Genomic DNA, 57671 nt, shown 5'->3' on the forward strand with positions numbered 1-57671 from the left:
CGTAATGAAGCAAGACAGCAGGCAGCAGAACAGGCAGCAGCTATGCAAATACACAAACGAAAATGCAGTCCACGACCACGAAAACGGTTAAAAAAGAAACATGCAATTTTCTAACCGGACACCACTGCAAAGAACCAGTCTTTCGTCCATCTTCAAAGACATTCAGGCGGAATATAGCCATGAAGGCAGTGAACGTCACACAGAAAAAATTCTAATTTCCACCTCAACACGAGGAACAGGAAGACTTGCAATATTCGTCGATTTCTGGCATGTTGTTTGGCCTGAATATTCCCGTTTGTGGCATATATTTTTCATGCGGAGGGGTGGCCGAGCGGCTGAAGGCGGTGCTCTCGAAAAGCATTGTGCGGGTCAGACCGCACCGCGGGTTCGAATCCCGCCTCCTCCGCCAATGTGAAATTCACAAAAGCCCAATAAAAAACCCCGAAAGCCAGGACGGCTTTCGGGGTTTTTCTTTACCAGCACAGAGCCCAATGAAATCTCCTGGCATCTGGTGGTATGTGGCAAAACATTCAGACGGTTTGCTCCTCAACCACAGCCGGTGCCGGTCCCCAGGCACTCACCGCCATCGCAACTCTTTTTGGTTCTTCTCTTCAAGGCCGACAGTCCTTTGCCCGTGTAGACTGCCTCCAGTCCCGCTTCGATAAAACCAGACATGGTAATCGGGGTGATTCCTGCCCGGGTGAACACCTCTTTAGGGGAAACTCCCATGTCGCTTACCATTACCGCCCGACAGTCATAGAGCAGCCGTGTCAAGGCTTCCCAGCGTCCCAGACCACCTCCAGGAACGGGTGCCCGACGCTCCTCAATGAGGCTATAGCCATTTTCATCCTTACCATAGATGAGGAATTTCGTTGTTTCTCCCAGGTGCTGATTGACAAGCATTCCTTCCAGGCTGGCCACGGCTACATAGGGCCTCTCCTGGGGAGGAGTCGCAGGCATGCTGGCACACGTCTTGAGGCATCCGGCCATTTCACCTGATTTATCTTTCCCCAGCAGTCCAACAGCATCTGCGCGACATCGTCTGCAATGACGCATCTGCGGCAGATGTTTTTCACAGCTGTTTCTCAGTGTATCCATCATCGCCTTATCCGGCTCCACCAGATCAGCAAAAGGGGTATCTGCACTGGGCAGCAAGGCCATACAATTAAAGAGATCCACTCCCATCGAGGCCATAACCCGAGCCGTCTCCTCAGCATGATGGTCATTGACTCCGGGAACAGTGATAAAATTTATTTTGACGGTCACGCCCTTTGATTTCAATTTCTCAACAGCCGCAAACTGGCGGGCCATGAGAAGTTCAGCTGCCTGCCGATGGCGATAGAGGATTTTACCATCCCTCACATAACTATAGATGTTTTTGGTGATTTCGGGATCAACGCCATTCATTGTTACCGTAACGTGGGAGACACCGATATCGGCGACCTCGTCCACATAAGGCGCCAGAGCCAGGCCATTCGTGGAAAGACAGAGAATGAGATCTGGATAATTCTGGCGAAGGAGCTGCATGGTTCCCAGGGTCTCACTGGCATTGGCAAATGGATCCCCGGGGCCGGCAATACCCGCCACAGAAATACGGGGTTCGGCAGTCAGCACTTTGTCCATATAGACCAGAGCCTGTTCCGGCGTTAAAACAGTAGAGGTAACTCCAGGTCGTGATTCGTTGACACAGTCATATTTTCGGTTGCAATAATTACATTTGATATTGCATTTCGGAGCTACCGGCAAATGAACCCGGCCAAATTTACCTTGAACCCCGGCATTGAAACAAGGGTGGCGGGAAAGGTCCGGGGATGCTGTTAACAAAGTTTTCATAATCTGCTCCATTATAATTTTTGACGTTTACTTTCTTGAGTAATAAAAATCAGATGCAGGGATATCTGAGGGGAAATTTCTCAGCAAACCCGTGCATATATGAAGGGCTGCGGCAGCTGAAAGTTCACAACTGCAAAACAGGGACAGGCCTCTCACATATACGAATAACCGACCGGTGAATCGCTCTGCTTTTTGGCAATACAGGCATTCACCACCACATCGAAAAGTTGCTGAGCCCCCCGGTAACCAATGTGGAGAATACGTTGTCCTCCCATACGGTCATGGATAGGAAAACCCACCCGGATAATCGGGATAGACAGTTTTTGAGCCAGAGGATATCCCTTGGAATGCCCCACAAGAAGATCAGGGGCAAGCTCTTCCGCCATCTCACTGATCTCATAGAAATCCATTCCTTCATGCACCTGGGGCTGCTCAGGCAATACATCAGCGGTTACCTGCTGAATCATCTCGGCCAGCTTGCCGCTCTTCCCACCCGAGGCGCAGAGTACAGGCATGACACCAATCTCAGCCAGGAAGGCAGTCAGACCAACCACGAGGTCTTCCTCGCCATAGACAATAGCTTTTTTCCCGTAGATATATTTGTGGCTGTCCACATACGCATCCACCAGACGGCCCCGCTCTGCCTGGTGCTTTTCAGGGATGGGCAAACCACTCAACCGACTCAGGCAGTCAAAAAAAGTATCGGTTGCACTGATCCCCATGGGTATTGGCATTCTGGTATTTTCCACACCAAATTTTTCAGCCAGCAGGACACCGCTGCTGTCCTTACCCATGGTGTGACCAAACTCAATACTTCCTACACTGCTGTTCATGGCAGCAATGGCTGAAATTGGTGTGCCGCCAGGCTGTATCTTCTCATAAAACTCGGCAGCTGCGCCGTCCATGGTATCTGAGATATCAGGCAGGATCGTGGCTTTCAGAGGAAAATCAGCTGCAATTTCCTTGAGATAACGAATATCTGCCGGAGAAACAAAACCTGGCAGGATGTTTATTACCCCACTGCCCATATCCTGCTCTCCATCTCTTCCGGCCAGGGCCTTAACAACAGAAGTGACGGCATTATGAAAGCCTTCCATGTGGGTACCGCTGTAGCTTGGTGTACTCACATGAATCATGATCGGTTTTTCCCCTTCCACCTCTTTGTCGTATTCACAAAGCAGTGACTTCACGTCATCCCCGATGGTCTCGGTAAGACAGGTGGTGGCAATGCCGATAAGCTGCGGCCGATATTTCTGGGTCACATTCATCAGACCCAGCTTGAGATTCGCACCACCACCGTAGATTGCATGTTTTTCAGACAGTGATGAAGAGGCGATGTCGATGGGCTCATTATAATGACTGATGATATAGCGCCGCATATATGTGGCACAGCCCTGAGATCCATGCAGATAGGGAACCGCACCTTCAATTCCCTTGAATGCGAGAGACGCGCCCAATGGGGTACAAAGCTTACAGGCATTCGTGGTAGAGATGTAATTGGGAGGATTTTTTGACATGATTTCTCTCACTCGTTGGGGTTGGCAATCGTAATGTCGGACTTTTTCCCTCGACTGGCACCATTTTGATACGTGAATCGCCACACCGGACTCATCACTGAGGCATAGACTTCTTGAGCAAAATTGAGCATGCCCGAGAATCCCGCCAGGATCTCCTTGCGTTCGTGGTTATGATCGCAAAACCCAACCCCCAGTTTAAAGGCAATGGGCCGTTCCTTGACACCGCCAACAAAGAGGTCAACCTTTTGTTCTTCAAGGAAACTGGTAAGTTCCAGAGCATTGGCATCATCGACGATAACAGTGCCGGGATCGGTGATCTCAGCAAGCTCCCGATACTCCTGTTCCGTACCGGTCTGGCTGCCAACCATCACCACGTTCATACCAATCAGCCGCAAAGTCTTGACCAGAGAGAACGCCTTAAAGGAACCTCCCACATAGATAGCTGCTTTCTTCCCCTGCAATGCCTTTTTATAAAAAGCCAGTTTGGGGAGCAGGCTTTCCAGCTCTTCTTTAACCAGCTGCCGGGTCTTTTCCATGATCTCCGGATTTTTGAAATGTTCGGCCACGTCATAAAGAGCCTGTGCCATATCTTCAATTCCGAAATAGGAGACATGAAAGAAAGGAACTCCATATTTATCTTCCATGATCTGCGCCAATTCCATAGTCGCCCCGGAGCACTGCACGACGTTCAGGGCTGCACCGTGGGCCCGCTGGAGATCAGCCACTCGACCATCTCCAGTAATATTGGCCACAACCTCCACTCCCATGCGCTCAAAGTATTCACGGATTAACCAGATCTCTCCAGCCAGGTTGAAATCCCCCAGGATGTTAATGGAATAAGGGGAAATACCAGTCGTATCTCCGGTACCAATAAGCTGGTCCATGGCATTGCAGGCAGCAGTGTATCCAGCCCGCTTATTGCCCATAAAGCCCTCAGACTTGACGGGGATCACCGGAATATTTGTTTTACCTGCAACCTCTCTGCACACCGCATCCACATCATCGCCAATAATACCTACGATGCAGGTAGAGTAGACAAAAGCGGCCTTGGGGCTATGGCGTTCGATGAGTTCAAACAGGGCCCGTTTCAATTTCTTTTCACCGCCGAAAATAACATCCAGCTCCTGCAGATCCGTTGAAAAAGAGAGCCGATGCAGCTCCGGCCCTGAAGAAAGCGCCCCACGAATGTCCCAGGTATATACTGCACAGCCGATAGGCCCATGGACAAGGTGTATGGCATCGGCAATGGGATAGAGGACAACCCGTGAACCACAAAACACACAGGCGCGCTGGCTTACCGCCCCGGCCAGAGAATCTTTGTCACAGGACAAAGCAAAAGGCTCTTTTCCAGTGCGATAAATTTGTTTTTCCCGGTCTTTCAATAATTCCATGCTCACTCCTCCTGATTGATTTAACAAAGGCTTTTGCAACGATCGTGCCCAAAAGAATATATCTTTTTTTTATATGTGTTTTCAGAGAGATAACGATACAAGCGGAATTATAAATGACAAAAATGAATAGAAATATGGACAACAGGAATTGTCGAGAAGTTTACATAATTGAAGAAATCTCTCTCTTTTGTCATAAGGGAACCCATAAAAAGAGAAGGAATCGGCAGACTGTTTTTCTCTACGCGGAGAGGGGTTATACCATTTACATTTTGTATTGGCGGATTCAAAAGCAGGGGTGGAAAAAGGGAGAAAGGAGACATTCGTGATTCCTTTTGCAGTTTGTAACCACGAATGGACACGAATTTTCACGAACAGGGATAACGCATTAAACGAAAACGCGAGTAGAGAAAAGTTACGGATATTTAGACAAACAAAGGGGGGTATGGCAAAAAACGCCAGGAGCCTGCCGGAGAAAGAACAATCCTTCCCCAACAAACCCCTGGCAGAACCTTTGTTTATGGACACAGATGTCCGGGCATACCACCCTTACTCGTCAGGGTGTTGTGCCGAGAAACTAAATCCATGCCCCAGCGGATCTTCTCTGTCAATGACGAATTGGTGGATTCCGGTTATAAATGCTCTGCCTTCAATTTCAGGAATAACTGCCCGCAGTTCTCCTGCAGTTGATTCTTCAATCAGCCTTCCTGTAAAAGTCGTGTTGAAGAGACTGCTATAGACATAAGGTTGATTCAATTTCAAATGCCCCTTCTCATGGAGCAGTGCCATTTTGGCACAGGTTCCTGTACCACAAGGTGATCTGTCGACCTGTCCGGCCCCAAAAATAACCACATTTTTAGGCTGCAGCCCTTCCTCATAAATTTCGACCAAATCTACCTCTGCTTTTTCTCCTGTCGCAGGATGGAGAATGACATGTTCCCTGTTGATCTTCTCTCGAATCTCCATGCCCCGGGATTGCAGATGTTTAATGTTTTCGACCTGAAGGGCGATTTGGAGATCGCTTGCTTTGACCAGGGCAAAAAAGTTTCCACCATAGGAAATATGAACAGTGATTTCTCCGATGTCGGAGAGTTTGAGCTGGATTGTTTTATAGAGAAAAGCAGGAACATTGCGAATAGTGACAGCCTTAACTTTTGAATTTTCAGTCTGTACTTTTGCTTTGACCTTTCCTGCGGGTGTATCAAGTACCAGAGAGATAACATTATTTTCTGGTGATGGAATTTCGACCATACCCGTTTCTACAAGGGCGGTGACGGCCCCAATTGAACCATGTCCGCACATATCCAGGTAGCCGCCACCATCCATGAAAATTACCCCGATATCAGCATCTGCTGAGGTTGGAGAGGTGAGAACGGCCCCAAACATGTCTTGATGTCCACGTGGTTCCCACATAAGTGTTTTTCTTAAGTGATCCAGATTTTCCTGCAGCCATTTTTTTTTGGCTGCCATTGTCTCACCCGGGATATGCGGTATCCCGCCAGTAACTACCCGTGTCGGTTCGCCAGCGGTATGGGAATCGACGGTAGTTATCATGCGTGAAAATTCCATTTTCTACCTGTCCTTGTAGTGCCTTAAACCAGAAAGCATGTCATGAAAAACAAGAAATCTGGAAGGTGGATTGAATGTAAAACGTCTAAGGTACCAATACCCTTTTGAAGGGAGTTAATTATATTCGATGTTCATTGAAGTTGCCGGGAAACAGCAACACCTCATTCATGCAAACCAAACATTCGTGGAATCCAAAGGATGGCAGCTTCCCAGTAGGTTACAATCAAAAGTACGGAGAAGGCAGCGACAAGGAAGGGTAGCAGCGACTTTGATATTTTCTCGATAGAGAGTTTCGCAATATTGGCCCCAACAAACAGACACATTCCGACAGGAGGAGTTGCCAGACCAATGACCAGATTTAATACACAAAAAACCCCATAATGCAAAGGGTCAACGCCTACCATTTTAACAAGAGGTAAAAAGACCGGCGTCATGATGAGAAGAGCAGGAACGACATCCAGAAACATACCAAAGACCAGCAAGACAATATTGATCAATAAAAGAATAATTATCTTATTGTCGGTGAGGGATAACACCGCTTCGGCAACTTGTTGCGGAAAAAACTCTGTTGTAAGGATAAAGGAGAATATTGCCGCCGTACCCATGAGTATCATTACGGCACCAGTGGTTATTGCCGTTTGAACCAGTTCGTCGACAAATCTTTTGAATGTGATTTTTTTACGTATAAATACACCGACAACAAATGCATAAAAAGCTGCAATTCCGGCAGATTCTGTTGGTGTAGCAATCCCTCCGACAATTCCGCCAAGAATTATGACAGGCATCATCAGAGCGAGTAAGGCATCCTTGGAAATAAGTACCTTTTCGGAAAGAGTAAATACCTTTTCAATACGGGGGAGTTCTTCCTGTGTGGATCTATAAAAAATCACTCCCATCATTGACAGGGCAAGGAGAATGCCCGGAATGATACCCGCCAGGAACAGTGATCCAATGGAAATACCGGTTATGGAACCGTAGACGATAAACGGAATACTTGGAGGGATTATTGGCCCTATTGTTGATGAAATGACAGTTACAGCCGTTGAAAAATCTTTTTTATATCCATCTTTTGTCATACCAGGAATCATGATGGTCCCGACTGCGGCTGTATCGGAGACTCCCGCACCGGTCATACCAGCAAAAATCATTGAAATGATAACATTTACATAGGCAAGGCCCCCTCGTATACGGCCGACAAAAATTTTACTGAAATCGATTAACTCAGAAGTCAATCCAGATGCGTTCATCAGATTGCCTGCCAGGATAAATAAGGGGATTGCAGTAAGCAGAAAGGCATCCATACCGGTAAACATCTTTTGTGCAATTAAGACAAGTGTCACATCATTGATGACCATGTATACAAGGGACGCGACTCCAAGGGAGAATGCGATTGGGACCCCGCAGATTGCAAAGAAAAGAAAGAGCAAAAACATAATATAGACCATCTTACGTCTCCATTGTTGTAAGTCCTAATATATTCTCCACAACGTTGAGCAGGACATAGAGAATCATGAAGCCTCCACCGACAGGGATTGCCAGGTAGGGATACCCCATTGGAATTTGCAAACCAAGTGAGATCTGATTCATATTCCTCATGCTGATTTCTACTCCGCCAACAACCATTGCAAGCAGAAAGACAAACAGAAACGTATCAGCAACAATACTGAGTCGCAGCAGGTTACGAGGAGACATCCGGCCTTCAAAAATGTTCACTATCACATGTTCTTTCGCACGGAATGCGAGAACCGCACCCAGCAAAGAGACCCATATCATTGTATACCGGAGTAATTCCATGGTACCCATATAGGTTATTCCCCAAAAATATCGACCGCAAATGTGGAATATGATCGCAAACATAATGGTCGCAACACCGATAGCCACGACATAGCGCAATATCTGGTCAACAACGTTAACAGTGCCTCCCAAACCTTTGGCCACCAGCCTCAAAAGCTTTTTGTATAAGTGGTACATAAACCCTTCTCCCTGATCTGACATGCCCAACATGGGAGCTGGTTAAGCTGAAGATGGCTCGGCATCTCCACGCTCTGCATGATAAGTAGTTGTTTACGGACTCAGCAAAATTCCAAGAACGCGTAAGATGAGGTAAACAGCCGAGCAAACGGTTGTACAATCTCAGTCCTTTTCTGTGGTTCTTTGCAAAACCGGCAATTCTGTTTGGAAAAAATGATAGAATTACCGGTTTGGTTGCCGTTTTTTCACTGATTAAGATGCCGCGCTGACGAGAAGCGAACGCCTCTCAATTGACTATGTCCATTGGTTCAGCACCGTTACATCCATGGTGGAATCAGCTGGCCCTGGACGGGAGTTACATTTCACGGATGGTCTTGATGGTTTCCGTCCAATCAGGATGCTCTTTATAGATATCTTCATAAACAACATTTGTAGCTTGTTGCATTGAGGTAATATCAGGGGTTCTATCTACAGTCATTCCTTTCTCAATAGCCTTCTCCAGATGTTTTTCTTCTGAGGCCCGGCCAAGGTCCCGACCGAATTTACATGCTGCGAGTCCTGCTTCCATTACAGTCTTCTGGTCGGCTTCTGAAAGCTTTGCAAACTTCTTGTTACTGACAAGGAGAATAGCTCCGCCCCAGATATGCTGGGTAATAGATACATATTTCTGAACTTCCCACAGACTTCGGGCACTAATAACCCAGTTTGGATTGGATTGTCCGTCAACAACACCGGTCTGAAGGGCTGTATAGAGCTCGCTATAGGGAACGGGAATTGGATTGGCTCCCAGTGCCCTGGCTGTAGAAATTCTCACCGGAGATTCAATGGTACGCATTTGTAACCCTTTGAAATCGGCGGCGCTGTGAATTGGTCTCCTGGAGTTGGTAATGTTATTTATTCCATCATCAAAAAAGCCCAGCCCTTTGAAACCGGCATTCTCCAGCTTATCGAGAATCTTTCTGCCAACAGGTCCATCAAGAATGGTATCCAGATGTTTCGGGTTTTTATAAAGAAATGGCAGTTCCATCATGGCAACAGAGGGCTCAAATGCCGCAACGGGTCCCAGTGTTGCTGCAGAAACGTCGATCAATCCGGCCTGTACTCCTTCCAGAATCTCACGGTCATTGCCCAATTGACGTTGGGGGAAAATCTTGATTTGTACCCGACCATCAGTTCCTTTTTCTACCAACTCCTTAAATTTCAAGGAAGTGGCGTGGTAGGGGTTATCCGCTTCTGCAACAGCAACATGAGCAAGTCTCCAAACAGTTTGACCTGCCAGACTTGTGCATGCAAAGCCTGCGACAAACCCCATGGCTAAAATTGCTGTAACAGTAGCCTTGAATTTCTGTATCATCTCTTTACGTCCTCCAGTATGGGTGATGGTTCTAAACTGGTAACAGTTCCTTTAAAAGAAAAAGGCTGTTCCCGCTATTTATGAGATAAAGGGGATCCCCTGGTCAAGACAAAAGTCAACTGATATGAGGCATCAAGCTCCACTTGATAAACCATGTGCTGCCGTCACTCCCCTGATCCAGGCAGACGATACCGCCGTTCTGAAATTTAAAAACAGTAAGATCGGTTGAACCTGCCACCAGATAAGAGGTTAATTTTTCCATGAAAGGCAGATGCCCCACGTACATGCTGTTGCCCGCACAGGTCAACGTTGCCGCAAATGCTTTCACATCATCCAGGGGTTTAATCCCTGTTATTTGCTGGATATCTTTGTCAGACTGCAATGCGGCTGACAAAAGCTCAGCAGTTTGGGCTGCCCTTTTTTTCTGGCTGTGAAAAATAGTCCCCACCGGCACCTGATACCCTTTTGCTGCCTGAGCAATGAATTTCACTTCATCCATGCCGATTTCCGTCAGGCCCTGTTCCGGATCCTGATCTTTGCTGGCAGACAGACCATGTTGAACGAAGTAAAGCGCCATGATTCCTCCTGAAAAAAAATGAGTTTTCCACCCCGTTCTCAGTCCGTCTGAACAGATTTTCAGCAACGAGAGAAGGGGAACAGTTGATCCCGCATCAAAATAATACGCGAAAGTAACAAAAATGAAAAGTACAGGGGAATTTTTGTTTCTTTCACTCTTCTTTTTTACGGTATGCGTGTACGGAATAATTCAGGGCTGTCATGGCGCACCCGGTTCCAGGAGATGTACCGGTTCTCAACAACAAAGGTGATTGAGTGTGATTGCGCTCTCACACTCAATCACCTTTGTTCATGACCCGGAACTTATGCCCACCAGATTGATCGTTTGGCCGGATTCCCGTTTTTTTCAAAGACATCGCCGGACGCCTTCAAAACGGCATCAAGCTCTTCTATGGTAAAGTCATAGCCGTCAGCTGCGGCAAGGACGACAAATTCCTCTCTGGTGCCCGGGACATCATATTTGGCGCGTAAATGTTTGTCCTCGCCACCTGCAATCAACAGTGCTTCAACATTTTTTTTAGACATTCATATCTCCTTAGGTTGCGAAATCTTTTTTTGATAGAAATTCAATACGGATATTTTTTTCGTCTGCCTGACTTAATTTATAATATTTGCCTCTATTGAAGACCATGCCGTGTTCCTGTCCCTGCTGCTGCAGCAGAGACAGAGCAACCTCCAGTTCATCCTCCACAGCCTCTTCATTGACATGGATCAAGATCTCCTGCGGTGTATCAACAAACTGGAGCAGGAAACCGTTATGTTCCAGAAAAACCAGATCGTCATAGGCATAAGAGATTCCCATTCCCGCAGATTCAACAATCTCCTTTACAATACCCAATGGTCTGAGTGTCATTTCATTTCCCCTCCTGTTGTTTTGTACACCAGTTTTTGCATTCTCACTGCCAGATGAAGCATACTTGGAATTTGTTCCCTGGAAGGAGGGACGATATTATAGGTATCCACGTCACATATTTCCTGGTAACGATCAAGATCAAGGAGAGCGTCCTTCAAATCCCCCATGGCACCAGGAAAAGCCTCTTCCATGGATTCCACAAGGTCTCCCATGGTATGATTATAAGGCAGGGCTCCACGCTGCATAAGAGCAGCCATTACAAATTTTTCAATGGCCATGGCAACAACATTATAAAGAATCTCCGGGGTAAAGGCCTTTTTATGCTTCGCCTCTGCACCAAGACCTGTTCGTAAATAAGCATCCCCATCGTGAAGGAACTCCTCCCACCCATCAATGGGTGGGACCTTCTTGATATCACCAAATCCTACCAGGGAAGAAACTGTGTGAATATCTGCTGGAAGCATAATCTTTACCCTCTCTTGTATTACGAATTGATCAACGTTTACACAGACAAACAAGGTTAGTATTTTTCCAGGACTGCTTATTATAAAATTCCAGGCCAGCTGCATTCGACCGGTCGGCAAGAAGCTGGAAACGCACTATCTTCATCTCTCTGGCCCATTTTTCCAAGGCCTTCAGTAGATCTGTACCGACCCCCCTGCCCCGCCACTGTTCATCGACCACCACGTCTTCAACCAGCAGTGAAAAAGCACCTTCTGCCGTAGAAACCATGGTCTGACCGGAACACATGCCGATAACCCGACTTTCGACTTCGGCAACCAGGAGAACCGCACCAGCATGGTCAAGCATCATCTCCAGGCCCCGGCGCTGGCGAACTGCATCAAAATCAAAATCCTCTTCAATCGAAAAAAGCTGTTTCAACAACCCCGTCAAAGCGTCAAGATCGCTCCCCTCAGCCTGCCGAAGATGAAGACCTCCAGGAGACACATTATTCCTTGACGCTTAAGGTTCGAATGGAACTTATTTTAGTCCAGTCATAATAGCTGTTAATGGTCGGCTGTTTGTTCCCATCCTCGGTAATACGGACAAAGCCTTCATCGAGAAAAAGGACACCAGTTTCAAAGACCTTTCCCTCATTAATCTGCAATGAAACACCTTTGCGCAATCTGCGCGACATAGTGCCCTGCACCGGCATAGAGGCATATTCGAATATTTTTTCCCACGTCTTCTTCATAATCGTGCTCCTCGTAACAGTATTAAATCATTTGATTTTTCACAAAAGAACGTTCACTTCCAGATATGACATAAAGACCATTTCACTCCCCTCTCTCAGTCGCTCAGGAAAGAAGGTACTCAGCCGCAGGTTCGCCCTCTTCCAGACCATCAAGAATGGCATCAATGGCCTCCTCACTGTCAACCCCCTTAAACCACCAGTTTTCCGGCTGAATGACCATTATGGGACCTCTGTCGCACTGTTTCAGGCAGGTTGTGGCGGTCACGATACAGTCCATACCTCGATCCAGCGCCTCCTCTTCGATATATTGCAGAAAACCCTCGGTAGCTTTATGACAAATGCCCTTCTTATCTCCAGCCACGCGAAACGATTGACAGACAAGAATCATTCTCTCTGGTATAGCCATTGTTCTTCTCCTCTCATATTGTGACAGCTCACCTGGGATATGATCCCCGAGAAACCGTTCGTCTATATTTTACATTTCTTTTTCTTACCGCCACCGTAGAGCACATCAACCAGCCCCTCTATATTCTCCTCGGTGAGGATAACTTGAATCCCAAGCTCAGCAAATTCCTTACGGGGAGCATCTCCGGCATGGGTTGCCAGCAGAGCAAAACAGTCATGGAGACAATCCTCGGCCAGAGACTGCCAGCGCTCAGAACCGCCACCGCCCCCTGGAGTCTGGCGAGCTTTTAAAAGGCAAACCAGCCCGTCAACCCTGGGTCCATAAATCAAGACCTGCGTCGCCTGTCCAAGATGCATATCAACATCCATACCATTGGTACTGACCACCGCCAGGTTGGGACGCTCCGGGCTCGGTTCAGGCATGATCATCTCCGCACAGGAACCGGGAGTTCCCGGAGGCAGAATTTCAGAGACGGGAACGTACACCGTTGCGGGCAGATATTTCGAAGCCTCAACAGATATTTTTTGCAGATCAAGAGTGTCGTCCTCTCCACTGATCTCCATGGCTGCAGCTCCAAGGCCAGCCATTTTCTCGGCAATGACGAGAACCTCAGCATCGTTTACATCCGGAACCAGCTGTGTACGAATCACGACTCTGATACCTGCGGCCTGAAGGGCCTGGACAACCTCGGCCTGCTCACGGATGAGCACTTCTGCAACCTTGCTCAGGGGAATCGTTTTTTTCCCCGGTCGAACCCAGGAATACAGCTTCTTTACAGTCTCAGCCGTTACCGTATCTACCAGCAAACGCACTGTTTTCACTCCAAGGCGGGCCAGGTCGGGAGCAACCTCAACACCCCCCAGACCGAGAGATGTGAGGCTGAGTTCTGCTTTTTGAATTTCCGGCTGGAGAAGCGCCAGACAGTCAAGAGTTGTTGGAATTGAAGCAAGGACATCCCCAGGACCGCAAAGTTCAATGCTTCGAACCGTTTTTCCACCTTTGCGCAAGGCCTGCACCCAGGCCACGGCTTCGGCCGGGATCAGGGCTGTCGCTGCTTTTTCATCCCCACCTCTGACCAATCGATGATTGGCCAGAGGTGCAATGGGAAGTTTGACATCCAGTATCATTAAATGGTTAAGCATTCCATCCCCCATGGCAGTCATTCTTACAGAACCAGTTCAAACTTCTCTTCAGAAGAATCACGATCTTGACGATCCAGGAGAACACCAAGAATCCTCTCCAGCATGCGCAGTCCACCTTTATAGCCTACGGTGGGAAAATATTGATGCCCCTGACGATCAAGAATCGGAAAGCCCCAGCGTACAAAAGGAATATCTTCATCTCGGGCAATATACTTGCCATAAGAGTTACACAGGAGCAGATCTACCGGCTCATTCTTGATCCATTGATGGAGGAGGAAAAGGTCTCCTTTGGCCTTGACATTAACCTCACAGCCCATGCCACTGGTGATCTCCCTGATCCGTTTTTCAAACTTTTTGCCAGGTGTACCGGTAACGATATGAACCGGGCACATATCAATGGAAACCAAAAACTCGGTCATGGCGATGAGTTGATCCGGATCTCCGGCCAGGGCCACTTTCTTTTTATAAAAATACTGATGCATATCAGAAATCAAATCCACCAGCTGCCCGCGCTCCACGGAAACTTCATCCGGGACATTGACCCCTGCAACGGTACGCATAGCATCAATAAAACGGTCTGTGGCTTTGAGCCCGAAAGGCATGTCCAGAACACTGCAGGGTACTTTGTGTTTCTTATCCAGGAGACGGGCCGCATCGGCAGAGCACCACTCCCCCAGAGCCAGGGTTCCAATAGAATCGCCAGTAGACAGGAGCTCCTCTATTGTGGTTCCCCCGTCCGGGAACATCTTATATTCGCCCGAGAGCGGACCATTGAGCACACCTGAGGTATCCGGGAACATGATGATCTTCACCCCAACCATCTTCGCCAGGCGTTTAATCTCTTCCATATCCGACGGTTCAACCCAGCCGGGGATAATGTTGATCTTGCCGTTTTTCTTACCAGCAGGCTCCGCCATATCGGCCATAGCCTTAACCATGTTGGAAAAACCGGTGACGTGAGAACCCGCGTAGCTTGGGGTCGAGGCACTTATCAAATACTTGCCTTCAGGAATCAGACCATCTCTTTCCGCCTTTTTCTTAATCTGCGGTAAATCGTCACCAATGGTCTCCGACAGGCAGGTGGTGTGAATAGCGATCACATCCGGGTTATAGACCGAAAATATATTGTTGATAGCCTGAAGCATATTGGACTGACCACCAAACACCGAGGCTCCTTCGGTAAACGAACTGGTGGATGCAGAAACAGGCTCCTTATAATGCCGGGTCAGGGCACTGCGATGATAGGCACAACAACCTTGCGATCCATGACTGTGAGGAAGGCATCCGTGGATCCCCAGGGACGCATACATGGCGCCTATAGGCTGACAGGTCTTGGCCGGATTAATGGTCAGAGCCTTGCGCTCCATTACTTCTTTGGGTGTATGTCTTAATAGCATTTTGATGAACCTCACGTGTAGAGAGAGTGAGACTGAAGGCCGAAGACGAAAAGGATGATTTTTCCTTCAATCTCAACATCTTCTGCCTTCAATCTTATTTTATTCCCAGCCATAGGTGGCGGACAACTGCGGATTTTTCTGCCAGGGCGCCTGCATGTAACTCCAGACCCTTGAACCAACGAGGCGGTCAATCTCATTGTAAAAATTAACGGCACCCTTGAATCCGGCGTAAGGCCCGCCTGAATCGTAGCTGTGCAGCTGTTTCATTGGCACTCCAAGCTTCTGGATAGAGAACTTCTCCTTAATACCGGCACAAAAAATATCCGGCTTCATGATTTCCACAAGTTTCTCGGCCTCATACTGATTGAGATCATCAATAATAAGAGTGCCTTTATCCATGTCATGAGCGAGGCCATCATAGTGCTTGAATTTGTAACCGGCCTCTTCCAGTGCTTCCAGCTCTGCGGAGCTTTTCCGCGGGTTGTAACGGGTCTCGTCCTTCTCTATATCAAGCTGTTCGATATTTCGGCTGTCGGCATCCAGCTTGAGATTGGGGATAACCTGACGTCCCTCATAATCATCACGATGGGCAAACTCGTAGCCGGCCGAGATGGTTTTCATGCCCATCTCACCAAAGAGTTCCTGATAATGGTGTGCCCGGGAACCACCAACAAACATCATGGCAGTCTTCCCTTCGGTTCTGGAGCGAACATCTGCCTGAACCACGTCAACTGCCGGCATCTCTTCGGCAATGACTGCTTCCACCTTGTCAATGAGCTCCTGGTCACCAAAATATTTGGAGATCTTACGCAAAGACTTTGCAGTGGCCTTTGCACCGATAAAATTAATCTTGATCCACGGAATCCCGAATTTGGTCTCCAGCATATCCGCTACATAGTTGATAGAACGATGGCACATGACGAGATTTAAGTCAGCAGTATGGGCTGAAGCAAACTGGTCATAGGTCGAGTTACCGGAAAAAGTAGCAATACAGTTGATGCCGCATTTTTTAAAAATCCGATCAATCTCAAAACCGTCACCGCCGATATTGTATTCGCCCAGCAGGTTGATTTTATACTTGCCCGGTTTTTCCTCATCATTTTGCCCCATCACATGTTTAAAGATCTGGTTGTTGGCAATATGATGCCCGGCAGACTGGCTCACCCCCTTATAACCCTCACAGGAAAAGGCGAAGACATTACAATCCCCAAACTTTTTCTTCATGTTGGCTGTCACAGTGTGGATATCATCACCAATCAGCCCCACAGGGCAGGTGGCAAAGACCCCGATTGACTTGGGATGCAAAAGGTCATACGCCTCCTGGATAGCTGCCTCCAACTTCTTTTCACCACCAAAGATGATGTCCTGCTCCTGCATGTCAGTGGTAAAGCAGTAGTTCATATAGTTGGCACCATCTGGACCGGCAGAAGTCTGGTTCCGCCGAGTCAGCCAGGCGTAAAAGCTGCAGCCGACCGGACCATGCACCAGGTTAACGATATCCCGGGTGGGTCCCATAATAACGCCTTTGCAACCGGCATAGGTACAGCCGCGCATAGTGATGATACCAGGGGTGGTACGAACATTGGCCGTAATCTCAGGCGTCTCATTCTCCAACGCCTCGTTAATCATTATTTGTTTGGCACGCTTACGGGCTACCTTGGGCGGATATTTCTTCAACAACTCCGCTTTTATATCGGCCGGTTCCCACTGAACCGTTTTGTTCTTACTTTTTGTTACCATTCTCGTACTCCTTATAAATATGATTTTTCAGACATTTTTGTAATAATTAAAGCCTGAAAAATCAGATGATGGCCTGTTTCCCAGCCTCACCAGTCCTTACCCGTACTGCATCTGCCAGTGGCATAACAAAAATTTTACCGTCTCCTGGCAGGCCAGTCTGATTTGTATCGATAATCGTTTCCACCACATCGCCCACCATACTGTCTTCCACTACGACAGTGAGTAAACGTTTAGGGTAAAGCTTCCCTTTTTCTCCCAGCAGGGAAGCTGCTTCCTCGTGGCCCTGCTGCACTCCTTCCAGAATCTCGGGATTCACAAACCCCTTGCCCCTCCCATGGGCCTCATGGACAAAGAAAGCATCTATTCCACAATCGGTGAGAGCCTGCTTGGTCTGGTTCATCATATTTATACGCACAACAGCGATAACCTCTTTCATGCAGGCACCTCCTCGGAGGCTTCTAAGATCTCCTCTGCCGCGCTATCCTTGATCCCGGAACTGATAGTGTAGGATTCATCCACCTCGGTGATAAAAATTTTACCATCGCCAAAGGCTCCCTTACCTGTACTGCGGGCGGTATTCATGATGGTATCGATAACAAACTGCTTGTCATGCTCCTGCACAACACTCATCAACATGACCTTGGGAAGCTCATCATAGGTGATATCGCCTATCTTGATGCCACGCTGTTTCCCGCGACCGGCAACTGCATATTTAGTAACAGAAGGAAAACCTGCATCCATGAGAGCCGCCAGAACAGCATCTGCTTTTTCGGGTCGAATAATTGAGCGAATCATTATCATCATAGTTATATCTCCAGTTTGACAGGCATGGCAGTCTTACCTGAACAGTATATTTTTTTAGTATTATAAGGAATCTTATATTGCTTATGCTGCCTGCATCAAACCGTATTCCATCAGCAGCTCTTCCAACACCTCAATCTCCATCGGAGTTGGGATAACAAAATCCGTATTTGAATCAATTGCTTTGGCCAGCTCTCGATAGACATCAGCCTGCGGAAGCTCAGGATTCCATTCGATAACGGTCTTACGATTAATCTCTGCCCGCTGCACATCGTTGTGACGAGGGACAAAGTGAATCATTTTGGTTCCAAGTTTGGCGGCAAACTTCTCAATCATTTCTGCTTCATTATCGACGGCTCGAGAGTTACAGATCAGACCGCCAAGTCGAACAGTTCCCGACTGAGCAAACTTCACGATACCCTTGCTGATATTATTGGCTGCATACATGGCCATCATCTCACCGGAAACAACGATGTAAATTTCCTCGGCTTTACCATCACGGATCGGCATGGCAAATCCACCGCAGACAACGTCACCAAGAACATCATAAAAGGCATAATCAAGGGCTTCACTTTCTTCATACGCACCAAGAGACTCCAGCATATTAATAGAAGTAATAATCCCGCGTCCCGCACAACCAACTCCTGGCTCAGGTCCACCAGACTCAACACACCAGGTTCCGCCGTAACCCAATTTACGGATATCCTCGAGTTCAACATCCTCCCCTTCTTCACGCAGGGTATCAAGAACCGACTTCTGAGCAAGACCGCCCAAAAGTAAACGGGTGGAGTCTGCCTTGGGGTCACAGCCGACCACCATAATTTTGCGGCCCAATTCAACCAGCCCTGCCACTGTATTCTGAGTAGTCGTGGACTTACCGATACCGCCTTTTCCGTAGATAGCTACTTTTCTCATTTTTTTCATGGCTCAAGCTCCTCTGTAAATTTACCGGCTGTTCTCTTATCCCGACTCAGCCTTTTTCTTTGCTTCAGGATAACCCTCTCAGGCACTCCTTAGCGTCCTTGTGACAGGGAAAGCTATTACAAAGGGCATGCCAAAAAGTAATTTTTTTTTTATTCCCTTAAATAACAAGAAGTTAGGTGGCAACAAGCACGATATCAGGCCCCCGACAAGACTGCAGGAGCCTTGTGCAATTATTTACATTTTGGAAGATATTCGGCAAAAAGGTAGACTTTGTCTCGAATCAGACAAACAAAAGAAAGGACAAAAAAGAAAGAAAACAGAGGGAGAATGGAAAAAAAGAAGCGACTGGCCATATTCTTGCTTTCTATTGGCAGTGGCAGCAAAAAGGAGTGTTCACTCTCTAAGAGAAAGAAACCATCGTTACATCTGAGAGGAACCCGCAAAAGAGCCTGCTGAAAGAGAACCTGTCCCATAATTTTTGAGAGGTAATTCACCATGCTTCAACCATCCCTTCCGTATAATCAGCTCAAATTTTCTCTGCAGATGTTTCACCGCCCGCTCAATGAACTTGAGAAGAGTGAATATGAGGCGGTTAAAACCCGGGCTGAGGCCGAATGCACCCTGGAACGTAAAATCCTGACCAGCAAAGAAGGTATGAAGATAAAAGTAGCGCAAGAATCAACTGAAGAGGCCATTGCGGCCATTGCAAACCGCTATGAATCGCCGGAAGCCTTTCAAAGCGACCTGCGTGCAAATAACATGGACCTGGCAGCCATGGCCAGCGGCCTTGAGGTAGAGTTAATGGTCAAAGCTGCTCTCAAAGAGGTGGCCGCCCGGACAGAGCCTCCCGATGAGGCGGAGGTTACAGAGATCTTTGAGGCCGGAGATCAGAAAAAACGAGAGCAACGCCAGCTGTGCCACATTCTTATTACAATCAATGACCAGTTTCCGGAGAATCGTCGCGAGGCCGCCCTGGCTCGAATTACCAGGGTGCACGAAAAAGTTCTGGCCTCGGGGGGGAATTTCAGTGAATTGGCACAGCGTTACTCCGAATGTCCATCCGCCGTACGGGGAGGTAACATTGGTCCTGTGGCTCGTGGGACTCTTCATCCCAGCCTTGAAGAGACCCTCTTTGCCATGGAAAGGGGAGAAATCAGTAAAATAGTGGAATCAACCATGGGATTTCATATCCTTCTCTGTGAAGAAGTACTCAAGGGTGACACATTGCCACCTGAGGAGACAAAAGCCAAAATCAGAAAAGTCCTCCATGCCCGGAACAAGAAAAAGACGGTACAGACCTGGCTCGCGGCACTTTAAAAAAGACAAAAGCGTAGCTAAAAAAACATAATTACTAACATAAATGTAATTTCAGTCGAAAGGAAATGCCATTCCATGGGGGTCCTGGCATGGTCTCATTCTTGCATATTCTCTTTAGGAATCCTTTATTGGAAAAACCAATATCAGGAGAAAGACCGCAGAATTTTCTGCACGGTCACCATACAAGAGGAATATATGGAGAATATGGATAATGGACCCCTGACACGTCAGAAATCATCAACAGGACACCATCTGGAGACCCTGAAGATTGACGCCCTGTCGGAAATCTGTAAACTTATCGGCCGGGCTGTGCATCTTGATACAACTCTGAGCAGAGTTCTCAAAGTACTGCACGACATCCTTCATATGGAGCGGGCAACCCTTGTCCTTCTTGCTCAAGACAAAAAACGATTAGTGATCAAGGCCTCCTACGGGCTCAGTGTCACAGAAGAACAACGTGGGATATATGGACTCTCCGAAGGAATCTGCGGCCAGATTTTTCAATCCGGCTCTCCCTGTGTGGTGCCTGATGTTCACAGTGAGCCTCTGTTTCTGAACCGCACAGGGGCGAGAACACAGGTTAAAAAAGGAGACCTCTCTTTTCTCGGAGTACCGGTGAAAGTTGAAGGATCCCCTGTAGGAGTCCTTACCGTTGATCATCTTTTCGGACCCGAGGTTTCTCTTGAAGAAGACCTGAATTTTCTTGAAATTGTGGCCACTCTTATCAGCCAGTTTCTGATACTCCACCATGCTATTTCCAAAAAAGAAGAGAAGCTGGTTGAAGAGAACAAATCTCTGAAGGCAGAAATGCACAGTCGTTTCAATCGCCATTACATCATTGGCAATTCAGCTGTCATGCAGGAGGTCTACTCGACCATCGAAAAAGTTGCTCCCAGCCGGGCCACTGTTCTCCTCCTCGGCGAATCCGGTACCGGAAAAGAACTTGTCGCCCGCGCCATCCATGAAGCCAGCAGAAGAAAGAATAAGCCTTTTATCAAGGTTAATTGTGCAGCACTCCCGGAAAACCTGCTGGAAAGTGAACTTCTGGGACATGAAAAAGGGGCTTTCACCGGTGCGAATGCAGCAAAACCAGGTCGATTTGAGATGGCAGACGGAGGCACTATCTTTCTCGATGAAATCGGGGAGCTGCCTCTGCTCCTCCAGTCAAAGCTGCTTCGGGTACTTCAGGAACAGCAGTTTGAACGAATTGGCGGCACCCGCACCCTTACCGTGGACGTCCGGGTTATTGCCGCAACAAATGTCAATTTGCAGGCCAACGTCGATAAGGGGCTTTTTCGCAGTGACCTCTATTATCGACTGAATGTCGTGCCCCTGGAACTTCCTGCACTCCGCGAGAAACGGGAGGACATCCCTCAGCTCATCGACCACTTTCTCCGCTCAAGTAACGAACGAAATGGTAAAGAGCTGATGCTTGCAACCACAGCGCTGGATTTTCTCACCGCATATAACTGGCCTGGCAATGTCCGCGAACTGCAAAACCTGATTGAGAGAATAGTGATCCTGGCCGACGATGACATTATTCGCATTGGAGACCTGAAAAATCATATAAATAAACTTTCAATTCATGTGAATACACTTCCTGTACCAGCCAGAGCTTCTGTGCATGAAACTGTCCCGGCACCTCCACCGCCAAAAGCCCCCACCAGTCACAGTTCCCTGCAGGATATGGAACGGCAGGAAATCGAAGCCTCGCTGCGCCGCAATGGCTGGGTACAGGCCCGGGCAGCCCGGGAACTCGGTCTTACCCAGCGCCAGATAGGATACCGGATCAAAAAACTCAAGCTCACCAAACCCCCATTTGCCCTTGACGAGTAAGGAATGCCGGAGCCAGCGCGGGATTCCTGCCATCCATTGTAGAAGAACCACCATCATGAGCTGATCATATTGATCAGCTCATGACCACTTCTGCCCTGCCATAGTGACGGATTAAGAAGAGGTCGCCAGCTCTCTGATTTCCTGATCATCAAGGGAACGCTTCTGCTCGACCGCCAGAGAACGTATCCGACGCATCAGGCGGGTAAGCCCCGACTCATCCGGCAAGGGAAGTCCAAGACGGGCAAGGGTGGCGACAATACTGCGGCGTCCAGCCTTACTGCCTGTCAACAAGTTTCTGCTGGCACCGACAAGCCCGGGATTAAAAGGTTCATAGGTGGCAGGGTCCGCCAGAAGTCCCTGAAGGTGAATGCCGGTATCACAGGAAAAAATATTTTCACCAATAATGGGACAGGATGGCGAAATTTCATGACCGCTCTCTTCCGCCACCATTCTGCTCAGTTCAGGCAGGCCTTTCAGATTATATGATCCTCTGTTCTTCTGCAAAACAAGCAAGGCAAGAACTTCCTCCAGACGGCTGTTTCCAGCCCGTTCTCCAAGACCGAGAAGAGTTGCATCTCCCCACACAGCACCATGCTCCAGCCCGGTAATGGTATTGGCGGTGGCCATGCCGAAATCGTTATGGCAATGTATGCCCAATTCCATCTTTACTCCGTCGAATACCTCAAGTAACCGGATGACACTCCCGGGGGTACAGATACCCACGGTATCTGCCAGACGCAACCGAAAGGCTCCTGCCTCTTCTGCTGCAAGGGCCAGTTCCCGGGCATACTCTGGATCGGCCCTGCTTGCATCTTCAAGACCAACCGACACCCTGGGCACACCAGCTGCCAAAGCCTGTTGAATGGAACGTCTCAGCCTGTTCAGCGCCCACTGACGATTTTTCCCCAGTTTTTTCTCAAGGTGAAGATCTGAGGCAGGAATAGACAGAGAGAGACAGGAAGGGCGCAGGGAAGCGCCATAGAGGATATCCGCTTCCCGACAACGGCACCAGAGAGAAAAAAACTGCTGCGGATAAATCATGCGAATGTAATCTGCCAGGATGTTGAGATCACCGTTTTCCCTGCAGGCAACACCAATTTCGATCTCATCAATTCCAAGCCCTGCAAGACCGCTGATAATATTTTTTTTCACCCTGAGATCAAAGAAAACGCCAGGAGACTGTTCTCCCTCTCTGAGGGTGGTGTCAATGATTTTAATTTCTCTGGAGGCACATTTCTTCATGAGTGACAAAGCTCCACAAAATTTGTGAAAAGCAGGGAAAAATCCTGCAGGAATTTGTTGTTCACCTTTTTTATTTTTTCAATCATCTCATCCATGGGGACAGCCAAAGGGCCCATAGAATCATGCCGTGCATACCAGCGTCGAACATCATCTGGATGAGCAGTATGGTTGTCAAACTGAATGCCGATAACATAGGGTCGTGCCGCTATACTGAAGGCATCGACCTGGCACTCTTTTGACGTTGCCAGAATCTCAAAATAACTGGGAAGGGGAGAAAAAAGAGCATCTCCTGACCATTTAAAGGTTGAAAATCCACGACTAAATCCTTGAAAAACAGGATGCTTGCGACCAGCTGCAGTCAGGAGAGATTCACTGGGACCAGGAAAAGAAGAAAAACCTGGCTTCACCTGGGCCCCCAGAGCCTCGGCAAGCAGCTGCTGCCCCCGACACAGACCAAGACAGGGAGTATCTGTCTTGAGAAGACAATTCTTCAAATATTCTTTTTCCCTTTGCAAAAAAGGATAACCGCCCTCTTCAGAAACACCTGCATTACCACCCAGAAGGATAACCCCGGATACATCATGCGGGTCCGGAAATTCTCCTTTCCACGCCTTAACCAGACAAAGGGTAATCCCCTTCTCTCGTGCGACCTCTCTGAGACAGTGACCAGGCTCATCCCAGAGACTGTGTTGAATAACGGTCAGTTGCATTAAGCACACCCCTTTACGCTTCAGATTCGCTTGCAGACATCAGGCACCAAAAACCCCCTTTTTAAAGATCAGCTGGTATTAATCATGCTAATATCATGCCAAACGAGAAAAAGTGCTGCGCAACTTGCTTTTTCATCTCTATTTCAAGGAATTACAAGCAGAGACGATCTCTTCTTCGTGGAAAAGACTTGTGCATTTTTGAGATTTTCAGTGTTACAGATCTTCAATTTTGTCACGTTAGAGACAGACGTTATCAGCGTTGTATGGATTGATAATACCATTTCCATTTTGTATTGGCGGATTCAAAGGCAGGGACGGGAAAAGGGAGACAGGAGACGGGAGACAGGAAAAAACGGAAAGACAAAGACTGGATGGCCAGCGAAACACGTGAAAGGACGCATTCCCATTTTCCCGGTCAATAAGAGCTGTCCGCTAAAACTTACTAAATAAACAAAAAATCCAATAGTTATACAGCAAATAATTTCAGTATGATTTTGAGATAAACTCTCATTACGCCTCAACCAGATGAAATTTTCAGACATAAAATAGCTAATACCCTTTACATTTTGTATTAACCAGATAACACAACTGCGTAGACATCTTTTTTGGCGATTACGAATGGATAAACAGGATGTAAAACGAGCATAACGTAATAGAAATGGTCTAATCATCTGAAAAAGGGCAAAAGACCCTCACGCCTCTTCCTCCTCTTTTGGTGAAACAATCTCTGCCACCGACAATTCAAGATGCTCTATGCCAATACCGGTATAGCGTTGAATCATGCTGCAGATATAGTTGCGCAGCTCCTCAAGATCACTGTTGATATTCATGCCGAAGGGAACAATCAGGTCAATCTCAACACTAAAACCGGAGGAGAGCACCTTAATCTTCAATTTTTTTACCCTGACACTGCTGTCAAACTCATCAATGCAGTGAAAAATCATCTGCGATAACGCGGCTTCGGTGATAGTTACCTTACCGGAGCGCCGCTGTTGACCTGCAAAATCAGGTCGAACAATCGATTTTTCAAAAAACTTTGATTGTTTTCCCTCTTCCTTCTTTTTGTCCCAAAAGAAAAAAATCTTGATGGTATCAGCGAGGATTCGAGAATAGTCACGTTTAATTTCAATAGCAGGGACAGGAATAACATGCTTTCCCTCCTCCCGGGACTTTATGGCAGCTTCAATATCTTCTTTACTGGCAATCTCTTCAATCGTGATGATCTGGGTAATGGGCGGCAGGTCAAGACGATCAGCCACCCGGTGTACCATTTTGGTTGAAGTCCCGAGCAACAGCAGTTTTTTAACCTTGTGTTCCTTGATGGCAGCCATCACCATGTCACGGTGAGCATCTTCAGTGAACAGCGCAGTTTTGATGGCATTGAGATAACCGGCAGCCTGTTTGGCGGAACGCCCGGCGACAATAATATCGCCGTAGATAAGAAGTCCATCATCAATAATGAAAGAGACACCAAGTTTTTCCGCCAGCAGCCGCGCACGAAAACTCTTGCCAGTACCACTCTTGCCGACAAGGGCGTACACCGTAACGCCGGAGATCTTGTTTTTCACCCGTGAGAAGAAATTATAAATTTCCTTACCGGTGAAATAGATCCACTGATTATCGCCTTTTTTTGCAGTATCCTTTGCAGGATCACGCTTTGAGGATTCGTGTTTTCCCTTTTCCTCTGTGTCTTTTCGTAACTCAGACTTCTCCGCGTCGTTTGTATCAGAAGATGCAGCAACAACCGGCAAATTGCCCTCTGCGTCTTCTTCAAATTCCGTATCAAAGGTTTTACCCTTCTCTGCTTTCCTCTTTTGATTATCTTTATCGACCATAATTTTCTACAGGATTCCCATTAGGGTATCTTGAATAACCAGTTTTTCGCCCATCTTCTTCGTTACAGTCAAAAATTTATCCTCGGATATCAGACATATACCTGTGGTAAATTTCCTCCTGTGCCTCGAATATGAACGAATGCAGGCTGTTTCAAGGTACCCGTTAATCAACTTGAAAGGTCTCTATTTCACTTCCTTTATTTACCATACTCTCTATATTTTCAAAAGCTTTCACCACCGGACGCATCATGGCCCGGAGTTCAGCCATGGCCGGGTCATCCGCTCCCAGCTCCAACTCCGCCTGTGTGCACAGTGCAGTTCCCTCAAGGAGCCACTGCCGCACATCGCCGACGAGATCCTGCCGCTGCAGGTGCTTCTCTTTCTCCTGCTCAATGAGTGGAAAAATCCGGTTAATGGAGACGGTGACGAGAGCATCCCTCGGCGTATTGTACTCGCTGGAGACCTGCTCAAGATTTTCCAGTGTTTTCTTTGAAATGACGTACGTCTTCGCTACCCGCCTGCTCTCGCTCGGGAACGTATCAAACTCCCTGGCAATCGCTGTCAGTGCCTCCATATCTGCAATGAGGTGATCAAAAAGCGATTTCTGCTTGATTCCCAGCTGACCGGCGAGCAGAGACAGCGCACGAATCGACTGCTCAGGCAGTTTAAAAGTTGTGCGTACCGATTGCCTGCCACGAAGACTGGCCGCCTCCCCGCCACCGATCGGCAGTTGACCAATTCTTTCCTGATCCATTACATCTCTCCTTATGATCCCGTCATCTTGTTACTATAAATATAGATTAATAAAAGTAATTTTTTTATTTGACACACAACGCCCGATAATTATTGTATTGGGCAGAAAAGAAAAGGCGCTGAAGAAAGCGCACAAAACAACGAAACCTTGAATATACAATGAGTTGGCATGAGGTTTCTACAAGCACATGGAGGTATATATTATGAGCGTCGTACGGTACAATCCACACTCTGCAGCACAAAGAAATCAGACCGATTTCTCCAATCCGATGTTTGATGATTTTTTCGCTCCGTTTGCATACATAACTGAAGCTCTGGCAAAAAATCACGATTTAGGACCTAAAGTAGATATCTTCGAAAAAGACAATAAGATCTTTATCAATGCCGAGATGCCGGGCGTTGCCAAAGAAGATATCAACGTAGATGTAAAAGGCAAGGTGCTCACCCTGAGCGGCGAGCGAAAAAGCGAGGAAGAGATCGAAGAAAAAAATCTCTACCGGCGCGAATGTCATTATGGCAGCTTCGAGCGGAGTTTTACCCTTCCTTTTGATGTGAAAAGTGAAGATGTAAAAGGCAAGTTCAACAATGGAATACTCAAATTGGAAATTGCCAAACCAAAAGTAGAAACCGTGCAGAAAATCGCCATCAGCTGAAGAGAGAAGAAGGGACAAAGGCTGTTCGTGCTCACAGGTAAAGAAAGGCGGATGCAACTTCGGTTGCATCCGCCTTTCTTTATGCCCGGTTTCACCCATAGAGGAATTCTGTGGTATCATTGTTGCTGTCTGCTGTTCATCTCAAACCTCAAGAAGGAACCTTCCATGAAAGAAACCTTTTTCCTCCACGGCCTCGATTCTTCCGGTAACGGAACCAAAGGTCAGTACTTCGCCATGCACTTCCCACAGATTAAACGCCCCAACTTCACAGGTGACCTTGACGAACGCCTTGAAGTATTTGAACGGCTCACCGAAGGGCAGGACAACCTTACTCTTATCGGTTCCAGCTTTGGCGGTCTGATGGCAGCCTGTTTTGCCATAAAATACCCGACCCGGGTTACGCAGCTGGTGCTCCTCGCCCCGGCGCTCAACTACCACTACAGCCCACCTGCGGAAAAACTGCCCATTTCCACCCTCGCGGTGATCGGGAGACATGATGTCGTCACCCCTCCGGCAATCACCGGGCCACTGGCCGAACAGAGCTTTAGCAACCTTGATCTGCGGCTTGTGGACGACGATCATCTTCTCCATCACACCTTTCAGCAACTGGAATGGAAAAAGATTCTTGGCGAATAGACTCTACCCGAGCAACAGAGAATCCGTCGCCAGCTCCTCGCCCTGAGCATGATAAAACTGCTCCAGCAAATCTTTCACGGTCAGGCCCGCCTTTTTCTCTCCACTGAGATCAAGCAGAATTCGCCCCTGGTGAAGCATGACCAGTCGATTTCCAAAGGCAATGGCGTGGTTCATATTGTGGGTGATCATCAGCGTGGTCAATTTCTGCCCCTCCACGATCTCTCTCGTCAGGCCAAGAATTTGTCCAGCTGTTTTAGGATCAAGCGCTGCAATATGCTCATCAAGCAACAGCACCTTCGGCCGCACCGCCGTAGCCATCAGCATGGTAAGAGCCTGACGCTGGCCGCCGGAGAGCAATCCAACCTTGTCGAGCATTCGATCCTCCAGCCCGAGCTGCAGTCTGGCCAGTGCTTCACGGAAGAGTATGCGGTCTGCCGTTTTTACTCCCCGTCCCAGTCCTCTCCTCTTGCCCCTCAACGAGGCAAGCGCGAGATTCTGCTCAATGGTCGCCGCCGGACAGGTGCCGAGCAGAGGATCCTGAAAAACCCGCGCCACCAGTGCTGCACGACGGTATTCCGGCCAGTGGGTCACATCCATCCCGTCCACCTCAATCTTCCCGGAATCGGGGAAGAAGGTCCCCGCGATACCATTCAGAAGAGTCGATTTCCCCGCTCCGTTGGAACCGATTACAGTGACAAAATCTCCCTCTTCCAGATGAAGGCTGATTTTATCGAGGGCAAAAACCTCATTCACACTGCCCTTATGAAAATATTTAATGATATTGGTCAGGGTAATCATCGCTGAAAAAGCCTCCTTTTCAAACTCGGAGTAATCATTGCCACCACCACAAGCACGGAGGTGAGCAGGTTGAGATCACTCGGATTGAAAAACGCCAGTCCGAGAGCAAAACCAATGGCCAGTCGATACAGGATCGAACCGAGGACTGCGGCCAGCAATGCCTTCGTCAGGGTCCGGTCGCCAAACACCGTTTCCCCGACAATTACCGAGGCCAGCCCGGCAACGATGGTTCCCACCCCCATGCTCACATCTGCAGCCCCCTGATGTTGTGCCACCAGCGCTCCGCTCAACGCCACCAGGGCGTTGGAGAGACCGACCCCGAGAATGATAATAAAACTGGTATTAACGCCAAGACTGCGGATCATCTGCGGGTTGTCACCAGTAGCCAGCACCGCCTGCCCCAGTTCAGTCGTGAGAAACCAGATGAGCAGCAGCAGAACCACCGCGCTGACGCCGACAAAAACAATCAGTTCCGGCCAGGGGCTGGGGAGACCGAGACTCAGCCCCCAGTCAAAGACCGTCTGCCGGCCAAGCAGCGCCACATTCGGACCGTCCATGATGCGGATATTGATTGAGTAGAGCGCAGTCATGGTGAGGATGGAAGCGAGCAAATGAAGAATGTGGAAGCGCGTAGTCAGCACCGCCGTTACCATTCCGGCGAGAAAACCGCCGCCCATCGCCAGCAGAAGCGACAACCAGGGATTCACCCCGCTGGTGATTGCCACCGCAGAAATAGCCGCACCGAGGGGCAGGCTGCCATCCACGGTGAGATCGGGAAAGTCGAGAATCCGAAAAGTAAGATAGACCCCAATGGCCATAATGCCGTAAACCAGCCCCTGCTGCAGGGCCGCGTAGAATGCGTAGAGTGTCATCGTGTTATGATAAAAAGCCGGAGATCCCGGTGCAGTATGTGAGAGAAATCCTGCACAAAGGAAGGCCACCGGCAATATCTGCCGGTGGCCTTTTTTTGCGCAAGTGCTGTTATGGGAACATCGAATATGAACGAAATACGAGCTGTTCCAGGGCCCCCTTATTTATAAACCTTCGTTGCCCGATCCAGCATTTCCTGGGGAGGAGTGACGCCCATCGCCTGCGCCGATGGCAGGTTGATCCGCAACTCCAGTTTTTCCTGATACTCCACCGGTAAATCGCCGGGTTTCATCCCCTTGAGAATCTTTTCTGCCATCGCCCCGGCCTGCCGACCATGCTCATAGTAATCCATGCCGAGGGAGGCTGCCGAACCGCGTTTTACGGAATCCACATCCGCCGTAAAGAGTGGAAAATCAGCGTCCTGTGCCACTTTGACCAGCGCCTCAATGCCCGCAACAATGGTGTTATCTGTGGCAACAAATACCGCATCCACCCGGCCGGCGAGACTGTTGGCCGCCTGATAGACATCCGCAGTCTTGCCCGCAGTCGCCTCCACCACCTCAAAGTTCTCTTTATCCGCCAGCGCCTTCAACTGTTTAAGCACCGCCTTCGAGTTGGTCTCACCGGGATTATAAATATAACCGAGTTTTTTGAAGGGTCCCATAAATTCCCGGATCATCGCCAGCTGGAGATCAAGCGGAAGTTTATCGGAGATCCCGGTGACCATTTCTGGCGGGTGAGCTGCATCCTTGACCAGTCCCGCAACAACAGGATCAGTGATACCGGCAAAAAGCACGGGCCGCTTCATCTCCCGGGGTGCACGATCCATCGCCTGCACACTGCTCTGAGCCGACGGAGTAGCAATGGCAACGATAAGATCCGCGTTTTCCCCCACCTGTTGACGACCAATCTGTCCGGAGGTCGCCATGTTAGCCTGGGCAAGATGAACAATAAATTTCACATCCATCCCCTGCTCTTGCAGATAATCCTGCAAGCCCTGACGAATAGCATCAAGTGATGGATGCTCGACAAACTGGTTGATGGAAAGAGTCTGACTCTTCGCCAAAACGGCACTGGCACCTCCGAGTATCAGTCCCATGGCAAGCAGTGCCGCACAGATCTTCCGTTTCATAATATTTTTCACTCTCTTGTTTTTTTGTACGAGTTCCCGTGCACACTGCCGGGAACATCGAATAATACCATTTACAAAAAGGAACCACGAATGGACACGAATAAACACGAATTATTACTCATTCGTCATCGCCAAAAAAAATGTCTACGCAGTCGCGTTCTTTGGTCAATACAAAGTGTAAATGGGATAAAGCATTTTTTCGGTGGTAAAAAAATCTTTTGTTGTTTCGTCTTTCACAAGAGCACCTTAAGCCGTCTCATCCCACAACGGATGTTATCAAGTTTTGTTGCCCTGTTTTTTCCTGTCTCCTGTCTCCCGTCTCCTGTCTCCCGTCTCCCGTCCCCCTTCCTTTGAATCCGCCAATACAAAATGTAAATGGTATGGCTCATGTTGCGTATTACGCAGTGTCCCGCGCCCGTCGCAAAGCGATGAATACAGCCAGTGAAGGATCTCCCACAACGGTGTCCAGATGAAATTTTTTCTGCACTGCCGTTATCAGCGAAGGCTCTGCGCAGCGCAGAAAAGGGTTGGTACGCCGTTCAACTCCAAGGGTGGAAGGAACAGTGGATCTCCCTTCCTCACGCAGTTTCGTCACCTCGCGCAGCCGTTCCTGCAACGCGACATTGCCATTATCGATGGCGGCGGCAAACTGGAGATTTTTCAAAGTGTATTCATGACCGCAGCAGACCAGTACAGCATCGTCAAGTGACGTGAACTTCTCCAGAGAATCCTTCATCTGCCAGGCTTCACCCCCAAAAAGTCGGCCGCATCCACCACCAAAAAGGGTATCTCCGGTAAAGAGATAATGACCAAAGAGGTAGCAGATGCCACCCTGTGTATGCCCCGGCGTAGAGAAAAGCTGAGCCTTACAGCCGCAGAAATTCACACTGTCACCCTCTTCCAGCCCCTTTTCGGCTCCGGGGATGAGCGGCAGATCTGAGCTGCAGCAGAAGACTTCCGCCTGCGGCCAGCGTTTTTTTAACTCGGCAATCCCTTCCACATGATCGTTATGGTGATGGGTGCAGAAGATATGGGTCAGTGTCGCACCGAGTCGATCGAGTTCCCGCAGCACTGGCCCGTCATCAGAGGGGTCAACCACCGCAGCCTCACCACTCTCTTCACAAAAGAGCAGCCACGCATAATTATCAGAAAAGCAGGGTACAGACAGGACTTTCATTATTTCTCCCTCACAAAACGCCAGAATTCCGGGGTCAGCATGATCAGGAAGGGAATAAGTTCGAGGCGACCGGCAAGCATGTCTATCGTGAAGATAATCTTCGTGGAAACGTACAGATTACCGAAGGTGCCCATGGGCCCAAGATCCCCAAAGCCTGGCCCCACATTGCCAATAGTGGCAAGGGTGCCGACAAAACCGATGGAAAAGTCACCTTCAATCATACTGCAGAGAAGACCGGAAAACAGCACCAAAACGAGATAAAAGAAGAGAAAACTGAACATTTGTCGACCAATATCGCTGGAAACAGGGGTGCAGTCGATTTTGACAGGCAGCACCGCCTGTGGATGTATCAGCAGAGCAATTTCCCGCTTCAGCCAGCGCCAGACAAAGAGAATCCGTACCACCTTCACACCGCCACCGGCTGATCCGGCACAACCGCCGATAAACATCATGGTCAGGAGTACCGCCTGCGCCGGGATCTGCCAGAGGGCGAAGTCAGCGGAAGAAAAACCGGCAGTAGTGAGGATGGAGACCACCTGAAAGGCGGCGTCGCGCAGGGCATCATTGATTGAATCGTAATTCTCTCTGAGCAGTAACGCGGTGAGCAGTGCTACGGAGACAACAATCACACTGAGATAAAGACGCAGCTCCTCACTGCGCAGTGCCATACGCGGCCGACGGCGAAAAAGGAGCTGGTACTGCATGGCGAAGTTGGCTCCGGCCAATACCATAAAAACAGTAATTATCCAGGTAACGGCGTTGTTATTGTAACCGTAGATGGAAAGCGGATTGGGTGAAAAACCACCCGCAGCGAGGGTGGTCAGCGAGTTGCAGAGCGCATCATAGAAAGGAAGCCCTGCCCCCATAAGCGCCCCAATCTCCATGAGAGTAAGCAGCAGGTAGACAAGCCACAACCCCTTGGCCGTGTGGGCGATACGCGGTGTCATCTTTTCTTCGGTCGGGCCGGGTGCTTCGGCAAAAAATATCTTGCGTCCCGCCACTCCAAACTGTGGCAGCACGGCCACAAAAAGTACGATAATACCCAATCCTCCAAGCCACTGGGTGAGACTCCGCCAGAAATAAAACGCACGCGGGTAGAGGCTGAAATCGGTGAGGATGGTGGCACCGGTAGTGGTCAGACCGGAAGCGGATTCAAAGAGCGCATCCACCGGCGAGAGGCCGAAAAAGAGGTAGGGCAGGCCGCCCACCACAGAGGCAGCCCACCAGGTAATGGCAACAATAAGCAGCCCCTCGGTCCGCTTGACATCATCGAAATCTCTTTCGCTGCGGCCCTGGTACCGGCAGATGAAACCAATACCGGCACTGATGGCGGCAGCAAGGATAAAGGGGAGAGACTCGTTGAATTCGCTGTCGGCAAGAGCGAAGAGCACCGGCAGGAGCATGACCACTCCATAGGCGAGGAGAATGACACTGAGTGCGCTGGCTATACGTTTAAGGTTCATGGCGATTTATATCAGGTAAAGAAAAACTCACGAACCTTTTCGGAATCTTCTTTCATGGTAAAGATTTCCAGCTGATCCCCCGGGCTGAGTAGAGTTTTGCCATTGGGGATAATTAACTCCCGATCACGCAGGACGGTTCCCACTACCGCCCGGACGGGCATTTTGATATCTTTGAGCGCTGCCGACGTATATTCCTTCGGCAGGGTAAGCCGCAGCACCTCGCCACTGTCACCCTCCAGAACTGCCACCACATTCACATCGTGGGCCTGCACACAGTTAAGCACTTCCGTCAACGCGGAAGCTTTCGGCGAAACCACAACATCAATTCCCACATGCTCAAAGACGCGATAGTTTTGCATGGTTTCGGCGCGGGTAATGATTCTCTGGCTGCCGAGCTGCTTGACCAGCAGGGAGCACAGGAGATTTTTTTCATCGTTGTTGGTAATACAGATACAGGCATCAGCTTTGGCAATGGATTCACTCTCAAGTAAATCCAGATCGGTGCCGTCTCCGTTGAGAACCAGGGTGGTCTTTAAGGTATCTGCGAGCATATCGCAGCGTTCAGCATTCACCTCAATAAGTTTAACCTTTACCCCGATTACCTCAAGGCGCCGGGCGAGCATGAACCCGACCTCACCACCGCCAATAATAGAAACCCGTTTCACCTCGTTGCGACTGTGGAAAAATCGCGCGGCAAGATCGTCCAGCGCTTCACTCCGGCCCAGAAAGAAGACCTTGTCCTCTTTCTCAATCACTGTCTGCCCATCTGGAATGAAGAGCTTCCCCCCGCGCATGATACCGCCGATCAAAACCCCTTTCGGGAAATCACACTGCAAAATCATCCTGCCCGCCATTTTTGACTCCTCCCAGATCCGATATTCAAAAAGCCGCGCGCGGCCACCGGCGAGGTATTCCACATCGAGGGCATGAGGGACAGAAAGAATGCGGAAGATATCCTGCACAAGAAGATGTTCCGGCCAGATCACCGAGTCGAGGTCATAACGGGTACGGTACTGACTGCGGGCACTGCTGGCGAAATTGTGATTGAGATCAGCTTTGGAGATGAAACAAATGGTCTCAATATCACCGAGTTTTTTCAGGGTCCAGCAGGCAACAATGTTGCCTTCATCCAGTTCGCTGCAGGCAATAAAGAGTTGCTTTTTCCCGGCATCGATCTCTTCAAGCAATCCGATATCCCCCGCGCTTCCCTGGACGATGCTCACATCAAGATCAGTGAAGCGCTTCCCGGGGAATGCTTCACTGAGCAGAGTAACATTGTGCTTCTGGTGAAGACGGGAGGCGAGCAGAAAAGCCACTTCGGTAGCACCATAAATAAGTAATTCCATTTTTTTCTCTAGTATACAGGGGATCCGCAAAAGGGATGGACTGGAGACACCTGATAACGGGTTCCGGAAACAGGGGGGATACTACCACCAAACAGCCAGCAACAAAAGAAAACATAGAATAATCATCCATCTTCTTTGTTCCCCTCAAAAATGTATCCTCGGAGGTAAGCGCCAGACTCCAGGTAAGCGCTGGACTCCGTGATCAAAATCATACCTGCTGGAAATGTAACGTCTCAATATGTTATGGAAAAAGACAAAGACAAAAAGGGAGAAAGGAGGCAGGAGGCAGAAAAAAAGGCCATACCCGCTTTTCGCGGGTATGGCCTTTTACTTTCTCAGAAAATTGCAGGATTTCAACCAGGAGCTGGGAATCCTTTTCTGCCGGGAACTTTCTTATTGTCCGTCATCGATTATTTCAACGGGGACAGGAACCGGAACGCCCATTCTCATGCCACGTTCCATCCCCTGCCTGTAATAACCTCCGTCATTTCCGCGTCCCATTCCGTGTTTCATACCCATACCGCCGAGACAGCCGGCAAGCCCGGCTGTCTGAGCTTTGGTCTGCAGAGTATAACGCAGGTCAAAGATCTCACCGGCGAGGGCCGCAGCCTGACTGGCATTCGGGGAAGCACCCAGCATCACTGCCTGGTACTCGGCCCTTTTCATTGCCAGTTGTTTACGCAACCCGGCATTCTCAGTCAAAAAGGTATTCACTTTCGTCTGCATGGCTGCATCAAACTGTTGCATCTGTACCCTGCTTACAGGGCAATACACAGTATTGCCGTCATTTCGATGTCCATTATATGCCAGAACGGATCCAGCGGTTAAACAGGTTACGGCAATGACTGCTGCAGCAATTGTTTTTTTCATGATTATTCTCCTTGTTCGTTACACGGCCCGTTACTGCGAGCCAGTTAAATCAGCATTTTTGCTGATTCTGTTCCCAGAGTATGGATACTTCCCGTCTGTTATAAATATTGTTCTTTCTGATCGAAAAGCAAAAATTTTATCTCAAAAGAAACTGAACCCCGAGTCCTTATCCCGGCGCCCTTTGCTTTTATAAAGCAATCATCGTGCCATATATAATATTTTCTGTAACACACAGGAATTTCGATATTATTTTAGAGAAAAAAAATACCCGGCCGCGAAAGAAGAGTAAAAAATACCCGGCCACAAAGAAACAACCGGGTATTTTTTACTCAGAAGGGAAGTACAAAGAAGGGGAAAGAGGGATAAATCAAATCTGTTATACTCAGAAACTGTCCTTTTCCATATCACGGTGAAATAACTCCACCGGATACTGTTCGGAGAGCTGCGCGGCAAGGAATTCGGTCATGGCGACGGAACGATGTCGGCCCCCCGTACATCCAATAGCCAGCCGCAACACCTCTTTGTCCGCAGCTGCCTGTTGAACAAGCCACAGGCGAAGCAACTCAAGCAACTGTCCCTTCAACTCCCTCCCTTCACTGCTGTCCAGCACGTAAGCGGCAATTTCCCCGTCCTGCCCATTGCGGGCCCGAAGAGAATCCTCCCAGAAGGGATTCGGCAGACAACGGATATCAAGGAGGAAATTTGTATCACGCGGACAGCCGTATTTATACCCGAAGGAGAAAATTACCAGCTGCATTTTGGCCATGACAAACTCCAGTGAAAAGGGATGACGCCCGGAACAAGAAAGACTATCCTGCGACCCGTCTGCATCAATAATCCAATATAATTATGAATATACTATTACAACTTTTCCATATAACTCCAAAGCGTTACCTGCAGTACCGAACCGTCTTGCGCGTCTGCCTGCCACTGGTTCTGAGTCTGTCGGCCACGACCATGATGGAATTCACCGACCGCATCTTTCTTGCCAACTATGAGATAGATGCCATCTCAGCAGCCCTGCCGGCAGCCAGCGTCTCCTTTCTCTTTCTGGTTTTCTTCGGTGGCGTCAGTGGTTATGCAGGAGTTTTCATTGCCCAGTACACCGGCCGGGGTGACCACCGCAAGGTGGGCAGCGTTCTTTGGCAGGCAATATGGTTTTCACTGGGGGCGGCAGTGGTTATTTTTATACTCGGTCTCTTCGCCGAACCCATTTTCGCCTTCGTTGGTCACACCGCCAGGGTGCAGCAGCTTGAGCGCACCTACTTCTCCATTCTCTGCAACGGCTCGGTGCTGCAGCTCACCATGGTTACTCTCAGTGCCTTTCTCACCGGCCGCGGACTGACCCGTCCGGTGATGGTCATAACTTTTATCGGCGTTATCATCAATATTCCCCTCGATTACGCCCTTATCTTCGGCCATATAGGCTTCCCGGAGTGCGGTATCGGCGGTGCTGCCATCGCCACGGTATTCTCCTGGATGGTAAACACCCTGCTGCTCGCCATCCTCATTTTCACCCGCCACAACAATAAAGAATTCGCGGTCTTTGACGGATGGCGTTTCCACCGTAAACGCTTTTTCCGTCTCATGCGTTTCGGTATCCCCGGGGCGATGCAGTTCACCACTGATGTTGCCACCTTCACCTTTTTCATTCTGCTGATCGGTCGCATCGGCGGGAATGCCCTTGCCGCCACCAACATCGTTTTTTCCATCAACTCCCTCTCCTTCATGCCGGCGATGGGAGCTTCACAGGGAGTGAGTATTCTCGTGGGACAGGCACTTGGCCGGGGCAAACCAAAGCAGGCAAAAGACGCTGTACGCCGCGCCTCGGAAATGCTTTTTTTCTATGTTCTGCTGGTTGATATCGCCATGCTGTTCTATCCTGAGGTTCTCCTGTCACCTTTTTTTGTAGAGAACGGACCGGAGGGACAGGCTGTACAGGAGATGGCGGTGATACTGCTGCGCATTGTGGCAGCCTTCCTGTTTTTCGATGCCTTCTACATGGTTTTCAGCGGGGCCCTGCGCGGAGCGGGTGACACCGCCTACATGATGTGGGCGGCGGGGCTCACCGGAATCTTCACCATGGTACTGCCTGTGTGGGTGGGTATTGTGTTCTTTGATATCAGTATCACCACCGCATGGTTTGCAGTGCTGGCTTTCCTCGCAATAATCTTCACCATCTCCCTGCGACGATACCTCAGCGGGAAGTGGCAGAAGATGATTGTGATTGAAGAGGAGTGAGGATAAGACGGAAAAAGGCCCTGCCTTTACATTCGCCAATAGAAAGTGAAAATGGCATTTAGTGAGGTCATAACTTAATCGGAATGGTATATATCCAATGCAGGCAGACAAATTACCAGCAGCGGGAGGCTGGTGCAAAAGGTGCGGCAGGTACCACAGCATCCCCCCCGGCAACACACTGAAAGAGGCAGAGCGCCTGCTTGAAAACATCCTCCAGGCAGAAAGTATAGACCTCTTCACCCCGCCTCCACAGCGGAACCGCGCCTGCTCTGCAGACTTTCTTCTCGGCGAAGCGCGAGGCAAGATGTTCGGCCTGCTTGAATATGTAAATTGTAAAGGAGAGCAGGGTTTCCTCCGCGCTTTTTCCGGTCAGTACAACGGCCGCTGGCTGGTACCGGGTTGGGTACCGCCGGTGATTGATCCGGCAGTGTTTACGAAAATTAACGCCACTCTGGAACCTGCCATTAAAGTAATCAGCAGGGAGCTGAAAGAGATGGCGAAAGATGATCCCCGCAGGGGAAGACTGAAGCAGCACCGCCGCGAACTCTCTCGTCACTTCAACCTTGAGGTGCGCAACCTCTACCGCCTGCGCAACTTCCGCGGAGAGAATGCCGGACTGGAAGAAATCTTTGCCGGACGGGGCATTCCTACCGGTACCGGAGAGTGCTGTACGCCGAAACTGCTTCACCATGCGGCATGCAACGATCTGTACCCCCTGGGATTATGCGAGTTCTTTATCGGTCGGCAGACTCGCTCAGGCAGCTGTCACCATGGGGAATTTTATCTGCCCTGCGACACGAGGTGTGTGCCGCTGCTGGGCTTCATGCTCTGCGGACTCTGAGATGAAAATTATTTTTGCAGATGAATATATTGTTGTAGCACACAAACCCGGCGGGCTTCTCAGTGTACCAGGCCGAGGCCCGGAGAAACAGGACTGCCTCTCTGCCCGGTTGCGCCGGATATACCTCGACATGCCGGAGCAGCCAGCGGTGCATCGGCTGGATATGGCGACCTCCGGGCTGCTGGTCTTTGCCCGCACAAAGGCGGTTCACCGCAACCTCTCCTGCCAGTTTGAACGACGGGAAGTGGAAAAGTTTTATGAAGCAGTGGTAGAGGGTTTTGTACCGCAGGAAACGGGGGAGATTCGCCTCGCCTTTCGCCTTGATGTAGAGAACCGCCCCCTGCAAATCTACGACCCGGAACGGGGCAAACCCGGCATCACCCGCTGGCAGCGACTCGCCGTGCAGGACAGGACCACCCGTCTCCGCCTTCAGCCGCTCACTGGCCGTACCCATCAGCTGCGGCTGCACTGCGCCCACCACCTTGGTCTCAACTGCCCGATTGTCGGCGATTTTTTCTACGGCAGCGGAAAAGATGGCACCCGGATGCTGCTGCATGCCACAGACCTTGCCTTCCACCATCCGCAGAACGGAGAGTGGTTACAGTTTCACAGTCCTGCCCAATTTTGATGGTTGTCTGCTTTTTCCATCTCACAACAGCGCAGATACCGGTCTGAATTCAAGTAATACCATTTACATTTTGTATTAACCAGAGAACACAAAGAGTAAAGATAGAACAACAGCAATTCTCTGTTTAATTTTAAAATCTTTTTTAAAGTTTTTTGCCTTTATTCGCATGTTTCGAGCTTTTATTCGTTGGCAAAAAGTTTTTCGCTGTTCCGTCTTTTGCTTTTCCCTGTCTCCCGTCTCCCGTCTCCTTTCTCCCGTTCCCTGCCTTTACATTCGCCAATAGAAAGCGAAAATGGCATTGAGTAAGATCACAACTTAATAGGAATGGTATAATAAGTGCGACACATTTACCAGCACCCACACCAATCGTAGACCGATTTTGTTCAAAAAACAGGCTATGCAGTCCACAGAGTACAGGCGCTTTTCCCTGATTTTTTGGAGTCATAAAGGGCCATATCTGCTTTTTTAAACAATTCACCGAAATCGCTGTCATCATCGGCAACCACGGCAATTCCGATACTGACAGAGATATTTGTGTGCGGGAACATCCGGGCAACGTTTACTCCAAACCCTGTTCGCAATTGCTCAGCGCACTGTTTCGCCATGTCCACGCTTTCCACCTGAGGAAGAATAATGGCAAACTCATCGCCGCCAAGACGAAATATATTTTCAGCGAGAAAAAGCTCCTGCAGCAAGACGGAAAAGGCGACCAGTACTTTGTCTCCTTCATCGTGACCATGCTGATCATTGACTGCCTTAAAGTTATCAAGATCCGCAAGCAACAGTGCTGTACCCAACTGACAAGGGGTTTTTCGCATACAATCCTGAAGACTGCGCCTGTTCATCAGTTTGGTCAAATAATCGGTGTGAGCATCGATGAGCAGCTTGTTTTTATATTGGTGCTCGAGAGTAATATCTATAAAAAGGTACACATGACCAGCCAGTATGCCAAATATATCCAGAAGGCTTTCTTGATGAATTTTTAGGACTTTATCTTTTGAAAGAAGCAACGTACCCTCTTTTCCCTTCTCGATAATCCATTTTTTACTGCGCGTAAATGATTTGGATTCATCGATTAAAAATTCAACTTTTTTCCCGATGAACTCGGTACGATCAAGAACAAAGATGTCGATAAATTTTTGGTTAACACTTGTAATATTCCTGTCTTTGTCCGTCACCATGACGGCAAAAGGCAGTCCCTCAATCAAAATATTCAATTCGACCAGCAAATTCTGTAAGCCGGTTACATCGTGGGCGCACCCAACTGTACCGATAACCTTACCATCGGTGTCTAAGATCGGTGATTTATAGGTTTTAAACTTACGAAGTTCATCACCGCATTTCACAGTTTCTTCAAACAGGCAGGTTTCCTTTTTATTGAGAACAATTTCTTCGGACTCCAGACAGATATATTCGCCCTGGCCGTATTCATCAGGTTCAAGGTCCCAGATGTAATAATGCCCACGATTTTTTATCTGAGCCTTCGTTTTATTGACGGTCCGGCAGAAACTGTCGTTGACTTTCAGATGGGATCCCCGCACATCTTTGAACCAAATCAAGTCGGGGAGACTGTCTATCAAGGTATCCAGACATTTTTCGCCAAGTACAGACTCTTCTCGTTCTTTAAAACGCTTTAAGATCCTGGCAAAAGAAGTCTGGGGCTTGCCACCGACAAAAGGTTTGATCCAGACCTGGTCAAAGAGGTGGTAACTCTTCGCCAGAATGGGCAAACTCTCGGGAGTAAAACAACCTATCACGGCAACGTGTTCATCTTTGACAGCCTGAATGTGCTCCATAGATTCCGGCGTAACGGTTTCAAAATCAAGGATAATGACCGAGTATTCGTTCAAGTTGGCTTCATCGACATTTGGAGAGCTGAGAAACTGATGTGAAAACTTTTCCTCCGGTTGCACCTCATGGAGAAGCCTTTCGAGTTGAGGGTCCTGTGTTGCAATAAAGATTTGTAGTAACCGATGATACATCGTTTAACTCCTTAACTCCTCGGCAACAAAAAGTAAAAGAACAGCCAATAACTGCTCCATGCTCAGTTACTCTAAATTCCGAAAAAATATGCTTGTGAAAAATGCGGAGAACAGACCGCAGCATCCACGAAAATTGAATGTGTTGAGGCCTGTCCAGAAATGACTTTTCGTTCAAGTTTAAGGTCTGTGAAAATATTTTAGTCCCTGGCTGGTGAAACGACACTCTTTTGAATTTATAGTTGTCGATATATTGATACGTTAGCAGTATCTGCCGGCTCAACTCAGCTGCTATGCACTATAGTACACTATATGAAGAGGGTTCTCGTAAAGGTCAAACTGCTGCAGACACTCTTTTTACCATCATCCATCATTACCGGTTTCGTCACTCTCGGACTCGGCACTTTTGGGCTGGATGTATTTCCCCACTGAGTGGAAGATAACTGGCGTGAACTCCCGGGACAACTGATTAATACTATTCCTATTAAGTTATGACCTTACTGAGTGCCATTTTCTATTGGCGAATTGACAGGCAGGGGGATGGGAGACAGGGAAAAGCAAAAGACGGAACAGCGAAAAACTTTTTGCCAAAGGAAAGCTCTAAACATGCGAATAAAGGCAAAAAAACTTTAAAAAAATATTTTAATTAAACAGAACATTGCTACCAGTTTATTCCATGTGTTACAAGTCATTCCACCGTTATCGTTACGTTTACCGTCACCGTGTAGACAAGGCATGCCTTGTCTACACATCATCGCTGGAATCACTGTTGTACTGATTTTCACCAGTGATGAATGCCACCGTTATCACCATTGTGATCAATTTTGTATCCTGTTTATCTATTCGTGGTTAAAAATGACAAAAGGAACCGCGAATGGACACGGATAAACATGAATTATTACTCATTCGCAATCGCCAAAAAAGATGTCTACGCAGTCGCGTTCTCTGATCAATACAAAATGTAAATGATATAACACCGTCTTTGCTGCACTCTTTATCTGTGTCATTCTGCCTTGTCCCAGAAAGATCTGCACAGAAAAAAGGGAGAGCGCCACTGGCACTCCCCCTTTTGATATGCAACCGATATGCAACCAATTCAACATCACAGGTCTTTCAAGGGAAACAGATTTCCCTCGCTTCATCAAAATTACTGACGAAATGCACCTTCAACCCCTTGCGAATATGCTCGGGTAACATCTCAAAATCCTCCCGGTTCTCCTCCGGCAGCAACACTTCTTTCACTTTCGCCCGCCGCGAGGCAATCATCTTCTCCTTCACCCCGCCAATGGGCATCACGAGACCTGTCAAACTCAGCTCCCCGGTCATGGCAACCCCTTCACGAAGAGGTCTTTTTGTCACCAGTGAATAGAGGGCACAGGCCATGGTAATCCCGGCGGAAGGGCCATCTTTCGGCGTAGCTCCGGCGGGAACATGGAGATGAATGAGGTGTTTGCGAAAGAACTCCATCTCCGTTTTCTTCTTCACGATTGAACGAATATAACTGTAGGCAATCTCTGAAGACTCCACCATCACCTTGCCGAGCTGTCCGGTCTGCTTGAAACCAGGGGAACCGGTGAGAATGGGCACCGCTTCAATGGGCAGAGTCGTACCACCAAAACTGGTGTAGGCAAGGCCCGTAACCACGCCCACCCGCGGAGTACTGAAAGGAGAGGTTTTCGAGAACCATCGTTTACCGAGCAGGTCCCGCAACTCACTTTTATGGATGCGAATCTCCTCGTCCGGCGCCTCCAGCACTCTGGCAACCGACTTGCGCAGTATTTTTTTAATGCAGTTTTCCAGGCCCCGCACTCCGGCCTCCCGCGCCCAGCCGTCTATAATCTCACTTAATACGCCCTTGGAGATAATAACCTGCTTCTCCGTCAGACCATGCTCTTTGATCTGTCTGGGAATAAGATGACGCCGGGCAATTTCCACCTTTTCCTCAAGGATGTACCCGGGAAGCTGGATCACCTCCATGCGGTCCATCAACGGGCCGGGGATGGTGTCCATCTGGTTGGCCGTACAGATGAAGAGGATTTTCGACAGATCAAAGCGTACATCAAGGTAGTGATCAAGAAAGTCGCGGTTCTGCTCGGGATCAAGGACCTCCAGCAGGGCCGATGCGGGATCACCCTGATAGCTTACGCCGACCTTGTCGATCTCATCCAGCATGATTACCGGATTAGCCGTCTTGCAACTCTTTACCGCCTGGAGAATTTTCCCTGGCATGGCCCCTATATAGGTCCGTCGATGTCCCTTGATCTCCGCTTCATCACGCATCCCGCCGAGGGAGAAACGGTAAAACGTACGCCCGAGACTGCGCGCCACCGAACGGCCGATAGACGTTTTCCCCACACCGGGAGGGCCCTGCAGCAGCAGGATGGTGCCGGAAAGGTCCCCCTTCAGTTTCCCCACGGAGATTAACTCAAGAATGCGGTCTTTCACATCCTGCAGGCCGTAGTGGTCGTTATCGAGGATTTTTCGCGCCTGCTTTACATTATAACTGTCTTTGGAATAGATGCCCCAGGGAAGCTGGGTAAGCCAGTCAAGATAATTACGGCTGACATTAAATTCTGGAGAAGAGGGACCGAGCAGTTTTATCTTCTCCATCTCCTCGTTAACAGCCTTCAGTGCCTCCTCCGAGGGTTTTAATTTTTTCAGACGTTTCTCAAACTTCTCTACCTCGGCCTCATTGTCATCTTTGGCCAGCCCCAGCTCTTTTTTTATTTCCCTGAGCTGCTGCTTGAGAAAAAATTCCCGTTGCTGTTTAGAAAGTTGCTCCTCAATGCGCCCGGAAATTTTCGCCTTCAACTGCGAGATCTCCACTTCATTGCGCAGCAGAACCAGTACTGCTTCAAGGCGTTCCCGAACATCAAGAATCTCGAGGATTTTCTGCAGTTCAACACCACTTGAGGTCGTCATGGAGGCAGCAAAATCAGCCAGCGATCCGGGATCACTCAGGTTGATACGCTCAATGAGCAGATTTAACCCCTCTTTGAAGAGCGGGTTGTGATTGACAAGGTCTTTGATACAGTCAATAATGGCTCCGGAGTAAGCCTTAATCTCATCACTGCGGGTGTTGCCGGAGGTCTCACGATACTCCACCCTGGCAAAGAAGAGGTTATCGCTCTTACGTATCGACTTCACCTCAAAGCGCTCCCGCGCCTGGGCCAGCACCTGCAAAGGCTTTCCCTCTTTGGGCGGAGAAACCTGCATCACTCGCCCGACGGTACCCATCGAGTGAAAATCCTCTCTACCCGCAGGCGGGACAACATCCCCGTTACCGGCAGTTTTCTGTAACAGGACACCAAAATAAAGTGGCCGGTCTTCTTTGAGAAACTTGAGCACCATTTTCCCGAGGTTGACATCGTCAATAACGATCGGTCCCATCATCTTCGGAAACATGGGGCGGTCGTGCACCGGAATAATTACAATCTCCTCCGGTAATTTTTCAGAAGGAACAACGAGGAATCGTTCTTCGGGCTCTTCGATTTTATCGAGAATAATTTCTTCAGCCATGCTGTCTCCTTTTCCTGAAATTATGGGCATGAATACTCCCCAAATAATAAGCCGAAAATGACGGGATGCAATCCTTCACAGCTGTGCAACAGACAGCGGTCAGACAATTCCCCGAATCGCCCCATGCTCGGACTCCAGATCAGACAGCCGTCCGTTTTTCCTTTTTTCGCGGCCCTGTAACACCGGGCAGACAGGCTCTTTTCGGTCCCCCTCTTTACATCTTTGACCCACTGGGATATTTTGTTGTGCTTATACTGTAAAAGAAACCCTAAAGGATATTCTCCAGGAGTAATTCAATGGCAAAGAAAAAGGCCTTCACAGGTTCGGCAAAAACCGCCAGCGCACTTCGCGGGCAGTCAACTGAAAAAAACGCGCAATCTCCCTCCATCACGGCGATGGTGTGGTATCGTGAAGAGGAATACCCGGCTCTGCTGGAGTTCTTTTCCGACAGGGATCTCCTGCCCCTGACCTGGCAATCCTGGCACGAGCGTGCCGAGGCCAAACAGCAGGAAGTTGAAGCTGCCGGAACCCAGGTGATAAAAGTATTTATCGATCTTGCAACGTTCCCCGAATGGTGTCGTTCTCGTGGAATATCGCCCGATGCCGAAGCACGTTCCCAACTCGCCATTGAAGTTGCTCAATCTCAATCTTTTTCACTGTAGTCATCAGAGAGAGGAAACTATGAATCGGGCCATTCTCATTATACTTCTGCTTCTGCTCCTTCCCGGCGAAGGCTTCGCCGCGCGCAGGCACCTCGACACCAGCTCCCGAGACCCCTATGTTTCGGCGCTCGCTCTCGACGCCGACACCGGTAAAGTTTTCTTTGAGTCTAACAGTAACACCCCCGTCTGGCCAGCTTCGGTCCTGAAAAGCATGACCCTTGCCGTAATTCTCGACCAGCTGCAAAAGGGTCGCATCAGCCTCTCCGACATGGTGCAGATAACCCCCGAAGCAGCATCAATGGGTGGTTCACAGGTTTATCTTGATCCCAAGGAGAGTTTCAGTGTAGAGGATCTTCTCTACGCCCTGATGGTTCAATCCGCCAACGATGCGGCGGTAGCGCTTGCTCTCCACGCAGCCGGTTCCACAGAAGCCTTCGTTGAGATGATGAACAACAAGGCGAAAGAGCTGGGGATGACCCATTCCCACTTCTACACAGTACATGGCCTGCCGCCCTCTAAAGGACAGGATGTGGACGTAACTACCGCACAAGATCTTGCTCTGCTTGCGCAATATCTTGTGAAAAATCCCCTGACCCTGAAACTTGCCAGCACCAAAGAGAAAGACTTCCGCAACGGCGAATTCATCATGCGTAATCATAACAATCTCCTTGATGACATGGTAGAATGCGACGGTTTGAAAACCGGTTACTTCAAGGCTGCGGGCTACTCCATTGTCGCCACTGCCCATCGCGACGGCAAGCGGGTGATCGCCATTGTCATGGGCAGCAGCAAGCGCCTCACTCGCGACGCACGGGCCCGTGAGCTTCTTCTGCGTGGTCTGACGGCACTGCGGTCTGGCAGCACTACTACAGGCTCGGCCGTAACCACTGTTACACCACAGGGGAAAAACGTTTCCGCTGACCAACAGCACAAACGTGATCCCGGAGCTGCCATACAAATCCTTGAGAGTAACACCAGCCCTGTTCCCGGAGCAACAGGCGCCGCCCCGCAGGCCCCGGGAAAAGAAAGTGGTCACAACTACATGACCTTCATCTGGGGACTTCTTGCCGGTCTCGCCCTCTGTCTCATCGTACTGGTACTATACAAACGCCGTCGCCAGTCCCCTTACCGTTACAACAGGTAATGCAACATGACCACACTGAAGATCGAAGATCTGCACAAAACCTATAAAGGCGGTTTTGAGGCACTCAAGGGCGTCAACCTGGAGGTTGACGAAGGAGATTTTTTCGGTCTCCTCGGCCCTAATGGTGCGGGTAAGACCACCATCATCGGTATTATCACCTCACTGGTCACCAAAACCAGCGGCCGGGTAGAGGTTTTCGGTATTGATATCGACAGAGATTTCCCGGCGGCCAAACGGATGCTCGGTGTTGTTCCTCAAGAGTTCAACTTCTCCCAGTTTGAAAAGGTAATAGATATCGTCATCCAGCAGGCCGGCTACTACGGCCTGAAACGAGAGGAAGCTCTCTCCCGGGCAGAAATCTACCTTAAACGCCTCAGTCTCTGGGACAAACGCGACAATCAGGCGCGCCAGCTTTCTGGCGGTATGAAACGACGGCTGATGATCGCCCGCGGACTTATCCACGAGCCAAAACTGCTCATTCTTGATGAACCCACCGCCGGAGTAGATGTGGAACTGCGCCGGGGCATGTGGGAGTTTCTCGAAGAACTCTCCGCTGAGGGACGCACCATCATCCTCACGACCCACTATCTCGAAGAGGCAGAACAGCTCTGCAACAAGATTGGCATTATTAACGGGGGCCGGATAATCGCCAGCAGCAGCACACGGGATCTTCTCCACAAGCTTAACCACGAGGTGTTACTTTTTGAGAGCCGCGAACCACTGCCAGAAATACCAGCCCTCGGGGGTATTCCTTTTGTGCGTTTGCACGACACCAGAGTGGAGTTCAACAAACCAAAAGAACTGTCCCTTAATGAGATTTTCTCTCACTTCAGCGCCAATGCGGTGATTATTGATTCCATGCGCAACAAAAGCAATCGCCTCGAAGAGCTGTTCCTCGAAATGGTGAAACACTGATATGAATTACAGCCTCATCTGTCTCCGCTCCATCGTTCGCAAAGAGATTACCCGCATTTTCCGTATCTGGGTCCAGACTCTTGTGCCACCGGTGATCACCATCACTCTCTACTTCCTCATCTTCGGCGACCTTATCGGTTCCCAGCTGCGAAACATTGAAGGATACAGTTACATGGCCTTCATAGCCCCGGGACTGATCATGATGGCAATCATTACCAACTCCTATACCAATACCGTTTCGAGTTTCTTCAGTGCCAAGTTTCAACGTAACATAGAAGAACTGCTGGTCAGCCCCGCACCAACCTGGGTGATAATCCTCGGCTACGTCTCCGGTGGCATGACCCGCGGGCTCATGGTGGGAATTCTGGTCAGCCTCGTCAGCCTCATCTTTGTCACTCTGCCGGTCCACAATCTCTTCTTTATTCTTCTCTTTGCCATCCTGACAAGTTTCACCTTCTCTCTTGCCGGAATGCTCAATGCCATTTTTGCCAAAAAGTTTGACGATGTCACTATCATCCCCACGTTCGTCATTACGCCACTGACATATCTCGGCGGCGTTTTTTACTCCCTTTCACTGCTGCCGGATTTCTGGCAGACAGTTTCGAAGATCAATCCTATAGTCTACATGGTAAATGGCTTTCGCTTCGGCTTCCTCGGCATCAGCAGTATCAACGTCTGGGTGGGAGCGGGCATGCTGGGAATCTTCTCCATCACCCTCTTCTCCATCAACTGGTGGCTGCTCTGGAAGGGAATCGGAACCCGAACCTGAAAAAAGGGAACCTTGAATAACCAGTCTTTCGCCCATCTTCTTCGTTACAGTAAAAAATTTATCCTCGGAGGTAAGCGATAGACTCCGATATCAATCATATACCTGCGGTAAATTTCCTCCTGTGCCTCGAATATGAACGAAATACAAGATTATTCAAGGTACCCAAAAAACATCTTTGAGGAAAAAACATGATCAAACTGTATCTACGTGCGGACTGCCCCTATTGCAATAAAGTGCTGAACGCTGTTGAGAAAATGGGACTGAAGGAAAAAGAAGACTACATTATTATTAATGCACAGGCGGGGACACCCGGTCGAGACATGGTTCTGAAGACAGGTGGCAAGGCGATGGTACCCTTCCTCATCGATGGAGATCACTCCATGTATGAAAGCGATGACATCATCGCCTGGATTGGGAAAAAGTATGCAAAGTAAGAGTACCGGGCGGAAGCTGATCTCCCGCCCGTATTGTTTTTACTCCCTGAAATCTCCATAAAACCAGTTGTCAAAGACCGCGTCTTCCAGTCCTGCATCACGAAAGATTCCATGATTGGTAAAGGTCTCAAAACCCTGCAGTTCTTTCCGCCATTTCTGTTGAAAAAGAACTTTCTTCTGCATTCTTTTCCGCAGTGTACTCTGTTTTCTTTCAGTTTTTTCCCGCAGTACAATTTTCGCATCAGGCATATAGAGACAAGCAAACCCCTCTCCGTGCAGCCGCATGCCAAGATCCGCAAAGGCCACAACAGGCCACTCCTCTCTGTCAGAAAATTCCCCCGCCCTGATAAAGCAGTCCGCCCGCACCATCAGCAGTTCCGGTACGGGCAGGAACATATCCTGCGGGAAATGGCCATTTATATGCAGGGGATGACTCTGCAAAAAATTGATAAAGGCCTCTATCGAAGAATCCTTAAGAGCAGGAAGCAGCATCGATTCGGGCTGTCCCTCCACCAAACAGCGCCCACAGACTGCGGCGACATTGTCATTGTAAAAGGATCCCAGCAATCTTTCGATCCAGTCAGAGGAGAGTGAGAGAAAAGGTAACGTAACAAAAGCCAGATACTCCGCACACTCCTCTCGTCGAGAGAGCACGGCATGCTGTATGGCATCGATCCAGCCACTGTTATCCGGAACTACAAAGAGGGTTGCTGTACTCCCGGAGAAGAAATCTTCTGCTGCCACAGCAACCTGCTGCGGTACGACAAGAATCAGCTCATTGTCACCCCGACTCTCTTCGAGCAGCCGGGCAGCCTTGACAACCTCCTCTGTACCTTCGGGGAAAAAGGCGAAAAGCTGCACCTTCCCGCTAGGACGGCCGGTAATGCGGTAGTAGAAGTTATGATCTCCATACTCTGCCTCACCGACGATACCGCGTCGCTGCAGGGCATCTGCCAGAGCTGCTCTGCCCGCCTCGCCAGCATAATTTTTCTCACTGTGGTTGATGGAGGTAGAGCTGTCGGAAGCACGCCAGTGGTAGAGAATCTCTGGAATGTGATACGGCGTACTCAGTTCGCTGAGCTTAAGCATCAGATCATAATCCTGAGCACCATCAAATCGGCTGTCGAGACCACCCGCCTGCTCAAAAAGCTGCCGGGACACTGCTACGGGATGAACAATGTAATTATGGCAAAGAAGCAGACGCGGATTGTAATCAGGTTTACGGAAGATGGAAAAACGCGAGGCATCATCTCCGATAAGATCCTCATCGCTGTAGATGAAATCTGCCCTGCTTTCTCCAATGGCGATCGCTATTTTGAGGAGTGCATCCGGACTCAGTTCATCATCGTTGTCGAGAAAAAGGAGCCATTCACCGGTGGCAGACAACTCGGCAGCGTTGGTAGCTGCAGAGATTCCGCCATTTTCCTCGCAGAAATGCACCCTGATGCGAGAGTCTTCTGCGGCAAAGTTCTCCAGCAGACAATGCACCTCAGAATCACCACTGCCATCATCCACGATGCAAAGCTCCCAGTCCGGGTATGCCTGATAGAGTACCGAACGGATACAGTTGTTCAAATAGTGCAGATTGGGTTTGAATACCGGCACAAGAACGGAAATCTGCGGCCGTCGCTCAAGGCGGCGAACCTGCCGGTCGGTTACCACACCGTCATGTACTCCATGGCTGAGATAGTGGAGCAGCCCCTGCGGGTAAAATTCCTGCTCAAAGTGAGGTGAAGGGGCGGCCGAGATCCGCTCGGTCGCGAGACAGCAAATATAGTGGGAGATCGGATCTTCCTGCGCCCGCTGACGCTGTTCCTGCGACAATCCGGCAAGGTAAAACTGCGGATCAAACACGGGGATCGGAGACTTTCCCTCCCTGGAGCCGTGGAGTTTATAATGCTCCAGCAGCGTTTCAGCAACTCTGGCGAGAAACGGCGTTTTGTCGAGATAGTACTCCTCGTCGAACCAGGGGCCTGGCGATTCATCCGCTGTCAGTGTTGCCCCTTTAAGGGCAAAAGGTCCGGGAACAAGTCCAGCCTCTTTTCCCTTGAGCAGATAGTGCACCAGCGGATTTTCTTCCAGTCCGTCTGGAAAGTAACGCAGCAGATACCAGGCTGTATCGAATGCGGGAGTCGGCGAGGGCAGGAGTGTCCACCCCTTCTCCCGTAATTCATAACTGCGCAAAAAGTCATCTCCACTCATACGGGCAAACTTCCGTAATAACTTCGACCACGCCAGCGTTGCCGGGGCACCGTTACTCCGGGAAAGGAAAGCTGGTATATAAATGCCCGCACGATGGATAATTCGACAGTTCCGGCTGGTAAGCAGAGTAAGAACCTTTGCTGCTCCCGGTCGCAGATTCTTAAAGTGCATTGTTCCCTCCAGGCCGCCAGCCATCGGGAAGCTCGACTCCACGTGGAATAACAATGATCCCGTCGTGGATCGAATAAAGGTCGTAATCCCCCTCTTCCAGTCCCCTGGGAGAAATGATCACGCCATTTCCTATACGGCAGTTTTTATCAATAATGGCGTTTTCGATACGGCAGTTCCGGCCTACACCGGGAGGAATAGCATTCCCGAAGAAATCCTCTTCAAAGTAATCACCCCCGAGCAGGACCGAATTGCTGATCTTTGCCCCCCCCCGCACCACAATCCGCAGCCCGATCACCGAATTTTTAATCTCCGCGTTGTATACCTGACAGCCCTCCGAAAGAATTACCCTGTCCAGAGTGGAGTTGATCACCTTCGCCGGAGGAAGAAACCGCGGACGGGTAAAAATGCGGTTGTCATTGACATAAAAAGAGAAGGGAGGATTCTCCTGGCAGAGCTCAAGATTGGTGCGCCAGAAAGAGCGAATCGTACCAATATCTTTCCAGTAATCGTTAAAAATATAGCTGCAGACACGGTGCGTATCCAGGGCATTCGGAATAATATCGCGCCCGAAGTCATTGTGAATCTCATCAAGCAACAGCTCTTTCAACGCCTCAAAGTTAAAGACATAAATTCCCATACTGGCAAGAAACTTCTGCGGATCATCCGGAGAGGCAAACTCACTGGTGAGCTCTTCCGGAGCAGGCTTTTCTATAAAGCGGTCAATAACGCTGTCCGTCCGGGCATGGAGAATACCAAAACCTGTGGCGTCCTCCGCTGCCACCGGAGTAGTACAAACTGTGACATCCGCCGCACTGTAAATATGACTGCGGAGAAGAGTGCGGAAATCCATACGGAAAAGGTTATCCCCGGCGAGGATGATGACATACTCGGGCTTTGAACGAAGAAAATGCACCATGGTCTGACGTACGGCATCCGCCGTTCCCTGGAACCAGTCACCGGACTCCGGGGTCTGTTCCGCCGCAAGCAGGTGAACAAATCCCTCGGAGAACTGGTCAAACTGATAGGTTGCCTGAACGTGTCTGTGCAGGGAGGCACTGTTATACTGGGTAAGGAGAAAAATACGAAAAATTTTACTGTTGATGCAGTTGCTGATGGGGATATCCACGAGGCGATATTTCCCGGCGAGGGGCACAGCCGGTTTGGCCCGGTTACGGGTCAACGGCTTCAGTCGACTCCCGGTTCCTCCTCCCAATATTACTGCAAGGACATTCATATTCAGCTCGTCATAATAAGGTTGTCCAGCTGTTGGTGACGTCTCCCCTTCGAGGGGTACCAGTCTTCATTTTTCAAAAAATATCCCGTTTCCAGCAGGAACGCAAGAAGAGCAGAAAGTATTTCCCCCTCCGGCTAAAATCTTTCGTCAGGAAAAGCATTTTCGTTTATCACAGAACTGCATGATAACTCTCCTGAAAATTATCTTTACTCGAAGAGTGTTGCATACTATTTTAGTAATTTCTCAAAAACTCGTAAAAAATAGCTTTTTTAAATCAAACAGGGAACTGCTGTTGTTATCTTTACTTTTCGCGTTCTTCGCGTCCTTCGCGGTAAAATTCCTTGTCTTTTTCCATATTTTTTTGAGAAGTTACCTGTTTTTAAAGAGAAAATATCCGAGTGGAACAGTGCACACGTGTGAGAACCTCTCCCGAGAATGACATCACTGATGGGTACCTATGTTTACTGTTGACGAGATACTTGAACGGCACTACCCGGCCCTGAAAAAAAAGCCCCTGCTCTCATCGGTTCTCCGTCCTCTGTTACGTCATATTCTCCGCGAGAAGGTGTTTACCTCTTTCGCCCGTGACTTTCCCTGGTTGCAGGGCATCGAATTTGTAGAGGGCGTACTTGACTACTTCGATTTCAGTTATTCTGTGGATAACCGTCAACGGGAGAATATCCCCGCCTCAGGCAAAGTGGTCATCATTGCCAACCATCCCATCGGTTCTCTGGATGGCCTCGCTCTGCTGCAGTTTATTTTTGAAATTCGTACCGATGTGAAGATTGTCGCCAATAACATGCTGATGGCCCTGCACCCGTTACGTCCCATGCTGCTGCCTGTCGACAACATGCATGGCAAAAGCCGTAAAGAAGCACTGCAGAATATATCTGACCATCTTAACAACAACCACGCAGTAATTTTTTTCCCCGCAGGTGAAGTTTCCCGGCTGCAAATCCGGGGTATTATTGACAGCCACTGGCACAGCGGTTTCCTCAAGTTTGCCACCCAAACTCACAGTCCCATCCTGCCGATTCATATTGCCGGCCATAACTCAGCCCTTTTCTATGCCACGTCTGTAATCGCAAAACCCCTCTCCACCCTGATGCTGGCGGGTGAGATGATCAAACAGCGCAACAAGCGGATCAAACTGACCATTGGCGCCATTATCTCAGACAAGACACTCTCCTCTTTCGACCTGCCCCGTGCTGAGGTATGCGAACTGCTGCGCAAACACCTCTATCGCATTGGTCGCAACGCTAAAGGAATCCTGAAGACAGAGAATGCTGTGGCGAGGGGAGAAAGAAAAGCGGAAATAAAGGATGCCATCGGCGACAGTGAAATGCTTGGGTGTACTCCAGATGGGAAAAAGGTCTATCTTTTCCAGCCGAATGGGCCTTCCCCGCTGATGCGGGAGGTGGGACGCCTGCGGGAGGAGACCTTTCGCGCGATAGGTGAAGGAACCGGAATGCGCCGAGATATCGATAAATTTGATCAGTACTACCAGCACATCATCCTCTGGGATGAAAATGACCTTGAAATTGCCGGGGCCTATCGTTTTGCCAACGCGGCGGAGGTACGCCGGGAGCGGGGAATCAAGGAACTCTACAGCGCCACTCTCTTCAAATATGAGGAGAAACACTCCTGGTTTCTTGATTCGGGGGTGGAACTCGGCCGCAGTTTTGTGCAGCAGCGCTACTGGGGAAAACGCAGCCTCGACTACCTCTGGTATGGTATCGGTGCCTGGCTGCGTAAAAACCGGCAGGCACGCTATCTCTTTGGTACGGTGAGCATTTCCAACTCCATGCCGGTGCTGGCCCGCGACCTGATGGTTTATTTCTATTGCCTTTATTTTAAAGATTCGGCGGAAGAACGCTGCTCAAGAACCCCCTTCCGCTACAAAGCCGATATGGCCATACTGGAGAAGGAATTTATCGGCGGCAACTACCGTGCCGACTTCACCCGTCTCAAGGCTCTGCTTGCCAATCTCGGCACCGCCGTTCCACCACTTTACAAGCAGTACACCGAACTGTGCGACCCTGGCGGGGCACTTTTTCTCGACTTCAACGTTGATCCTGATTTCGGGAACTGCGTTGACGGTCTCGTGATCATTGATACTGAGCACATTAAAAAGAAAAAGAAAAAACGCTATATTGAGGATTCAACCTTCCTGCAATAATTTCTGCAACCAACTTCCCTTACAGCTCCAGACAGCAATCTTTGCCGGAAACCGAAAAAGAAGATCCCAGAAATCCTTTTTCGAGGTTCCCTCCACCATTATTCTGTTATAGTGCGCCCATGAAAAATCAATTAAAACTGTCCGACATCATAAATTTGGAATACCTCTTTCATGAAGACAGGGAGAAAGCCCCTGCCGCTCTGCACAAGAGAGATCGCGAGATCTGCCTTGCCCTCGAAAAGGAGCAGACGAAGGTTTTTTCCCTTTCACAGACGGCGAAACTCTCCGGCTGGATTCAGGCCCGGATACAACAGGAATTTCCCGCTGCCGACAGCCGCAACCCTGGTGAAATCTTTGACGACACAGTACGCTTTGCCTCCCTCGCAGTAATTATACTGGGTGTTCTCTTCGGGGCACTGGCCGGACTTGCCTTTTTTTCCTATACGGGCAAAACACCGGTAAACGTCTTTCAGTTCCTGCTCCTTTTCATCGGTACCCAGCTGCTGCTGATTCTACTGCGGTTCTCCTCTTCTCTGCTGCGCAGGCTACTTCCACAGTTCCGTCTGCCCGGGTTTTACAGTCTGCTGCTGGAGCGCAGTTTCAGCACCTGCAGCAGCTGGCTGCGCCGGGGCTGGCTATCACGCATGAGCGCCGGGCGTCAGAACAGTATCAATCAGGCCTTCGCCCTCGCCCGGGTGAAGAGTGGACGCTATGGCCACCTCTTCTATTGGCTTTTTTTCTGTCTCACCCAACTTTTCGGCTTCACCTTCAATATTGTTCTGCTCACCGTCACCCTGATCAAGATTACCACCAGCGACCTCGCCTTCGGCTGGCAGTCCACCATCCAGTTCAGTGATACAGCAGTCCATGCTATTGTGCAGACCCTTGCCCTGCCCTGGTCCTGGCTGCTCGGCAGCAACGCTGCTCCGGGCCTTGAGGCAATTGCCGGCAGCCGCATCATCCTCAAAGATAATATCTACCACCTCGTCACCGCTGACCTCACTTCGTGGTGGCCGTTCCTCGTAATGTGCCTCCTCGTTTATGGCGTACTCACCCGTTTCGCCTTTCTCTTCTTCGGCAAGTGGCGGAACAATACTGCACTGGCCCATCTGCCGATCAACAGCCCCCAATGCAAAAGTCTTCTCCGCCGTATGGGAACCCCGCTGGTCACCACGCAGGCCCCGGCAGAAGCCCTGCGCGAAACGGTTTCCGGGAGAGAAACAAAACCAGATACCGGAACATCTCCCATATTCCATGCACCTGTGACTGTTGAACATGAGACACCGTCGAGATATCTCAGCGAGCAACTGGTGCTTGTCGGCATTGACCTCTACGAACAGCTCTCCAGCCCGCAAGACGAGATTACCGCCACATTAACCGAATCGGGGTTTACCCCACTCGCCGTCCTGCCCTGCCAGAGTGGCTGGGAGGAGGATCAGCAGCTTTTGGAGCGCATCAAAAAGGAATGGTTGGAGAAAGAGGGCATCGTCATCATTCTTGAAGGATGGATGGTGCCGCTGGTTGATTTTCTCAGCTATCTGGGAGAAATTCGTGCGGCCATCCCTGGCGATATGGTTATCTCCATCGCTCTTGTCGGCCGTCGCAGCGGGACCCTGTTCACACCGGTAACCCGCCGTGACTTCACCATCTGGAAACAAAAAGTGGAAGCGCTTGCCGATCCTTATCTCCATCTTTTTCCCCTTATTGCACAGGAGAACGACGCATGATTCCTGAATTTGCCATTATGGGCCACCCCAACGAGGGGAAGTCCTCTGTTCTCTCCACTCTCGCTGAGGACGATTCAGTACGCATCAGTGACACCCCCGGTGAGACCCGCGAATGCCGCACGTTTCCGGTAGTGATAGACAGCCGCGAAGTGCTGCGTTTTACCGATACTCCCGGCTTTCAGAACCCCGGCCGGGTGCTGGTGGAACTGCGCAGGATGGTCGAGACCGAGAGCGATCCGCTGGCAGCCTTCCGCACCTTTGCGCAGGAGATTCCCGAACTGCACGATGACCGGGAACTCCTCGCACCGGTCTCTGCGGGAGCAGGCATAATCTATGTGGTGGACGGTTCACGGCCGGTCCGGCGGGTTGATCGTACCGAGATGGAAATTCTGCGCCTCACCGGTAAACCACGCATGGCGATCATCAACTGCAAGGATGGCGTCACTGAATATCTTGAGGGGTGGAAGCTGGAGTTTCGGAAAAATTTCAACTCCAGCCGTATCTTTAATGCCCACCGCGCTTCCTGGGCAGAGCGTATCTCTTTACTTGAGGCACTGAAATCCATTGACCAGGACTGGCAGCCTGCCCTGGGCGAAGTGGTAAAAGCCTTCCGCCGGGACTGGGCAGAACGGAACGAACAGTCGGCTGCCATTATTGTCGAGCTGCTCAGTACCTGCCTGCGTCTGGAAGTGAGTGGAAAAATTCTGGAAGAGAACCGGCTGGAGTCAACCCGGAAGAAACTGCTGGAAAAATATGGCAGAAAGCTCACGGCCGAAGAACATCTGGCCCAATCCAGACTTCGCGCCCTCTACAAACATAACATCTTCAACTACCAGCTCCCTCCCCATTCCCTGCTGCACAGCGATATTCTTGATGAACGGAACTGGGAATTGCTCGGCCTGAGTAAATCACAACTGATGCTTACCGGTGCTCTTGGCGGAGCAGCAGCCGGTCTGGGGCTCGACGCCATGACTCTTGGCTCAAGCTTTGGTCTCTTTGCCACCGTCGGCGGGCTTCTCGGCGGTATCGGGGCAATATGGGGCAGTGAAAACCTTGCAGGCCAAAAGAAAATTCTTGGCATTCCTCTGCCCTCTCTCGCCAGTGAACAACTGCAGATCGGCCCGGTAAAAGAGATAAACCTGCTTTTCATTCTGCTCAACCGCGCCCTGCTCTACTACCGTCATATCATCAACTGGGCACACGGCCGCCGCGACTATGAGAAGATGCAGGAGAATGGTGCTGATGAAAATTTCACGAGGGACTGGGGAAAGGAGCGCATGAGTGTCTGCCGCGATTTTTTCGCGGCTCATGGCGGATCAGAACAAAAATTGAAAGACGCGGAGGAAAAAATGCGCAGACTGTTAGTAAAGGCGTTGACTGAGATTGGTGATCAGTGAGGCGGGAACCGGACCACTGGTTTGTCCGACAATCCGATTGAAGAACATTCCCTCTTATGGGAAGAGGGAATGTGAACGAAATACAAGGTTTTTCAAGATCCCCTTATTTCTGAATAATCACCAGCGGCAGCATCTTCTTCTCTGTCTTTACCGCAGTGGTACAAAGCAGCAGACGATCCGGAGCAACAGCAAATTTTTTGCTGAGATACGCCTGCACATTGCGGGCACGAATCTGGCCAAGCCTGTCAAGCCGTACGACATCTCCAGCAGGTACGGGGATGGTTTCTCCCGGAGCCGCGTCAATATCCACGCTGCTCATGTACTC

Annotated in this window: 53 protein-coding genes and 1 tRNA gene (1 of these 54 running past the window's edge); 17 read left to right on the forward strand and 37 right to left on the reverse strand. The window is 49.5% G+C overall.

What is annotated here, in order from left to right; all coding sequences use genetic code 11:
- The first annotated feature begins 317 nt into the window (after positions 1-317).
- Positions 318-409: transfer RNA gene (locus JWG39_RS00005), tRNA-Ser, on the forward strand.
- 137 nt (positions 410-546) lie between these two features.
- Here JWG39_RS00005 and nifB read toward each other — a convergent pair.
- The 20 genes from nifB to nifH all read right to left on the reverse strand — a co-directional run bounded on the left by nifB (position 547) and on the right by nifH (position 18657).
- The gene (gene nifB / locus JWG39_RS00010) at positions 547-1833 is read right to left on the reverse strand and encodes a nitrogenase cofactor biosynthesis protein NifB (RefSeq protein WP_205217296.1); all 1287 of its coding nucleotides are present in this window, start codon (positions 1831-1833) and stop codon (positions 547-549) included.
- A 152-nt stretch (positions 1834-1985) separates the two neighbouring features.
- Entirely contained in the window at positions 1986-3350 is a 1365-nt protein-coding gene (locus JWG39_RS00015; RefSeq protein ID WP_205217297.1) for a nitrogenase component 1, read from the reverse strand.
- 8 nt (positions 3351-3358) lie between these two features.
- Positions 3359-4741 (reverse strand): nitrogenase iron-molybdenum cofactor biosynthesis protein NifE, encoded by a 1383-nt coding sequence (gene nifE / locus JWG39_RS00020; RefSeq protein ID WP_205217298.1) that lies wholly within the window; start codon positions 4739-4741, stop codon positions 3359-3361.
- A gap of 546 nt (positions 4742-5287) precedes the next feature.
- Complete coding sequence (locus tag JWG39_RS00025; RefSeq protein ID WP_205217299.1) at positions 5288-6307, reverse strand: proline racemase family protein; 1020 nt, start codon at positions 6305-6307, stop codon at positions 5288-5290.
- Positions 6308-6468: 161 nt separating this feature from the next.
- Entirely contained in the window at positions 6469-7752 is a 1284-nt protein-coding gene (locus JWG39_RS00030; protein ID WP_205217300.1) for a TRAP transporter large permease, read from the reverse strand.
- Between the two features lies 1 nt (position 7753).
- Positions 7754-8278: a TRAP transporter small permease gene (locus tag JWG39_RS00035; RefSeq protein WP_205217301.1), complete on the reverse strand. Its 525-nt coding sequence runs from the start codon at positions 8276-8278 to the stop codon at positions 7754-7756.
- 355 nt (positions 8279-8633) lie between these two features.
- Entirely contained in the window at positions 8634-9632 is a 999-nt protein-coding gene (locus tag JWG39_RS00040; protein WP_205217302.1) for a TRAP transporter substrate-binding protein, read from the reverse strand.
- A gap of 115 nt (positions 9633-9747) precedes the next feature.
- On the reverse strand, positions 9748-10209 hold the full coding sequence (sixA, locus tag JWG39_RS00045; protein WP_205217303.1) for a phosphohistidine phosphatase SixA: 462 nt from the start codon (positions 10207-10209) through the stop codon (positions 9748-9750).
- Positions 10210-10511: 302 nt separating this feature from the next.
- Positions 10512-10733: a Nif11-like leader peptide family natural product precursor gene (locus tag JWG39_RS00050; RefSeq protein ID WP_205217304.1), complete on the reverse strand. Its 222-nt coding sequence runs from the start codon at positions 10731-10733 to the stop codon at positions 10512-10514.
- 10 nt (positions 10734-10743) lie between these two features.
- Complete coding sequence (locus tag JWG39_RS00055) at positions 10744-11061, reverse strand: hypothetical protein (protein ID WP_205217305.1); 318 nt, start codon at positions 11059-11061, stop codon at positions 10744-10746.
- Positions 11058-11525: a hypothetical protein gene (locus JWG39_RS00060; protein ID WP_205217306.1), complete on the reverse strand. Its 468-nt coding sequence runs from the start codon at positions 11523-11525 to the stop codon at positions 11058-11060. Before JWG39_RS00060 ends, JWG39_RS00055 begins: the two co-directional genes overlap by 4 nt.
- A gap of 31 nt (positions 11526-11556) precedes the next feature.
- Positions 11557-12009 carry a GNAT family N-acetyltransferase gene (locus JWG39_RS00065; RefSeq protein WP_205217307.1) on the reverse strand — a complete coding sequence of 151 codons (453 nt, stop codon included), beginning with the start codon at positions 12007-12009 and terminating at the stop codon, positions 11557-11559.
- A 1-nt stretch (position 12010) separates the two neighbouring features.
- Positions 12011-12256: a hypothetical protein gene (locus tag JWG39_RS00070; protein ID WP_240191898.1), complete on the reverse strand. Its 246-nt coding sequence runs from the start codon at positions 12254-12256 to the stop codon at positions 12011-12013.
- A gap of 103 nt (positions 12257-12359) precedes the next feature.
- Positions 12360-12662 (reverse strand): (2Fe-2S) ferredoxin domain-containing protein, encoded by a 303-nt coding sequence (locus tag JWG39_RS00075; RefSeq protein ID WP_205217308.1) that lies wholly within the window; start codon positions 12660-12662, stop codon positions 12360-12362.
- 62 nt (positions 12663-12724) lie between these two features.
- Positions 12725-13804 (reverse strand): NifB/NifX family molybdenum-iron cluster-binding protein, encoded by a 1080-nt coding sequence (locus JWG39_RS00080; protein WP_205217309.1) that lies wholly within the window; start codon positions 13802-13804, stop codon positions 12725-12727.
- Between the two features lie 23 nt (positions 13805-13827).
- A complete protein-coding gene (gene nifK / locus JWG39_RS00085; RefSeq protein ID WP_205217310.1) occupies positions 13828-15201 on the reverse strand; it encodes a nitrogenase molybdenum-iron protein subunit beta in 1374 nt (457 codons plus the stop codon).
- Positions 15202-15300: 99 nt separating this feature from the next.
- Positions 15301-16941: a nitrogenase molybdenum-iron protein alpha chain gene (gene nifD, locus JWG39_RS00090; RefSeq protein ID WP_205217311.1), complete on the reverse strand. Its 1641-nt coding sequence runs from the start codon at positions 16939-16941 to the stop codon at positions 15301-15303.
- A gap of 61 nt (positions 16942-17002) precedes the next feature.
- Complete coding sequence (locus tag JWG39_RS00095; RefSeq protein ID WP_205217312.1) at positions 17003-17377, reverse strand: P-II family nitrogen regulator; 375 nt, start codon at positions 17375-17377, stop codon at positions 17003-17005.
- Entirely contained in the window at positions 17374-17745 is a 372-nt protein-coding gene (locus JWG39_RS00100) for a P-II family nitrogen regulator (RefSeq protein WP_152943676.1), read from the reverse strand. The genes JWG39_RS00095 and JWG39_RS00100 overlap by 4 nt, the downstream gene beginning before the upstream one ends.
- 81 nt (positions 17746-17826) lie before the next feature.
- On the reverse strand, positions 17827-18657 hold the full coding sequence (gene nifH / locus JWG39_RS00105) for a nitrogenase iron protein (RefSeq protein WP_205217590.1): 831 nt from the start codon (positions 18655-18657) through the stop codon (positions 17827-17829).
- A 233-nt stretch (positions 18658-18890) separates the two neighbouring features.
- On the opposite strand from nifH, the gene JWG39_RS00110 reads away from it, so the two are divergent.
- From JWG39_RS00110 to nifA, 3 genes are all read left to right on the forward strand, one after another.
- On the forward strand, positions 18891-19070 hold the full coding sequence (locus JWG39_RS00110) for a hypothetical protein (protein WP_205217313.1): 180 nt from the start codon (positions 18891-18893) through the stop codon (positions 19068-19070).
- A gap of 91 nt (positions 19071-19161) precedes the next feature.
- Positions 19162-19983, forward strand: a complete 822-nt coding sequence (gene nifM / locus JWG39_RS00115; RefSeq protein WP_205217314.1) for a nitrogen fixation protein NifM — start codon at positions 19162-19164, stop codon at positions 19981-19983.
- Positions 19984-20187: 204 nt separating this feature from the next.
- Positions 20188-21819 carry a nif-specific transcriptional activator NifA gene (nifA, locus tag JWG39_RS00120; protein WP_240191899.1) on the forward strand — a complete coding sequence of 544 codons (1632 nt, stop codon included), beginning with the start codon at positions 20188-20190 and terminating at the stop codon, positions 21817-21819.
- 111 nt (positions 21820-21930) lie between these two features.
- Here nifA and JWG39_RS00125 read toward each other — a convergent pair whose 3' ends face one another.
- The 4 genes from JWG39_RS00125 to JWG39_RS00140 form a co-directional block, all read right to left on the reverse strand.
- Positions 21931-23061 (reverse strand): LeuA family protein, encoded by a 1131-nt coding sequence (locus JWG39_RS00125; protein ID WP_205217316.1) that lies wholly within the window; start codon positions 23059-23061, stop codon positions 21931-21933.
- Positions 23058-23771, reverse strand: a complete 714-nt coding sequence (locus JWG39_RS00130; protein WP_205217317.1) for a type 1 glutamine amidotransferase — start codon at positions 23769-23771, stop codon at positions 23058-23060. Before JWG39_RS00130 ends, JWG39_RS00125 begins: the two co-directional genes overlap by 4 nt.
- Positions 23772-24463: 692 nt before the next feature.
- Positions 24464-25606 (reverse strand): P-loop NTPase family protein, encoded by a 1143-nt coding sequence (locus tag JWG39_RS00135; RefSeq protein ID WP_240191900.1) that lies wholly within the window; start codon positions 25604-25606, stop codon positions 24464-24466.
- A 163-nt stretch (positions 25607-25769) separates the two neighbouring features.
- Positions 25770-26360 (reverse strand): hypothetical protein, encoded by a 591-nt coding sequence (locus tag JWG39_RS00140; RefSeq protein WP_205217318.1) that lies wholly within the window; start codon positions 26358-26360, stop codon positions 25770-25772.
- Between the two features lie 202 nt (positions 26361-26562).
- Here JWG39_RS00140 and JWG39_RS00145 point away from each other — a divergent pair, with 202 nt between their 5' ends.
- Entirely contained in the window at positions 26563-27012 is a 450-nt protein-coding gene (locus JWG39_RS00145; RefSeq protein ID WP_205217319.1) for an Hsp20/alpha crystallin family protein, read from the forward strand.
- An 81-nt stretch (positions 27013-27093) separates the two neighbouring features.
- Positions 27094-27648 carry an alpha/beta fold hydrolase gene (locus JWG39_RS00150; RefSeq protein ID WP_205217592.1) on the forward strand — a complete coding sequence of 185 codons (555 nt, stop codon included), beginning with the start codon at positions 27094-27096 and terminating at the stop codon, positions 27646-27648.
- A 3-nt stretch (positions 27649-27651) separates the two neighbouring features.
- Here JWG39_RS00150 and JWG39_RS00155 read toward each other — a convergent pair whose 3' ends face one another.
- The 8 genes from JWG39_RS00155 to JWG39_RS00190 form a co-directional block, all read right to left on the reverse strand.
- Positions 27652-28446, reverse strand: coding sequence for an ABC transporter ATP-binding protein (locus JWG39_RS00155; protein WP_205217320.1), 795 nt, complete (start codon positions 28444-28446; stop codon positions 27652-27654).
- A complete protein-coding gene (locus JWG39_RS00160) occupies positions 28443-29318 on the reverse strand; it encodes an ABC transporter permease (protein ID WP_205217593.1) in 876 nt (291 codons plus the stop codon). Before JWG39_RS00160 ends, JWG39_RS00155 begins: the two co-directional genes overlap by 4 nt.
- Positions 29319-29476: 158 nt before the next feature.
- Positions 29477-30448, reverse strand: coding sequence for an ABC transporter substrate-binding protein (locus JWG39_RS00165; RefSeq protein ID WP_205217321.1), 972 nt, complete (start codon positions 30446-30448; stop codon positions 29477-29479).
- Positions 30449-30845: 397 nt separating this feature from the next.
- Complete coding sequence (gene gloB, locus JWG39_RS00170) at positions 30846-31625, reverse strand: hydroxyacylglutathione hydrolase (RefSeq protein ID WP_205217322.1); 780 nt, start codon at positions 31623-31625, stop codon at positions 30846-30848.
- A complete protein-coding gene (locus JWG39_RS00175) occupies positions 31625-33088 on the reverse strand; it encodes a TrkH family potassium uptake protein (protein ID WP_205217323.1) in 1464 nt (487 codons plus the stop codon). Before JWG39_RS00175 ends, gloB begins: the two co-directional genes overlap by 1 nt.
- 11 nt (positions 33089-33099) lie before the next feature.
- On the reverse strand, positions 33100-34434 hold the full coding sequence (trkA, locus tag JWG39_RS00180; protein ID WP_205217324.1) for a Trk system potassium transporter TrkA: 1335 nt from the start codon (positions 34432-34434) through the stop codon (positions 33100-33102).
- Positions 34435-34827: 393 nt separating this feature from the next.
- Positions 34828-35304 carry a hypothetical protein gene (locus tag JWG39_RS00185; RefSeq protein WP_205217325.1) on the reverse strand — a complete coding sequence of 159 codons (477 nt, stop codon included), beginning with the start codon at positions 35302-35304 and terminating at the stop codon, positions 34828-34830.
- Positions 35305-35686: 382 nt separating this feature from the next.
- Positions 35687-36070 carry a RapZ C-terminal domain-containing protein gene (locus tag JWG39_RS00190; protein ID WP_205217326.1) on the reverse strand — a complete coding sequence of 128 codons (384 nt, stop codon included), beginning with the start codon at positions 36068-36070 and terminating at the stop codon, positions 35687-35689.
- A gap of 83 nt (positions 36071-36153) precedes the next feature.
- On the opposite strand from JWG39_RS00190, the gene JWG39_RS00195 reads away from it, so the two are divergent.
- From JWG39_RS00195 to JWG39_RS00205, 3 genes are all read left to right on the forward strand, one after another.
- Entirely contained in the window at positions 36154-37545 is a 1392-nt protein-coding gene (locus JWG39_RS00195) for an MATE family efflux transporter (protein WP_205217327.1), read from the forward strand.
- Positions 37546-37642: 97 nt separating this feature from the next.
- The gene (locus JWG39_RS00200) at positions 37643-38386 is read left to right on the forward strand and encodes a hypothetical protein (RefSeq protein ID WP_205217328.1); all 744 of its coding nucleotides are present in this window, start codon (positions 37643-37645) and stop codon (positions 38384-38386) included.
- Between the two features lies 1 nt (position 38387).
- Positions 38388-39014, forward strand: a complete 627-nt coding sequence (locus JWG39_RS00205; RefSeq protein WP_205217329.1) for an RluA family pseudouridine synthase — start codon at positions 38388-38390, stop codon at positions 39012-39014.
- Between the two features lie 395 nt (positions 39015-39409).
- Here the strand turns inward: JWG39_RS00205 and JWG39_RS00210 are convergent, their stop codons facing one another.
- Both JWG39_RS00210 and lon read right to left on the reverse strand, forming a co-directional pair.
- Positions 39410-40996: a sensor domain-containing diguanylate cyclase gene (locus JWG39_RS00210; RefSeq protein WP_205217330.1), complete on the reverse strand. Its 1587-nt coding sequence runs from the start codon at positions 40994-40996 to the stop codon at positions 39410-39412.
- A gap of 1110 nt (positions 40997-42106) precedes the next feature.
- Positions 42107-44512, reverse strand: coding sequence for an endopeptidase La (lon, locus tag JWG39_RS00215; RefSeq protein ID WP_205217331.1), 2406 nt, complete (start codon positions 44510-44512; stop codon positions 42107-42109).
- A gap of 296 nt (positions 44513-44808) precedes the next feature.
- Here lon and JWG39_RS00220 point away from each other — a divergent pair, with 296 nt between their 5' ends.
- The 5 genes from JWG39_RS00220 (at position 44809) to JWG39_RS00240 (ending at position 48436) form a co-directional block, all read left to right on the forward strand.
- Complete coding sequence (locus JWG39_RS00220; protein ID WP_240191902.1) at positions 44809-45174, forward strand: hypothetical protein; 366 nt, start codon at positions 44809-44811, stop codon at positions 45172-45174.
- Between the two features lie 19 nt (positions 45175-45193).
- On the forward strand, positions 45194-46318 hold the full coding sequence (locus tag JWG39_RS00225) for a D-alanyl-D-alanine carboxypeptidase family protein (protein ID WP_205217332.1): 1125 nt from the start codon (positions 45194-45196) through the stop codon (positions 46316-46318).
- Positions 46319-46324: 6 nt separating this feature from the next.
- Complete coding sequence (locus JWG39_RS00230) at positions 46325-47233, forward strand: ABC transporter ATP-binding protein (RefSeq protein WP_205217333.1); 909 nt, start codon at positions 46325-46327, stop codon at positions 47231-47233.
- A gap of 1 nt (position 47234) precedes the next feature.
- Positions 47235-48002 (forward strand): ABC transporter permease, encoded by a 768-nt coding sequence (locus JWG39_RS00235; protein ID WP_205217334.1) that lies wholly within the window; start codon positions 47235-47237, stop codon positions 48000-48002.
- A 191-nt stretch (positions 48003-48193) separates the two neighbouring features.
- The gene (locus tag JWG39_RS00240) at positions 48194-48436 is read left to right on the forward strand and encodes a glutathione S-transferase N-terminal domain-containing protein (protein WP_369130551.1); all 243 of its coding nucleotides are present in this window, start codon (positions 48194-48196) and stop codon (positions 48434-48436) included.
- Positions 48437-48475: 39 nt separating this feature from the next.
- Here JWG39_RS00240 and JWG39_RS00245 read toward each other — a convergent pair whose 3' ends face one another.
- Both JWG39_RS00245 and glgC read right to left on the reverse strand, forming a co-directional pair.
- Positions 48476-50809, reverse strand: a complete 2334-nt coding sequence (locus JWG39_RS00245; RefSeq protein WP_205217336.1) for a glycosyltransferase family 2 protein — start codon at positions 50807-50809, stop codon at positions 48476-48478.
- Positions 50799-52043: a glucose-1-phosphate adenylyltransferase gene (gene glgC, locus JWG39_RS00250; RefSeq protein WP_205217337.1), complete on the reverse strand. Its 1245-nt coding sequence runs from the start codon at positions 52041-52043 to the stop codon at positions 50799-50801. Before glgC ends, JWG39_RS00245 begins: the two co-directional genes overlap by 11 nt.
- 457 nt (positions 52044-52500) lie before the next feature.
- On the opposite strand from glgC, the gene olsF reads away from it, so the two are divergent.
- The 3 genes from olsF (at position 52501) to JWG39_RS00265 (ending at position 57346) form a co-directional block, all read left to right on the forward strand.
- Positions 52501-54222 carry a bifunctional ornithine lipid synthase OlsF gene (gene olsF / locus JWG39_RS00255; RefSeq protein WP_205217338.1) on the forward strand — a complete coding sequence of 574 codons (1722 nt, stop codon included), beginning with the start codon at positions 52501-52503 and terminating at the stop codon, positions 54220-54222.
- 119 nt (positions 54223-54341) lie between these two features.
- Complete coding sequence (locus JWG39_RS00260) at positions 54342-55949, forward strand: DUF2868 domain-containing protein (protein WP_205217339.1); 1608 nt, start codon at positions 54342-54344, stop codon at positions 55947-55949.
- A complete protein-coding gene (locus JWG39_RS00265; RefSeq protein WP_205217340.1) occupies positions 55946-57346 on the forward strand; it encodes a GTPase/DUF3482 domain-containing protein in 1401 nt (466 codons plus the stop codon). The genes JWG39_RS00260 and JWG39_RS00265 overlap by 4 nt, the downstream gene beginning before the upstream one ends.
- Before the next feature lie 103 nt (positions 57347-57449).
- Here the strand turns inward: JWG39_RS00265 and JWG39_RS00270 are convergent, their stop codons facing one another.
- Positions 57450-57671 carry the final stretch of a DUF748 domain-containing protein gene (locus JWG39_RS00270; protein WP_205217341.1) on the reverse strand. 3204 nt of this gene lie beyond the right edge of the window, so 222 of the gene's 3426 nt are visible here — the last part of the coding sequence; its start codon lies off the right edge, out of view — the gene reads right to left on this strand; the stop codon is at positions 57450-57452.

The organism is Desulforhopalus vacuolatus (assembly GCF_016918505.1).
GTDB lineage: Bacteria > Desulfobacterota > Desulfobulbia > Desulfobulbales > Desulfocapsaceae > Desulforhopalus > Desulforhopalus vacuolatus.

What these genes read in the sequence shown, in the direction of transcription:
- JWG39_RS00095 (WP_205217312.1), bottom strand. Translation starts at nt 17,377, where the DNA reads ATGAAAGAGGTTATCGCTGTTGTGCGTATAAATATGATGAACCAGACC.
- sixA (WP_205217303.1), bottom strand. Translation starts at nt 10,209, where the DNA reads ATGGCGCTTTACTTCGTTCAACATGGTCTGTCTGCCAGCAAAGATCAG.
- JWG39_RS00050 (WP_205217304.1), bottom strand. Translation starts at nt 10,733, where the DNA reads ATGTCTAAAAAAAATGTTGAAGCACTGTTGATTGCAGGTGGCGAGGAC.
- nifE (WP_205217298.1), bottom strand. Translation starts at nt 4,741, where the DNA reads ATGGAATTATTGAAAGACCGGGAAAAACAAATTTATCGCACTGGAAAA.
- JWG39_RS00205 (WP_205217329.1), top strand. Translation starts at nt 38,388, where the DNA reads ATGAAAATTATTTTTGCAGATGAATATATTGTTGTAGCACACAAACCC.
- JWG39_RS00235 (WP_205217334.1), top strand. Translation starts at nt 47,235, where the DNA reads ATGAATTACAGCCTCATCTGTCTCCGCTCCATCGTTCGCAAAGAGATT.
- JWG39_RS00190 (WP_205217326.1), bottom strand. Translation starts at nt 36,070, where the DNA reads ATGGCCAAAATGCAGCTGGTAATTTTCTCCTTCGGGTATAAATACGGC.
- nifK (WP_205217310.1), bottom strand. Translation starts at nt 15,201, where the DNA reads ATGCTATTAAGACATACACCCAAAGAAGTAATGGAGCGCAAGGCTCTG.
- JWG39_RS00075 (WP_205217308.1), bottom strand. Translation starts at nt 12,662, where the DNA reads ATGGCTATACCAGAGAGAATGATTCTTGTCTGTCAATCGTTTCGCGTG.
- JWG39_RS00210 (WP_205217330.1), bottom strand. Translation starts at nt 40,996, where the DNA reads ATGTATCATCGGTTACTACAAATCTTTATTGCAACACAGGACCCTCAA.
- JWG39_RS00245 (WP_205217336.1), bottom strand. Translation starts at nt 50,809, where the DNA reads ATGCACTTTAAGAATCTGCGACCGGGAGCAGCAAAGGTTCTTACTCTG.
- JWG39_RS00260 (WP_205217339.1), top strand. Translation starts at nt 54,342, where the DNA reads ATGAAAAATCAATTAAAACTGTCCGACATCATAAATTTGGAATACCTC.
- olsF (WP_205217338.1), top strand. Translation starts at nt 52,501, where the DNA reads ATGTTTACTGTTGACGAGATACTTGAACGGCACTACCCGGCCCTGAAA.
- JWG39_RS00220 (WP_240191902.1), top strand. Translation starts at nt 44,809, where the DNA reads ATGGCAAAGAAAAAGGCCTTCACAGGTTCGGCAAAAACCGCCAGCGCA.
- JWG39_RS00160 (WP_205217593.1), bottom strand. Translation starts at nt 29,318, where the DNA reads ATGACACTCTACGCATTCTACGCGGCCCTGCAGCAGGGGCTGGTTTAC.
- JWG39_RS00185 (WP_205217325.1), bottom strand. Translation starts at nt 35,304, where the DNA reads ATGAAAAAAACAATTGCTGCAGCAGTCATTGCCGTAACCTGTTTAACC.
- JWG39_RS00070 (WP_240191898.1), bottom strand. Translation starts at nt 12,256, where the DNA reads ATGAAGAAGACGTGGGAAAAAATATTCGAATATGCCTCTATGCCGGTG.
- gloB (WP_205217322.1), bottom strand. Translation starts at nt 31,625, where the DNA reads ATGAAAGTCCTGTCTGTACCCTGCTTTTCTGATAATTATGCGTGGCTG.
- JWG39_RS00155 (WP_205217320.1), bottom strand. Translation starts at nt 28,446, where the DNA reads ATGATTACCCTGACCAATATCATTAAATATTTTCATAAGGGCAGTGTG.
- JWG39_RS00145 (WP_205217319.1), top strand. Translation starts at nt 26,563, where the DNA reads ATGAGCGTCGTACGGTACAATCCACACTCTGCAGCACAAAGAAATCAG.
- trkA (WP_205217324.1), bottom strand. Translation starts at nt 34,434, where the DNA reads ATGGAATTACTTATTTATGGTGCTACCGAAGTGGCTTTTCTGCTCGCC.
- JWG39_RS00030 (WP_205217300.1), bottom strand. Translation starts at nt 7,752, where the DNA reads ATGGTCTATATTATGTTTTTGCTCTTTCTTTTCTTTGCAATCTGCGGG.
- nifB (WP_205217296.1), bottom strand. Translation starts at nt 1,833, where the DNA reads ATGAAAACTTTGTTAACAGCATCCCCGGACCTTTCCCGCCACCCTTGT.
- JWG39_RS00060 (WP_205217306.1), bottom strand. Translation starts at nt 11,525, where the DNA reads ATGCTTCCAGCAGATATTCACACAGTTTCTTCCCTGGTAGGATTTGGT.
- JWG39_RS00140 (WP_205217318.1), bottom strand. Translation starts at nt 26,360, where the DNA reads ATGGATCAGGAAAGAATTGGTCAACTGCCGATCGGTGGCGGGGAGGCG.
- JWG39_RS00025 (WP_205217299.1), bottom strand. Translation starts at nt 6,307, where the DNA reads ATGGAATTTTCACGCATGATAACTACCGTCGATTCCCATACCGCTGGC.
- JWG39_RS00195 (WP_205217327.1), top strand. Translation starts at nt 36,154, where the DNA reads ATGAATATACTATTACAACTTTTCCATATAACTCCAAAGCGTTACCTG.
- nifH (WP_205217590.1), bottom strand. Translation starts at nt 18,657, where the DNA reads ATGAGAAAAGTAGCTATCTACGGAAAAGGCGGTATCGGTAAGTCCACG.
- JWG39_RS00225 (WP_205217332.1), top strand. Translation starts at nt 45,194, where the DNA reads ATGAATCGGGCCATTCTCATTATACTTCTGCTTCTGCTCCTTCCCGGC.
- JWG39_RS00040 (WP_205217302.1), bottom strand. Translation starts at nt 9,632, where the DNA reads ATGATACAGAAATTCAAGGCTACTGTTACAGCAATTTTAGCCATGGGG.
- nifM (WP_205217314.1), top strand. Translation starts at nt 19,162, where the DNA reads ATGCTTCAACCATCCCTTCCGTATAATCAGCTCAAATTTTCTCTGCAG.
- JWG39_RS00150 (WP_205217592.1), top strand. Translation starts at nt 27,094, where the DNA reads ATGCCCGGTTTCACCCATAGAGGAATTCTGTGGTATCATTGTTGCTGT.
- JWG39_RS00265 (WP_205217340.1), top strand. Translation starts at nt 55,946, where the DNA reads ATGATTCCTGAATTTGCCATTATGGGCCACCCCAACGAGGGGAAGTCC.
- JWG39_RS00125 (WP_205217316.1), bottom strand. Translation starts at nt 23,061, where the DNA reads ATGAAGAAATGTGCCTCCAGAGAAATTAAAATCATTGACACCACCCTC.
- JWG39_RS00100 (WP_152943676.1), bottom strand. Translation starts at nt 17,745, where the DNA reads ATGATGATAATGATTCGCTCAATTATTCGACCCGAAAAAGCAGATGCT.
- nifA (WP_240191899.1), top strand. Translation starts at nt 20,188, where the DNA reads ATGGATAATGGACCCCTGACACGTCAGAAATCATCAACAGGACACCAT.
- JWG39_RS00055 (WP_205217305.1), bottom strand. Translation starts at nt 11,061, where the DNA reads ATGACACTCAGACCATTGGGTATTGTAAAGGAGATTGTTGAATCTGCG.
- JWG39_RS00175 (WP_205217323.1), bottom strand. Translation starts at nt 33,088, where the DNA reads ATGAACCTTAAACGTATAGCCAGCGCACTCAGTGTCATTCTCCTCGCC.
- JWG39_RS00200 (WP_205217328.1), top strand. Translation starts at nt 37,643, where the DNA reads ATGCAGGCAGACAAATTACCAGCAGCGGGAGGCTGGTGCAAAAGGTGC.
- JWG39_RS00015 (WP_205217297.1), bottom strand. Translation starts at nt 3,350, where the DNA reads ATGTCAAAAAATCCTCCCAATTACATCTCTACCACGAATGCCTGTAAG.
- lon (WP_205217331.1), bottom strand. Translation starts at nt 44,512, where the DNA reads ATGGCTGAAGAAATTATTCTCGATAAAATCGAAGAGCCCGAAGAACGA.
- nifD (WP_205217311.1), bottom strand. Translation starts at nt 16,941, where the DNA reads ATGGTAACAAAAAGTAAGAACAAAACGGTTCAGTGGGAACCGGCCGAT.
- JWG39_RS00165 (WP_205217321.1), bottom strand. Translation starts at nt 30,448, where the DNA reads ATGAAACGGAAGATCTGTGCGGCACTGCTTGCCATGGGACTGATACTC.
- JWG39_RS00230 (WP_205217333.1), top strand. Translation starts at nt 46,325, where the DNA reads ATGACCACACTGAAGATCGAAGATCTGCACAAAACCTATAAAGGCGGT.
- JWG39_RS00135 (WP_240191900.1), bottom strand. Translation starts at nt 25,606, where the DNA reads ATGGTCGATAAAGATAATCAAAAGAGGAAAGCAGAGAAGGGTAAAACC.
- JWG39_RS00035 (WP_205217301.1), bottom strand. Translation starts at nt 8,278, where the DNA reads ATGTACCACTTATACAAAAAGCTTTTGAGGCTGGTGGCCAAAGGTTTG.
- JWG39_RS00130 (WP_205217317.1), bottom strand. Translation starts at nt 23,771, where the DNA reads ATGCAACTGACCGTTATTCAACACAGTCTCTGGGATGAGCCTGGTCAC.
- glgC (WP_205217337.1), bottom strand. Translation starts at nt 52,043, where the DNA reads ATGAATGTCCTTGCAGTAATATTGGGAGGAGGAACCGGGAGTCGACTG.
- JWG39_RS00080 (WP_205217309.1), bottom strand. Translation starts at nt 13,804, where the DNA reads ATGCTTAACCATTTAATGATACTGGATGTCAAACTTCCCATTGCACCT.